Source organism: Klebsiella sp. A-Nf5 (assembly GCF_002810545.1).
GTDB classification, from domain to species: Bacteria; Pseudomonadota; Gammaproteobacteria; order Enterobacterales; family Enterobacteriaceae; genus Klebsiella; species Klebsiella variicola.
In genome coordinates this window covers 1-57,671 of the sequence record NZ_PIOG01000169.1, presented here as the reverse complement: position 1 = coordinate 57,671, position 57,671 = coordinate 1, and the positions used below count along the sequence as shown (strand labels likewise).

Below are 57,671 nucleotides of genomic sequence, written 5' to 3'. Positions count from 1 at the left end.
AGGCGTACCTTGCCGGGTATTAAGAGAAATTACCGATGCGGATAAAGACAAATACGCTCTTTTCCCCGGATGATGGGCGATAGAGACAGGGTGGCATGAGGGATCGTGTTATCTGTTTTGCATCGCCGCCGTTGAACCGGCCTCCAGCCCGGATGGGGTGGAGGCCGGGGAAGGTACTACCCGGCATCGCGGTGTTTCACGCCAGATAAAACACTTCTTTGAGCTCCGCGCTCAGCGGGCTGTTATCCGGGTTGCTGGGCATCACCTCGCGCATGTATTTCCACCAGCGCTGGCACACTTCCGTGCTGGCGACCGCCTCCCAGCGGGCTTCCGACTCAATCTCCACCGTCGCGAACAGCAGATGGCGTTCTTTATCGAGATAAATGGCGTAATGGTGCGCGCCGTGGTCCTTCAGCACTGCCTCCAGCTCCGGCCAGATGGGGTTATGGCGGCGCTGGTACTCCTCGTGCGCATCGGGGTTCACCTGCATGACGAAGGCTTTACGGATCATAAGGCCTCCAGATAGAGCTCGCGAACCTCATCGCGGCTGGCGGGGCGCGGGTTGCATGGCGCGCATGGGTCGGCCAGCGCTTTATCCAGCCAGCCTTCGATATCGGCTTTGCTGATGCCAAGCTTGCTGAAACCCTGGGGGATCCCTACGCGTTTGCTCAGCGCGCGGATGGCGTTGATGGCCTCCATGCTGGCGGCCTCATCGCTCATGCCGCGGGTATCGACGCCCATCGCCTGCGCCACGCGGGCGAAGCGCGCCACCGCGTTCGGGCGGTTAAAGTTTTCGATGATCGGCAGCAGGATGGCGTTGCACACTCCGTGTGGCAGGTTGTGGGTGGCGCCAGGCTGATGGGCTAGGGCGTGTACCAGCCCGAGGCCGGCGCTGTTGAACGCCATGCCCGCCAGATACTGGCCAAACGCCATCTGCTCGCGGGCCTGCAGATCGTGTCCATCCTCTACCGCTTTCGGCAGCCACAGGTTGATCAGGCGAATGGCCTCGAGGGCGTTGGCGTCGGTCAGCGGATGGGCGCCAACGGAGACAAAGGCCTCGATGGCGTGGGTCAGGGCGTCCATGCCGGTGGCGGCGGTAACGGCTGGCGGGATGTCGAGCATCACGCTGGCGTCGTCGACGGCGATATCCGGGATCAGGTTCGGGTCGATAATCACCTCTTTTACCTGCCGCTCGCTATCGATAATCACTGCGTTGCTGGTCATCTCCGCCGCCGTGCCGGCGGTGGTGTTGATGGCCACCAGCGGCACGCCAGCGTTTTTCACTTTGCCGACGCCGGAGTAGGCTGTGGAGGGGCCAGGGTTGGCGGTGAGGATTTTTATCGCCTTGGCGGTATCAATCGGGCTGCCGCCGCCGAAGGCGATCAGGTAATCGCAGTGTGCCGCCTGGTACGCCGCGTAGCCTTGCTGCACCAGCGCTTCGGTGGGGTTGGGAAACACGTCGTCAAACAGCTGGTAAGCCATCTGCTGTTCATCCAGCGCGGAAAACAGGCTGTCCAGCAGGCCCAGCTTCACCAGCTGGCCGTCGGTAACGATCAGCGCCTTGCCCCACTGTTTACCGGCCACCAGCTTGACCATATCGCCGATAGCGCCTGCGCCGTGGAGGCTGATTTTTGGTAATGCCAACATAAAACTCATGATAATTCTCCTTAATGTTGATTTGGGTAATCCGTTTCCCTTCACCCGCCCCCGGGTCGTGGCTGGCGCCTTACCCGGGCTACACGTACCGGTCAGATTAGGGGGAAGGGGAAATTAAATTCGTCTTCGCTGCATCATCCGCCGGGTAATAATCGGCAGGGAGATCACCACGATCAGCATGGCGCCGATAATTACCGACATCACGATACCGGGGACGTTCAGCAGGCTCAGGCCGAAGGTCACCAGCCCCATCAGAAAGGCGGCAATGATCACCCCGGGCATGCTGCCGGAGCCGCCGAGAATATTGACGCCGCCGAGCACCGCCATGGTGACAACCGCCAGCTCCCAGCCCATCGCCAGGGTAGGGCGGGTACTACCGAGCCGTGAGGTCAGCAGGACCGCCGCCAGCCCGGCCATCAGCCCGACCAGCGCGAACAGCACCAGGTTATGACGCTTAACATTGATCCCGGAGAACCAGGCGCCAGTCGGGTTATTGCCGATGGCGTAGGTCCGGCGGCCAAAGTTGGTTTTATGCAGCAGGAAGGTGAAGGCGGCGGCGAGGAGGATAAACAGCGCAAACTCAAAAGAGAGCGCCCCCCACACGTAGCCCTGGCCGAACCAGGCGAAGCTCTCCGGATAGTGATTGAGCGCCTGATCGCCCAGCAGGATATAGGTGATGCCGCGATACAGGCTCATGGTGCCGATGGTGATCACAATGGACGACAGGTTAAAGCGAGTCACCAGCAAGCCGTTGAACAGGCCGCACAGCAGACCTACGCCCAGGCCGATGATCACTAGCAGCGGCGTGTCCACCCCCGCTGCCGCGCAGAAGCCCATCACCGTTGAGCTGAGCGCCATCGTCGAGGCCACCGACAGATCGATTTCCCGGGCGATAATCAGCATCGCCATCGGCAGGACGACGATCGCCTTCTCGGTAAAGGTAAAGGTCGCGTCCGACAGGTTCCAGATATTGAGGAAGTACGGGGAAGCCATCGCATTGCCGATAAATACCGCCAGGGTGACCGCCAGTAAAAACCCTTCCCAGCACAGCAGGCGGCGCAGCGGCGACGGCGCGACCGGAGTGTTTTTCATCTCTTCAGATACCATCATCTTGCTCATGATTTCACCGCCTGTTTCTGCCGGGCTAACGCCGCGTTGCGCAGGATTAACCGCCCGTGACTGCGATTGCCGCGCTCGTTGAGCAGCACCGCCATGACGATCACCGCCCCGGAAATCGCCATTTGCCAGAAGGGCGAGATGCCGATCACCGGCAGGGCGTTATTGATGACCCCGAGGAACAGCGCGCCGCACAGGCAGCCCAGCACCCGTCCGCTTCCGCCCATGGTGCTGATACCGCCGATCACGCAGGCCGCTACCACCTGCAGCTCAAAGCCGTTCGCCACGTCGACATAGGCGACAGCGAAGCGCGAGATCCACAGATAGCCGCAGAAGCCGGCCAGCGCGCCGGAGAGGCAGAAGCTGACGAACTGCATTTTTCCGGCGTTAATGCCGGTGTAGTACGCCGCCGTCGCGTTGCCGCCTGCGGTGTATAAGGCCCGGCCGGTGCGGCTGTAGCGCAGGAAATAACCCACCAGCAGCAGCGCGGCGATGGCGCACCAGCTCAGCAGCGGCAGCCCCAGGAGCGTGCTGCGCGGCAGACTGAGAAAATCAGCGCTCATCTGATGTGAGTTAACCCAGCCGCCGTCAGTCAGCAGGAAGATAATGCCGCGATAAATGCTCATGGTGCCCAGGGTCACCACGATGGCTGGAATGCCGAGGCGCCAGACCAGCAGGCCGTTAATCATCCCCATCAGCAGGCCCAGCAGAGTTGCCAGCGCCAGCAGCGCGACCACCGGAATACCCGGATAGTGGGCGTTAAGCAGGGCGACGATCATCCCGGTCAGCGCCAGGTTGGCGGCCATCGACAGATCGATGCCTTTGGTGAGCAACACCATCATCTGGCCGAGGGCGAGGATGATAAGGATGGCGGTATCGTTAAACATCTCCACCAGATTGCCCGGTGAAATGAACGAGGGCGCCCGGCTGCCGATGGCGCCGATCATCAAAATGATGACCACCGCCAGCAGCGCTTCGCGATGTTTAAGCCATGCGTGTCCCATCATGCCGCCTCCTGGCCGATGCCGCTGGCGGCGCTAACGATGGTTTCCGCTGTCGCTTCACCGGCCTGGTATTCGGCGACCATCAGCCCTTCGTGCATCACGATAATCCGGTCGGCCATGCCCATCACTTCCGGCAGCTCTGACGACACCATAATCACCGCCAGTCCCTGGCTGACCAGCTCGGACATAAACTGATGCACGGCGGCTTTTGAGCCGATATCGATGCCTTTGGTCGGCTCATCGAGGATGATCACCTCGGGCTGGGTCGCCAGCCATTTGCCGATCACCACTTTCTGCTGGTTGCCGCCGGAGAGGGTCTCCACCGGCTGCCGCCAGCTGAAGGCTTTAACCTGCAGGCGCGAGGCATACTCGTCCGCCAGCCGCCATTCCCGGGCGTCGTTCAGGACGCCGTTAGGATTGAGCTTGCTGAGCTGCGGCAGACTGATGTTCTGGGCGATGGGCAGGGCGATGAGCGCCCCCTGTTTCTGCCGCTCTTCCGGCACGCAGACGATGCCTGCGCGGATGGCGTCGGCGGGCTGGCGAAAGCGTATGGGGCTGCCGTTCAGGCGGATCTCGCCGGAGGAGGGACGCGAGACACCGGAGAGCGCCTGCATCAGCTCGGTGCGTCCGGCGCCCACCAGGCCGTAAAAGCCGAGAATCTCTCCCTTGCGCAGGCGGAAGCTGATATGAGCAAACTCGGTAGGATGACAGAGATCAGTCACCTCCAGCACCGTTTTCCCGGGTGTGCAGTCGACTTTCGGGTAGGTTTGGGTGATCGCCCGGCCCACCATCATCGACACCATCCGCTCTTCGGTGATGTCGCTTATCGCCCCGGAGCTGACGTACACCCCATCGCGCAGGATGGTGTAATAATCGGCCAGCTCGAAAATTTCATCGAACTTATGCGAGATAAACAGGATCGCTTTGCCGTCCTGCTTCAGACGCTCGACGATGTGATAAAACTCCAGGATTTCATGCTGGGAGAGGGCGGCGGTCGGCTCATCGAGGATCACCACCTGGGCGTCGAAAGCCAGCGCCCGGGCAATCGCCACCATGTGACGCTGGGCGATGCTGAGCGTTTTCAGCGTGGCCCGCGGGTCGATCTGGACTTCCAGCCGGGCGAGGATCTCGCTGGCTCTGCGGTGCATCGCCGGCCAGTCGAGCGTTTTTAACAGTCCCTTATACAGATACTGGCCGACGAAAATATTTTCACTGACTGAGAGTTCGTCAAACAGCACGGTTTCCTGGTGAATGGCGGTGATCCCTACCTTATGCGCCGACTCCGGCGTTGGCAGATGAATGGGGATCGCTTTATAGAGGATCTCGCCCTCTTCGGGCTGATAAATACCGGTCATCACTTTGACCAGCGTGGATTTCCCCGCGCCGTTTTCGCCGATTAAGGCGGTCACTTTGCCGGGCCAGAGATCAAGCTGCACGTTCTCAAGGGCGCGCACACCGGGAAAAATCTTGGTGATCCCCTTCAGCGACAGCAGTGGCGTTGATGCTGACATGATAGTTCTCCGTAAAATTCCCCTCACCCTAACCCTCTCCCCAGAGGGGCGAGGGAACGGTCCGGTGTCCGCTGGCGGCCTCGTGCAGAGGACCAGCCTTTCCCCCTCTCCCTCCGGGAGAGGGCCGGGGTGAGGGAATAAGGGTTAGAAAATTTTCGAGAACTTATCGATGTTGCTCGCATCGTAGACAAACGGCTCTGCCATCGCGCCATTCCCCTCAGCATCCAGCTTCACTTTGCCCAGCTTGCCCATACTGGCTTCGGTTTTGGTCGCCGTGCCTTTGACTAAATCGTCGGCCAGATAGGTGGCGGCGTAGCCCAGGTCAATCGGGTTCCAGATGGCGAAGCTTTTGCTGGCGCCGGACTTGATGGCGCCGGCCATTTCCGACGGCAGCCCCAGCCCGGTGACATAGACTTTGCCGATTTTGCCCTGATCCTTCACCGCCTGCGCGGCGGCAACAATGCCCACCGATGACGGCGAAACAATGACTTTCAGGTCCGGATATGATTTCAGCAGGCCCACCGCTTCGCGGTAGCTTTTATCCGACAGATCGTCACCGTAGGCGACAGTGACCAGCTGCACGGACGGATACTGCGGCAGCACCTTTTTCATCTCCTCAATCCAGATGTTCTGGTTAGTGGAGGTTGGGGTGGCGCTTAACACGGCCACTTCGCCTTTCTCAACGTTCAGCGCCTTCAGCGCATCGGCGGCGAGCTTGACGTTGGTTTCGCCAATTAAGGCGTTATTCGAGGGGTTAAGATGGATCTGGCGGCCTGCCGGCGCCACGCCGGAGTCCCACGAGACCACCTTGATGCCGCGCTGCATCGCTTTTTTCAGCACCGGTACCACGGCGTCCGGATCGTTGGCGGAAATGGCGATCGCATCCACCCCCTGGGCGATCAACCCGTTCAGCACGTCGATCTGCGCTTCGGCGGTGGTAGTGGTCGGGCCGGTGTAGATCACTTTGACATCACCTAACTCTTTGGCTGCCTGTTGGGCGCCAACGTTGGCGGCTTCGAAGAAGCCATTTCCCAGCGATTTCGCCACAAGGGCGATTTTAACTTCTGCTAAGGCGGAACCGGACAACGCCAGGGCGGCAACGGTGAGGATCAAGCTTGTCTTTGTTTTCATTGCTTTTACTCCACATGAGTTAGTTTTGTAGGGTTTGCAGGTGATGTTTCGCCCCGTCTCGGTGAGCGGGGCGCGATGTTGTTATGGATAAAGATCTAAAGCGGACTGCAGCGGCTGCACATTGAAGCGTTTGCCAAGGGCGATAAGCTCTTCGCGGGTGATGGTCTGCTTCATCCCGCCCATCGACAAGACTTTCACCAGCACTTCGGCGGACTTCTCGGCGGTGTCGATCAGGCCGAAGGTCTCATCCAGCGTGGGGCCGCTGCCGAAGACGCCGTGGAACGGCCACAGCACCAGCGAGTGCTTTTGCATGGTTTCGGCGGTCGCCTGGCCGATTTCATCGGTGCCCGGCACCATCCACGGCAGAATGCCGACGCCGTCCGGGAAGACCACCAGACATTCGGTGCTACCTTCCCACAGCTTGCGGGTGAACAGATCGCTGTGGTTCTCCAGAACATAGGTCAGGGCGATCAGGTTGGTGGCATGGCAGTGCATGATCACCCGGTCTTTGCCGCCGGTCAGTTTGATGCGCTCGCTGTGCGACAGGAAGTGTGCCGGCAGCTCGGAGGTCGGTACGGCATCCTCGGTGAGGCCCCACAGGATATGGTATCCCGCGCCATCGCTGTCGACCTTTACCACGCCGAGGTTAGCTGCCGGGTCGAGCTGGACGTTACGGAAGAATTTGCCGGAGCCGGTGACGATAAATGGCTGGTTGGCCAGGATTGGCATCGGCTGGCTGAGGGCGATGTAACGCGGTTTGGCGTGGAAATCCGCCGCATAAGGTTCGATATCCGCTTCATCCAGACGCAGCGTCAGGTTGCCGCCGTTGCGTTCGTCCCAGCCTTTCAGCCAGGCGTCGGAGGTGGCTTTGATCATGCCCTGGACGAACCAGGCGTCGATAATGGTCTGCATAGTCTTGTCTTTCCTGTTGATTCGGTGCGGGGTTGACCCCTCACCCTAAATATGTGCGTGCCCCCGGATTGCGCCGTAAGCGGCTTATCCGGGCTACCGGTTCGTAGCCCGGGTAAGGCGTCAGCCGCGACCCGGGGAAGCCCGTGCATTACCCGCGCTGGCTCAGAACCGCATTCTCATAAGCCCGCACGTTGTCCAGCCACTGACTGCCCGCCGGCGTGTCATGACGCTGACAGTACATCTCCCAGATGGCCTGCCATGGCAGCGATTTTTGCTCTTCGAGCAGCGCCAGGCGGGCGGTGTAATCGCCGTCGTTCTCCAGCTGACGAAGCTGAGCGGTCGGTTCCAGCAGGGCGCGCAGCAGCGCTTTTTTCATATTGCGGGTACCAATCACCCAGGCCGCGATGCGGTTGATGGAGGCATCGAAGAAGTCGAGCCCGATGTGCACGCGGTCAAACAGGTTATGGCGAATGATTTCGCTGGCGATGGCCTGGGTCTCATCATCCAGCAGCACCACGTGGTCGCTGTCCCAGCGCACCGGGCGGCTGACGTGCAGCAGCAGGCGCGGGATGTAGAGCATGGCGGCAGAGATTTTGTCGGAGATCACTTCCGTCGGGTGGAAGTGGCCGGCATCCAGGCACAGCGCGGTCTGGCGACTGGTGGCGTAGCCCATATAGAACTCGTTGGAGCCGACGGTGTAGCTTTCGGCGCCGATGCCGAACAGCTTGCTCTCCACGGCGTCGATGTGATGCGCCGGATCGAATTTCTCGCTGATCACCTCATCAAGGGCATTCAGCAACCGCTGGCGCGGTGCGAAGCGGTCAACGGTAATATCTTTCATGCCGTCCGGCACCCAGATATTCATTACCGAGGGGGTACCCAGCTGTTCGCCAAAATAAGCGGATACGCGACGGCTGGCTTTGCAGTGGTCGATCCAGAACTGGCGGATCTCATCGTTGGCATGCGACAGGGTAAAGCCGTCGGCGCTCAGCGGATGCGAGAAGCAGGAGGGGTTGAAATCCAGACCCAGTTTGTTGGCTTTCGCCCACGTAACCCAGTTTTTAAAGTGCTCCGGCTTAATCTCATTGCGCGCTACCGGCGCGTCGGATTCCAGGTAAATAGCATGCAGGTTGAGACGCTTTGGTCCCGGGATCAGGCTCAGCGCCTGCTCAAGGTCGGCGCGTAGCTCTTCCGCATTGCGCGCTTTGCCCGGGTAGTTGCCGGTCGCCTGGATGCCGCCGGTCAGGCTTCCCGCCGGGTTTTCGAAACCGGCGACGTCGTCACCCTGCCAGCAGTGCATGGAGACGGGCAGACGGTCCAGCTGGCGCAGGGCCTCCTCGACATCCACGCCGACGGCGGCGTAGCGCTGCTTAGCAATTTCCCAGGCTTGTTCAAGTTGAGTGGTCATGCGCAAAGCTCCTTGATCTGTTGTGGCTGAAACTGCGCCACGAAACGGGCAATTTCACTATCAGGATTGGGGGTAAAAGCGGTGAGCGCCGCGTTGTCGCGCACCACTTGACGAAACTCATCGACATTGGCCAGCTCGTCGAGGGTCATTAACTGGATGCCGATATTGCCGAGGGTGGAGGCCTCCACCGGGCCGGCCACGACGGCGATCCCGCAGGCGTCAGCGCATAGCTGGTTGAGCAGCGCGTTCTGGCAGCCGCCGCCGACGATATGCAGCTGGCTGAAGGGCTGGCCGCGCAGCGCCGCCAGCTCGTTAAGAACCCGGGCGTAGAGCAGCGCCAGGCTGTCGAAAATACAGCGCGCCAGCTCGGCATCGCTTTCAGGAACCGGCTGCCCGGCGTCGCGACAGGCGGCCTGGATCTCGGCGCTCATACTGGCCGGATTGATAAAGCGATCATCGTTGCAGTCAATCATGAAGCGGCACGCCGGTAGCGCGGCGGTGCGGGCGATCAGCCCCTGCAGGTCGCTGACGTGTTGTTCTTTCAGCACCCGCTGCAGCAGCCACAGGCCCATGATATTTTTCAGCACCCGGTAGCGGCCTTCGGCTCCGCCTTCGTTGGTGATATTGGCCTGCAGCGCCGCGTCGCAGGTGTATGGGGTCAGGCTTTCAAACCCCATCAGCGACCAGGTGCCGGAGGAGAGATAGGCGGCATGGCGGTCAGCCAGCGGGGAGGCGATCACCGCGCTGGCGGTGTCGTGGCTGGCGACCGCGACCACCGGAATACGGTTGCCCTGCGGGCAGATCCAGTGACCAATCACATTGCCGGGGTGGGTCGGCTTTCCGAACCACGCCAACGGCGCGCCGGTCCAGTTCAGCAGCGTCTCATCCCAACTATCGCTATTGATGTTAACCAGCTGGGTGGTCGTGGCGTTGGTATATTCCCAGTTCAGATTGCCGGTCAGGCGGAAGCTGAAATAGTCGGGGATCAGCAGGGCATGCGCGGCCTGACTGACCAGCTCCGGCTGCTGCTCCACCAGGGCGCGCAGCTGGTAAAGGGTGTTAAACGGCAGAAATTGAATGCCGCTGCGGCGATAGATCTCCGCCCGGCCCAGCTGTTCTTCAGCGTGACGTAGCAGGCCCTGGGTGCGGTCGTCACGATAGGAGATCGGCAGTCCGACGCGCTGGCCCTGCTTATCCAGCAGGACATAATCCACCCCCCAGGTATCGATGCCGATACTGTCGATCAGGATGTCCTGCTCACACACTTTCTCCAGCCCGCGACGGATCTCGCCCTCCAGGCTATCCACATCCCAGCAGTCGAAGCCATCCACCTTCTGCAGGCTGTTGGTGAAGCGATGAATTTCCCGCAGCGTCAGGGCGCGTGGCCCGGACTGATAGCTGGCGAGCATCACCCGCCCGCTGGAGGCGCCTAAATCGACGGCGACACAATGACGAATACTCATGGAAAGACCCTTCTTAAAATCATTGTCCGCAGTCTAAAAAAGGCCGCTTACTGACACCTTCTCACTACGGACAGCCAAAACTGGCCGCTGGCAAGAAAGCAAAGGTGACCGTGAGGGAAATCACAATTTGCGGTTTTAGGGGGTGGCGAGGGGGATGTGATGGCGTCCGCAGTTCCGTATCTTTCCGGCTGATTCTTGAAAAAGCAGCAGGATTTACGAATTTCGCGGTCAAAAATTGAAGGCCGGATAGCCAACCCTTCATTACTATCAGCCGGTGACTGATAATTTTTCTCATTACGAGGGTGGCATCATGACCATATTGCACAGTACGGATTTCTTTAAGGCCGGGATCTCGACGGTGGCTATTGAACCCCGCCTCCCTCAGTCGGCCTTTCCGGAACATCACCATGATTTCCATGAAATTGTCATCGTGGAGCAGGGCACGGGTATTCACGTCTTCAATGGCCAGCCCTATACCATCGGTGGCGGCTCAGTCTGCTTTATCCGCGATCATGACCGGCATCTTTACGAGCATACGGACAATCTGTATCTGACCAATGTGCTCTATCGCGCGCCGGATGCGTTTCGTTTTCTCGCCGGGGTCAACCAGCTGCTGCCCCAGGAGCAGGAGGGGAACTACCCGTCGCACTGGCGGGTGAACCAGACGGTCCTGCAGCAGGTTCGGCATATCGTGGCGCAGATGGAGGCCATGGGGAGCGAAACGGATACCCATGCCGTCGCCAGCCGTGAGATCCTGTTTATGCAGCTGCTGGTGCTGTTGCGTAAAAGCAGTCTTGCGGAAGAGGCCACTAACAATGATGCGCGGCTGAATCAGCTGCTGGCCTGGCTGGAAGACCATTTTGCCCAGGAGATCTGTTGGGAGGAGGTGGCGGCGCAGTTTTCGCTGTCGCTGCGTACCCTGCACCGCCAGCTGAAGCAGCAGACCGGCCTGACGCCGCAGCGCTATCTTAATCGGGTGCGCCTGATGAAGGCCCGGCACCTGCTGCGCCACAGCGATGAAAGCGTGACTGATATCGCTTTTCGCTGCGGCTTCGGCGACAGTAACCACTTTTCGACGCTTTTTCGCCGCGAATTTGACTGGTCGCCGCGCGATATCCGCCAGGGCCGCGACGCCATTCTTCAGTAACGCGAGAAGAGTCAACGTATTGCGGGTTAAAAACGCGAATAATGCGCCGTTATCCGCGTTTGGAGTGTGAGCCGTGGCCGGTCTGATTCTACGTAAAGAGGAGTTTTTCCCTTCCGCCACACAGGCAGTGGCAGTGGCCGACCGCTACCCGCAAAACGTTTTTGCCGAACATACCCATGAGTTCTGCGAGCTGGTGCTGGTGTGGCGGGGCAACGGGCTGCACGTCCTTAACGATCGTCCCTGGCGCATTACCCGCGGCGATTTGTTCTATATTCGCGCCGAAGATAAACACTCCTATGCTTCGGTCAATGATTTAGTCCTGCAGAACATCATCTATTGCCCGGAGCGGCTGCAACTTAATTTTGACTGGGCGGGAGCGATCCCTGGCCTCTTTGGCACGCCGTGGAAGCCCCACTGGCGCATGGGTAGCACAGGTATGGCGCAGGCGCGCCAGGTGATTAGCCAGCTTGAGCATGAGTGCGCCCGGCGCGACGCGCAGGGAAATGCGATGGCCGAACTGCTGTTTGCCCAGCTGGCGCTGACGTTGCAGCGCCATCGCTACGCGACGGATGATCCCGCGGCGACGCAGCGCGAAGCGCTGCTGGACAAACTGCTGGCCGCGCTGGCGGCCAGCCTCAGCCGCCCCTTTGTTCTGGAGCGTTTCTGCGAGCAGGAGGGCGGCAGCGAGCGGGCGCTACGCCAGCAGTTTCGCCAGCAAACCGGGATGACCATCAATCACTATTTACGCCAGCTGCGGATCTGCCATGCGCAGTACCTGCTGCAGCATACCGAGCGCTTAATCGGCGATATCGCCATGCAGTGCGGCTTTGAGGACAGTAACTACTTTTCGGTGGTTTTTAGCCGGGAAATCGGTATGTCGCCGGGGCAATGGCGGCAGCGCAGTCGCGCCGCCGCCTGAAAACCGTCGTTGTCTGGCTGATGAGCCGGTGGTTAACTGGCCATCCCCAGACCGACGATATTGGCGGCGATGATAATCACCACGCAGCCGAGGCTCAGGACGCTCACCGGACGACGGCCGGCGTTGTTCCACTCCTTCAGCACCAGACCCACCAGACCGCCACACAGCACGTAGAAACTCATGTGCAGCATCCAGCTCATATAGTCATACTGCGCCGGAATGCTGGCATGGCCCCAGGCATAGAAGAAGAACTGGAGATACCACATCAGGCCGCCGAGGGCGGAGAGCAACAGGTTGCTGATGATGAGCGGTTTGGCCAGCGAAAAATCGGCTTTGACTGACAGACTCTTCACTTTCGCCAGACGAATAAAGCAGAAGCCGAGATTGACCAGCGCCCCGCCGCCCATAATGACTACGTAGCTTGGCAGCGCTGCGTACAGCGGGTCGACGCCGAGCGCCGCGGCAGCGTCATGCATCGGTTTGGCGGCGTTCATCGCGAACGACATCCCTGCGGAGAAGATGCCGCACATCACCGCCAGCAGAAGCCCTTTCTTCAGATTGAACTCTTCGGCTTTGATGCCCATTTTGCGCTCTTTCAGCTGGCCCGCGCGGGTGACGATGCCGACGCCAACCACCGCCACCAGCACGCCAAGCAGCGTCATTTGACCGCCCTGGGTGTGCATCAGCACCGAAAACTGACCATTAATAATCGGCGTCATCAGCGTGCCGACAATCAGCGTGATGCCAATGGCGATGCCTATTCCCATCGACATGCCGAGATAGCGCATGGTCAGGCCATAATTGATATTACCGATACCCCACATGGCGCCGAACAGGAAGACCGGCAGCAGCGTGGAGGCGCTAAAAGAGCGGTAGTAGGCCCAGAAATCGGGTAACAGCGTGGCGCTGATGGCCCAGGGCAGGATCAGCCAGGAGACGATCCCCCCAACCGACCACATGGTTTCCCACGACCAGTGTTTTACTTTTTTGAACGGGGCATAGAAACAGGCGGCACTGGCGGCCCCTATCAAATGCCAAAAAATACCCATCGTAATCGCGTGGTTCATTGATTTTATCCTCATCTTTTTTATCGGAGACGGCGGCTTCCGATGTGATGAGTGTAAAAATTAGCCGCTTTGGCCGCCTTCAAGCCGTTGCCACAGGATGGCGAACCCTGGCAACCATGGGCTTAATTAGTTGTTCTACATCACAAAATGGCGGGTATTTCTTCTGGTTATATCCATATGAAAAATACGGCATTGATAAGCATTTTCAATACCATTTAATTAACTATAATGGACAAACTGCTTACGCGGCGTTAACACTTGAGCCGCTCGACAATAATGGAGATGATTATGAGCTATACCCTGCCATCCCTGCCGTACGCTTACGATGCTCTGGAACCGCACTTCGACAAGCAGACGATGGAGATCCATCACACTAAACACCATCAGACCTACGTGAACAATGCGAACGCCGCGCTGGAAAGCCTGCCGGAGTTCGCTAACCTGTCCGCTGAAGAGCTGATCACCAAGCTGGATCAACTGCCGGCTGACAAAAAAACCGTACTGCGTAACAACGCGGGCGGCCACGCTAACCACAGCCTGTTCTGGAAAGGCCTGAAAACCGGCACCACCCTGCAGGGCGACCTGAAAGCGGCTATCGAGCGCGATTTCGGCTCTGTAGACAATTTCAAAGCGGAATTCGAAAAAGCCGCTGCGACCCGTTTCGGCTCCGGCTGGGCGTGGCTGGTACTGAAAGGTGACAAACTGGCCGTTGTCTCCACCGCCAACCAGGATTCCCCGCTGATGGGCGAAGCCATTTCCGGCGCTTCCGGCTTCCCGATCCTGGGTCTGGACGTGTGGGAACACGCTTACTACCTGAAATTCCAGAACCGTCGCCCGGACTACATCAAAGCCTTCTGGGACGTAGTGAACTGGGACGAAGCTGCAGCGCGTTTTGCCGCTAAAAAATAAGGTTGCATTGCGCTAAGAGAGAAGCGAGTCTGATGACTCGCTTTTTTTATATCTGTAGCAAGGAGAGCAGCCATGCATTATCCGGTGAATGTCTTTGTCGGCAAAATCAGGGACTACGCGGGCAGTCGCCCAAGCGCGATTGGCAAAATCCAGGTTGATGGCGAATTGCAGCTCGGCGATCTCGGCCTCGATGGGGACGAGCAGGCGGAGAAGAAAATTCACGGCGGGCCGGACCGCGCGCTGTGCCACTATCCGCGCGAACACTATGCCGACTGGATCCGTGAATTTCCTCAGCAGGCCGAGCGCTTCTGCGCGCCGGCGTTCGGCGAAAACCTCTCCACCACCGGGCTCACCGAGCAAAATGTTTATATCGGCGATATCTTTCGCTGGGGCGAGGCTCTGATCCAGGTCACCCAGCCGCGATCGCCGTGCTTCAAGCTCAATTTTCATTTTGCGATCGGCGATATGGCGCAGCTGGTGCAAAACAGCGGGAAGACCGGCTGGTTGTACCGGGTGATTGCCGGGGGGCAAGTCTCCAGCGATGCGCCGCTCGAGCTGGTTTCCCGGCTGAGTGATGTCAGTGTTCATGAGGCCGGGGCGATTGCCTGGCATATGCCGTTTGATGATGATCAGTACCACCGCTTATTGTCGGCTGCGGGCCTGTCGGTGAGCTGGAGCCGAACCATGCAGAAGCGGCGTTTAAGCGGCAAGATCGAGGATAGTTCGCGGAGATTGTGGGGGAACTAATCCCCCCTATTGAGTATTTCCGGGGATGCTCCCGGCTTAGCGCAGCGCAAGCCGGGATAGCATCAGGTGCGCTTATACAGCGGTAGCCAAAGGGTTAAGCGCAAACCACCCAGCGGGCTGTCGTCGGCCTTCACCCAGCCGCGGTGCTGCTGAATAGCGGTTTCGACAATCGCCAGACCCAGGCCGGTGCCGCCGGACTCGCGGTCGCGCGCCTCGTCGGTCCGGTAGAATGGCCGGAAAATCTGTTCGCGATCTTCCGGGCTGACTCCCGGGCCGTCGTCGTCGACGTTAACCGTAATCCCGTCTTTATCCACCGAGAAGCTGACGGAAATCTTCGTGTGCGAGTAGCGCAGAGCGTTGCGGACGATATTCTCCAGCGCGCTTTCCAGCGCATTGGGGTTACCGTACAGCGGCCACGGGCCCGGCGGATACTCAACGGTGAAAGATTTACCCATCTGCTCGGCTTCAAACGCCGCGTTGTCCAGCACTTCGCCCCACAGCTGATTGGCTTTCACCGTCTCGCTGACCAGGGCATTTTTTGCCTGATTGCGCGACATCACCAGCAGGTCGTTGATCATGCTGTCCAGCCGGTGCGCCTCGGTTTCGATACGCTCCAGCTCCTTGCTCTCACCGCTGCGACGACGCAGCAGGGCGGTACCCAGCTGCAGGCGCGTGAGCGGCGTGCGCAGCTCGTGCGAGATATCAGACAGCAACCGCTGTTGGCTGGTCATCATCCGCTCCAGCGCGGTGACCATCTGGTTAAAGCTGGCGCCAGCGGCTAAGAACTCCTGCGGCCCGGCTTCCAGTTCCGGATGCTGGCGCAGGTTGCCCTGGGCGACTTCGTCGGCGGCGTTTTTCAGCTTACGCGCCGGTTTCGCCAGGCTCCACGCCAGCCACAGCAGCAGCGGAGCGCTGACCAGCATCGTGACGATCAGTAGCAGCAGGGGGCGGTCAAACAGCAGGTTGATAAAGTCAGATTGTGAGGTGCTGGCGGGACGAATGAGATAGAGCTGATAGTTATCCTCCCCGTCCCTGACGGAAAACGGCCCCACCATTTCCAGGCGGCCATAGCGTTTTTTCTGCGGATGATCGGCATTATCGGCCTGGCCGATAAAGTTACGAATGATCTGCATCTCGTTGCGTTCTGCGCCGATCACGCGGCCTTCGCTGGTCACCAGCAGCAGGCGTTGTCCCGGAGGCGCCCATTTATCGATGGCGCGAAACAGACGACGCCACCACATCAGGTCGTTTGGCGGGTCGGTCGCCAGCTCGGCCTCGACGTGCTGTTCGATCATAATGCCCTGACGCTGCTCGCTTTCCAGCAGCTCGGTCATCTGCCGGGAGTCCAGTTTGGGCAACATCAGCACCAGCATCAACACCAGCGCCAGCGTGAGCCAGAAGATGGCGAAGATGCGTGCAGTCAAACTTCCTATCATGAAGCGGAAACCATCAGATACCCGCGACCACGCAGCGTTTTAAACCATGGATGACCATCTTTTCGCTCCGGCAGCTTACGCCGCAGGTTGGAAATATGCATATCGATGGCGCGGTCGAACGGCGTCAGGCGCTTGCCTAACACTTCCTGGCTTAAATGTTCACGCGACACTACCTGGCCGAGATGCTGCGCTAACAGATAGAGCAGGGTGAACTCGGTACCGGTGAGCTCCAGTGTCTGACCATCGAAATTGGCTTCCTGGCGGCCCGGATTCAGGCTTAAGGCATCCACTTCCAGCGTTGGCGATCCGGCTTCGGTCGTCTGCTGCTGCTCGCTCCAGTGGGAACGGCGCAGAATCGCGCGTATACGGGCCACCAGTTCACGATCGTTGAACGGCTTAGGCAAATAGTCATCCGCGCCCAGCTCAAGGCCGAGAACGCGATCCAGCTCGCTCCCGCGCGCTGTTAGCATGATAACCGGGGTCTGGTGTGTCTGACGCAGCTCTTTCAGCGTATCGATACCGTTTTTCTTCGGCATCATCACGTCGAGCAGCAATAAATCAACGCTGTCGTCCAGAAGGGCCAGCGCCTGTTCCCCATCATGGGCCACCAGCACGTTAAAACCTTCCATATCGAGCAGCTCTTTTAACAGGGAGGTGAGCTCCCGGTCATCATCAACTAACAGGATTTTATTCATCTTTTAAATACCTCCGAGGCAGAAATTACGTCATCAAGGCCCGCTAATCCATGACTTTACGTTGTTTTACACCCCCTGACGCATGTTTGCAGCCTGAATCGTAGACTGTCTCTCGTTGAATCGCGACACAAACGTTTTGGGAGTATGTGATGCGCAATGTTATCGCTGCCGTCATGGCCTCAACGCTGGCGCTAAGTGCATATAGCCAGGCCGCTGAAGTCGTTACCAGCGTTAACTGGCTCCCCGGAGACGAAGGGGGACAGCGCGGTAGCCAGAGCCATATGTTTGACGGCATAAGTTTAACCGAGCAGCAACGTCAGCAGTTACGGGATCTTATGCAACGGGCACGCCATGATAGGCTCCCCGTTAATGTTAGCGAAATGGAGACAATGCATCGCCTTGTCACCGCAGAAAATTTTGATGAAAACGCTGTGCGCGCTCAGGCAGAAAAGATGGCGCAGGAACAGGTTGCTCGCCAGGTCGAAATGGCTAAGGTCCGCAACCAGATGTACCACCTGCTTACGCCAGAGCAGCAAGCGGTTTTAAATGCTAAGCACCAGCAACGTATGGATCAGTTGCGTGAGGTTGCAAGGATGCAGAAAGGCTCAGCCATGATGCTTTCGAGTAGTAGCAACACCCTGCAACCCCAGTAACAAACCCTGTTTTCCTTGCCATAGACACCATCCCTGTCTTCCCCCACATGATGTGGGGGTTTTTTTTGCCCTTTTTTCGGCAAATCAACTTCTTCGCGTATCCCGTGAGCGTCACAAGTTCAGGTTATACTAAGCGCATTGCAGGAGAAGGAGCCTATATGAATCAATCTTATGGCCGGTTGGTCAGCCGCGCCGCTATCGCCGCGACGGCCATGGCCTCCGCGTTACTTTTGATCAAAATTTTTGCGTGGTGGTATACCGGTTCAGTCAGTATTCTGGCTGCGCTGGTGGATTCACTGGTGGATATTGCCGCCTCGCTGACCAACCTGCTGGTGGTTCGCTATTCGCTGCAACCTGCTGATGAAGAGCATACCTTTGGCCACGGCAAAGCGGAATCGCTGGCGGCGCTGGCGCAAAGCATGTTTATCTCCGGCTCGGCGCTGTTTCTGTTTCTCACCGGCATTCAGCACCTGGTGCGTCCGGAGCCGCTGCAGGCCGCTGGCGTTGGGGTCGTCGTCACGTTGATCGCCTTGTTCAGCACGCTGGCGCTGGTGACCTTCCAGCGCTGGGTGGTGCGAAAAACCCAGAGCCAGGCGGTGCGGGCAGATATGCTTCATTATCAGTCTGATGTTATGATGAACGGCGCCATTCTGGTGGCGCTGGGCCTTTCCTGGTATGGCTGGCATCGCGCCGATGCGTTGTTTGCATTAGGAATTGGCATCTATATTTTATATAGCGCGCTGCGGATGGGCTATGAGGCGGTTCAGTCACTACTCGACCGCGCCTTGCCTGACGAGGAGCGTCAGGACATTATCACCATCGTGACCGCATGGCCCGGCATCCGCGGGGCGCACGATCTACGAACGCGGCAGTCAGGGCCGACCCGCTTTATTCAGATTCATTTGGAAATGGAAGATAACCTCCCGCTGGTGCAAGCCCACGTGATTGCAGACCAGGTGGAGCAGGCGATTCTGCGCCGTTTCCCGGGTTCCGATGTCATTATCCATCAGGATCCCAGTTCTGTAGTGCCAGCGGCGCAGCAGGGCTTTTTTGAGCGTTAGGTTATAGTCTGTAAACTCGATGTAAAAATGTGGGGCAGATCGGCATTTTTTGTATAAATTACCGCCGTTTGGTCTGACCTGAATCAATTCAGCTTGAGGCGTTTGATATACTATTGTCATTAGCGTCGTGCACTCCTGGTGAGGGAGCGCTTCAGGCAACAGAATTATTTTTTGCTTCCTAAGTTCAGAGGTAGTCATGATTAAGAAAATCGGTGTGTTGACAAGTGGCGGTGATGCGCCGGGCATGAACGCAGCAATTCGTGGCGTTGTGCGCGCGGCATTAACGGAAGGTCTGGAAGTTTTTGGAATCTATGACGGTTACCTCGGATTGTATGAAGACCGTATGGTTCAGCTCGACCGTTACAGCGTTTCCGACATGATCAACCGCGGCGGCACCTTCCTGGGCTCCGCTCGCTTCCCGGAATTCCGCGAAGAACACATTCGCGCTGTGGCTATCGAAAACATGAAGAAGCGCGGCCTGGACGCGCTGGTGGTTATCGGTGGTGACGGGTCCTATATGGGCGCAATGCGCCTGACCGAGATGGGCTTCCCGTGCATCGGCCTGCCTGGCACCATCGACAACGATATCAAAGGCACTGACTACACCATCGGCTTTTTCACCGCCCTGAGCACCGTGGTGGAAGCGATTGACCGTCTGCGCGACACCTCTTCTTCACACCAGCGTATCTCCGTGGTGGAAGTGATGGGCCGTTACTGCGGCGACCTGACCCTGGCGGCGGCGATTGCTGGCGGCTGTGAGTTCATCATGGTGCCGGAAGTGGAATACACCCGTGACGATCTGGTCGCTGAAATCAAAGCCGGTATCGCGAAAGGGAAAAAACACGCTATCGTGGCGATTACCGAGCACATGTGCGACGTTGACGAGCTGGCAAGCTACATCGAGAAAGAAACCGGCCGTGAAACTCGCGCTACCGTTCTTGGCCACATTCAGCGTGGCGGTTCCCCGGTTCCTTACGACCGTATCCTGGCTTCCCGTATGGGCGCTTATGCGATTGAACTGCTGCTGCAGGGACAAGGTGGTCGTTGCGTCGGCATTCAGAATGAGAAGCTGGTGCACCACGACATTATCGATGCCATCGAGAACATGAAGCGTCCGTTCAAGAACGACTGGCTGGATTGCGCGAAGAAACTGTACTAAGTTGCGCGTCGGATAAACAAAAGGCCTTCTCATGGAGAAGGCCTTTTTTATGGCAGAGGGTTTATTCGATATCCAGCGGGTCTTCCGACAGGATCATCCCGGTGTTATCGGCATACAGATGGTCGCCGGAGAAGAAGGTCACCCCGCCGAAATTGACGCGCACGTCGCTTTCGCCGATGCCTTCGCCAGCTGCGCCGACCGGAATTGCCGCCAGCGCCTGGATGCCGATGTCCAGTTCCTCAAGGTCGTCCACCTGGCGCACCGCGCCATAGACCACTAACCCTTCCCATTCATTCTGTACGGCGAGACGCGCCAGGTCGGCGTCAATTAACGCGCGTCGTACTGAGCCGCCGCCGTCGATCAGGAGAATATGACCACGGCCATTCTGCTCGAGCAGATCATAGAGCAACCCGTTATCCTCGAAACATTTTACCGTAATGATTTGTCCACCAAACGACGACCGTCCTCCAAAGTTAGAGAACAGCGGTTCCACGACGTTGACATCTTCCTGGTAGATGTCACAAAGCTCGGAAGTATCGTATTTCATAGGCTTAACGTTCAGTTGCTGCGAGAGTTTTTAGTATATCCCGCGAATCCCATTGTTGGCAAAATCATCAATTGTTAATTGATATTTGTCAGTTAAGCCATCAGCTTACTGGCAATAATTCCGATGACAAACAGCAGGTTGGTCAGTAAGGCCCCTTTAACCGTCTTTTCGAGCATCGGCCGCATCGCTACCGGATCAGGTTCGCGCAGGACGTAGCGCGCCTGTTTGACCAGCAGCGGCGTGGCGAGAATAAACAGCCAGCCCCACACAGAATGCAGCGCCAGCAGATTAAACAGCGCCAGGCACAGCAGGGAGCCGAACAGCAGGCAAGCATGATAGCGACGGGCATTGACCGGCCCCAGGCGCACGGCGAGGGTGTTCTTCCCGTTCTGCCGGTCGCTGTCGATATCGCGCAGATTATTGATGTTCAGCACGGCGGTCGCCAGCAGACCGCAGGCCGTCGCCGGCAGAAAAATGGCGGCTTCCACATTGTGCGCTTGCAGATACCAGCTGCCGAGGACGCTCAACCAGCCGAAGAAAATGAGTACCGAGATATCACCCAGGCCAATATAACCATACGGGCGGGTGCCCACCGTGTAGGTGATGGCGGCCACGATGGACAGGCCACCCAGCACAAGGAAGCCGATAAAATCGCCGACGCTCTGCCATGCAGCGCACAACAGCGCCAGACCAAACAGACAGATCAGCGCGACGGTGACGATGAGGGCGCGCTTCATCTGCTGGGGGGTAATCACCCCTTTCTGCATGCCGCGCAGCGGCCCGATGCGATCCGGTTTATCACTCCCCTTGACCGCGTCGCCGTAGTCATTGGCCAGATTAGAAAGAATTTGCAGCAAGCCGGCGGTGATCAGCGCCAGCAGAGCAACCCAGGGATCAAAATGGCCCTGCTGCCAGGCAAGGGTGGTGCCAACAATAATCGCGGCAAACGCCAGTGGTAACGTTTTAGGACGCAGGCTTTCCAGCCACGCCTGAGAACGGCTGATATCAGTCATAGTTATTTTAGCCAATAAAAATGGGGGCTATAGCCCCCATCAACAGTGATGAAAATGCATTGCACCGGATTATAGGATAAAACGGCTCAGATCTTCATCTGCCACCAGAACATCCAGGTGTTTACTCACATATTCGGCATCGATAATGACGGTCTGGCCGTTCATCTCGCTGGCATCATAGGAAATATCTTCCACCAGACGCTCCAGCACGGTGTGCAGGCGACGCGCACCGATATTCTCGGTGGTTTCGTTTACCTGCCATGCGGCCTGGGCGATACGCTTGATACCGTCTTCAGTGAAATCGATGCTCACCCCTTCGGTCGCCATCAGCGCTTTGTACTGCACGGTGATGGAGGCGTTCGGCTCGGTCAGGATGCGCTCGAAGTCATGGGTGGTCAGCGCCTTCAGCTCAACGCGGATCGGCAGACGCCCCTGCAGCTCAGGGATCAGATCGGACGGACTGGCCACCTGGAACGCGCCGGAGGCGATAAACAGGATGTGGTCGGTCTTAACCATCCCGTGCTTGGTGGAGACGGTGCAGCCTTCAACCAGCGGCAGCAGGTCGCGCTGTACGCCTTCACGAGACACGTCCGGGCCGGAGGAGTTGCCGCCGCGCTTACAGATTTTGTCGATTTCGTCGATAAAGACGATACCGTGCTGTTCTACAGCGTCGATGGCTTCCTGCTTCAGCTCTTCCGGGTTGACCAGCTTGGCCGCTTCTTCTTCAATCAGCAGCTTCATCGCGTCTTTGATTTTCAGCTTACGCGGTTTCTGCTTCTGGCCACCGAGGTTCTGGAACATGGACTGCAGTTGGCTGGTCATCTCTTCCATGCCCGGAGGGGACATGATTTCAACGCCCATCGGCGCCGCAGCGAGATCGATTTCAATCTCTTTATCGTCCAGCTGGCCTTCACGCAGTTTCTTGCGGAACGCCTGGCGCGCAGCAGAGGGTTCCTGCGGCTGTTCAGCCTGGCCCCAGTTGTTTTTCGCCGGTGGGATCAGCACGTCAAGTACGCGCTCTTCCGCCAGCTCTTCCGCGCGGTAACGGTTCTTATCGATGGACTGCATGCGAACCATTTTGATCGCCGCATCGGTCAGATCGCGGATGATCGAGTCCACTTCTTTACCAACATAGCCCACTTCGGTGAACTTGGTCGCTTCAACTTTAATAAACGGCGCGTTGGCCAGTTTCGCCAGACGACGGGCAATCTCGGTTTTACCGACGCCGGTTGGGCCGATCATCAGAATGTTTTTCGGCGTGACTTCATGACGCAGCTCTTCATTAAGCTGCATCCGGCGCCAGCGGTTACGCAGGGCAATAGCAACAGAACGCTTGGCGGCGTCCTGGCCGATAATGTGTTTGTCCAGTTCGCTGACAATTTCGCGTGGGGTCATTTCAGACATGGGAGATCCTTACGCTTTAGAAGGTAATTCTTCGATGGTGTGGAAATGGTTGGTATAGATGCAGATATCACCTGCAATATCCAACGCTTTCTCGGCGATGTCGCGCGCGCCCATATCGGTGTTTTCCAGCAGCGCGCGGGCCGCGGCCTGGGCGTAAGGACCGCCGGAGCCGATAGCAATCAAATCGTTTTCTGGCTGTACCACGTCGCCGTTACCGGTGATGATAAGCGACGCGTTTTCGTCCGCGACGGCCAGCAGCGCTTCCAGCTTGCGCAACATCCGATCGGTTCGCCAGTCTTTGGCCAGCTCAACGGCGGCCTTCACCAGATGGCCCTGGTGCATTTCCAGTTTACGTTCAAACAGTTCGAACAGCGTGAAGGCGTCAGCAGTGCCGCCAGCGAAACCGGCAATCACTTTGTCGTTGTACAGACGACGCACTTTCTTCACGTTGCCCTTCATCACGGTGTTGCCCAGCGTGGCCTGGCCATCACCGGCAATAACAACATGGCCGTTACGGCGAACACTTACAATTGTAGTCACGAGCAGACCCCTTGGTTGCAAAAGCGGAACAGGGGCCCCGCGCTGTCCGCGGGGCCGAATGCAATTATAGATGGGGGGGATTTTGAGGGTTTCAACCCCTGGCGGCGAGACGAATGCAGTTCGCGTGTCCGGCCATCTTCAGGCGGGTGATCATCTCGTTGGCGCTTTCTTTGCCTTTCAGCGGACCAATGACTACGCGGTTCCAGCCGTTATTAGTGGTGATGTGCGAAGCGAATCCTTCGAAAGCCAGCTGAGCGCGGACGGTTTCGGCCTGCTCGGCGCCTTTAAAGGAGCCGCACTGGATCATCCAGCTACGATCGTCTTTCTTCTCGGCGGCAGCGGCTTTCGGCGCTTCCTCCACGCGGGTCACCGGCGCGGCGGCCTGCGTACGTGGCTGCGTGGTATTGGTATGCGCCGGCGTCTGCAATAGATCCTGGTACGGCTGCTGGTTCGACGCGGTCTGCTTTGGCTGTTGCTGCTGCACTGGCTTCGGCTGCTGGACGCGCGGCTGCTGCTGCACGGTCTGCGGCTGAGTTTGCGCCCACTGCTGCTGCTGTGCCTGCTGCTGTTGCTGTGCTAAACGCTGACGCTGCAGCGTCTGCTGGCGCTGCGCCGGGGTTTGTTCGTTCCACGGCACTTCGGTCAGCTGGGTTGGCTGCTGGCGCATATCGGCCTGCATCTGGGCGAGCAGCTGGCGCTGCTCGTCGGTCAGCTGTTCCGGTTTCATCACCTCGCCACCGGCAGTCGGTTCGGTCGGCGCGCGAACGCCAGGCTGGCGACTTTCCAGCTCTTTGATATAGCGCCAGCGCTCTTCCGGTTTTGGCGGCAAGCCGTTACCGGCGGCCTGGCGATTTTGCATCGCTTCCGCTTCTTCTTTCTTATGGTGCGTAATGAAATAAAGTCCACCGATAAAGGCCACCAGCACAGCCGCCGCGATCGCCACCATAGCCGGTGAAATCGCCGGAAGGCTGCTTTGCTTATTCCTTGAGCTTCGGGTCGTGCTCTTTTTGCGCCGCGAAGAAGCCGGTTGGCTGCGGCGTACATAATCTCGTTGTGCCACTATCGTTTCGCTGTCTTATATTCGTTCGTCAGCCCGCCATGTTACTTAAGCGGCGGGCCTTTGACCAGAAGTGCAGGCCCGAAAGCCTGATGGTTATCGTCTGATTTTTTGCGTACTGCCGCGAACAATCAGTTCGCAGTCGAGCAGACGCGAGCCGCTGTTCACGTTATGACCCTGCATTTGCTCAAGTAATAGCAGCATTCCTTCACGGCCGATATCAAAACGCGGCTGTGAAACGGTGGTCAACGGCGGATCGCAAAATTCAGACAACGCGATGTTATCGAAGCCGACAATCGACAGGTCGTCCGGCACCTTCAGGCCGCGGCGTTTCGCCAGAGACAAGGCGCCCAGCGCCATCACATCACTATGGCAGAAGACCGCGGTGGGCGGTATCGGCTGTGACAGCAACTGCTCCAGCGCATTGGCGCCGGCTTCGAAGGTAAAGTTGCCGCGAGCGATATAGTGCGGATCGACGGTGATACCGCTGCGGCGCAGCGCCTGCACATAACCCTGCAGGCGATAATGGCACAGCGGCATATCTTCCGGGCCGGCGATACAGCCGATACGCTGGTGTCCCAGCTCATGAAGATAGTTCACCGCGTTAAAGGCCGCCGTCAGGTTATCGATATGGACGGTAGGCAGTTCCAGCTCCGGCGCAAATTCGTTCGACATAACCATCGGCGGCAAATTGCGCTGCTCTTCCACGCTGGCGTCGAACGGCAGGCGCGAGCTGAGCAGCACCATGCCGTCGATCTGCTTGGTGATGATAAGGTCGATAAAGGTTTTTTCTTTCTGGTTCTGGTGAGCGCAATCGCCGATTAACACCAGATAACCGTGCTCGGCGGCAGTGACTTCAATTCCGCGGATGACTTCACTAAAAAAGGGATCGCAGATATCCGGCACGATCACGAGGATCGTCCGCGATTCGTTGCGCTTCATATTTCGCCCGAGCGACTGCGGTAAATAGCCGACTTCCAGCGCCGCCTGTTCGACCCGGCTGCGGGTGGCTTGCGACACCTTATCAGGGTTCATCAACGCTCGGGACACGGTTGCCGTGGAAACGTTTGCTTTGAGAGCGACGTCTTTCATGGTGGCGGCAACCACTTGTTTTTTGGGCTTCACCTGGTTTCTCCTCGCTGAATGGCGCTGACATTTCCCTTGCGCGCTAACTGCTGCATCATTTTTATCAGATAGTCGCGGCAGTGAGTTACAGAATTTTCATGAAAAACGTGATGCTTGTTGAATTTTTCGATCCGGCTCGCAAGAGAAGCCTTACCCTTCAATAGGATCGACATCCAGCACCCATTTCACTTTTCTCGCCTCCGGTAGCGTATTGATTAACGCCAGCGTACCGCTGACGATGTGCTGCAGGCGCACCCGCGAAGGATGCTGCAGTAATATTTGCCAGCGCCAGCGGCCGCCGCGCTTCGGCGCCAGCGCCGGAACCGGACCGAGCACCCACAGTTTATCGTCGGCCAGCGGGCTGGCCTGCAGTAGATTGCGCAATTGCTGTAAAAACAGCGGCGCCTGCTGGTTGTTATGGTCTTCAGCACGAATCAACACGTGGCTGGTCCACGGCGGTAGCTGCATCGTCTGCCGCTCTGCCAGCGCCTGCTCGGCAAAAGCGTCGTAGCCTTTATACAGCAGGGTCTGCAGCAGAGGGTGCTCCGGATGGTGGGTTTGCAGGATCACTTCGCCCTGTTTTCCTGCCCTGCCCGCTCGTCCGGAGACCTGGGTATAGAGCTGAGCGAAACGCTCTGCGGAACGGAAATCAGCGGAAAACAGTGCCCCGTCGACGTCCAGCAGGGAGACGAGGGTCACGTCCGGGAAGTGATGGCCTTTGGCCAGCATTTGGGTGCCGATCAAAATACGCGCGCCGCCGCGATGGACCGCGGCGAGATGTTCCTCAAGCGCCCCTTTACGGCTGGTGGTATCGCGGTCGATACGCGAGATAGGCACGCCAGGGAACAGCGGCGTCAGGGACTGCTCCAGTTGCTCGGTGCCGATACCCACCGGCACCAGATGTGTGGAACCGCAGGAAGGGCACTGGCGCGGGATAGGGCGCTGACTGTCGCAATGGTGGCAGCGCAGATGGTGCTGCGCCTGGTGCAACGTATAGTAGCTGTCGCAGCGCGGGCACTCCGCGATCCAGCCGCAGTCGTGGCACAGCAGCGCTGGCGCAAAGCCGCGGCGGTTAAGAAACAGGATCACCTGGTTATCCGCCTGCAGATGCTGGCGCATGCGGTTGATCAGCGCGGGTGACAGACCCGCCAGCAGCACCTGTCCTTTCAGGTCGAGCACGTGCTGCTGGGCTGGACGCGCGTTGCCCGCGCGTTTGCTTAAGGTTAACTGCCGATATTTGCCCTGGCGGACGTTGTGCAGGGTCTCCAGCGCCGGCGTCGCCGAGCCGAGAATAATCGGGATCTGTTCGCTGTGAGCGCGCCATACCGCCAGGTCGCGGGCGTGGTAGCGCCAGCCCTCCTGCTGTTTGTAGGAGCTGTCATGCTCTTCGTCGATGACGATGACGCCGAGATCTTTAAACGGGGTAAACAGCGAGGAGCGAGTGCCTATCACAATGGCCGCTTCGCCGTTTTTCGCCTTCAGCCAGGCCGAGAGACGTTCGCTGTCATTGAGTCCGGAGTGCAGCACTTCCACCGGCGCATTAAAGCGCTGGCGAAAACGGGCGATAGTTTGCGGCGTCAGGCCGATCTCCGGCACCATCACCAGCGCCTGGCGCCCCTGCGCCAGTACATTCTCCAGCACGCTCAAGTAGACTTCCGTTTTCCCTGAGCCCGTGATGCCTGCCAGTAGCCAGGCGGAGAAGCGATCGGCAGCGCTGTGGATCGCCCCGACGGCGGTGGCCTGTTCGGTATTCAGACGCAGGCGCTCGCCGGCAACCGAATACGTGCTGCGCCAGTCGGTGAGGACGGGCGCTTCACAGGCCAGCTCCGCCAGCCCTTTGCCACGCAGCGCCTGCAGCGCCGCTTCATTAAATTCCAGTTCGCTAACCTGATGACGCCAGATCTTTCCCTGGCGCAGCGCCGCCAGCGCCTGCTGCTGCTTTGGGGAGCGTTTCAGAGCGTTGAGGTCGACAGCCTGCCCCTGCTCGGTGGCGAACCAGTACCACAGCGGCGTAGCGCTGGCGGGTTTGCCCTGGCGCAGCAGAATGGGCAGCGCATGGAACAGCACATCGCCAATCGGATGATGGTAATACTCAGCCGCCCACATCAGCAGTCGCCAGACGGTGCCGGAGAAGACCGGCTCGTCGTCCAGCGCTTCGGCGACCGGTTTGAGTTCATCCAGCGGCAGCTCGCTGCGCTCGCTCACCGCCGCGACAATGCCGATCCGCTCCTGTTTGCCGAACGGCACCCGCACCCGACAGCCCGCTTTGACCGCCATGCCATCAGGCAGCAGATAGTCAAAGGTGCGCGGTAGCGGAACGGGTAGGGCAACGTGGGCGACGGGCATGTCATCTTCCTGACTTGAAATCTGGCGGGATAGTATACACATTACGATAAGGCGGCGCGGATCAGTTTGCATATGCTGGTCAAATTCTGTATGATTCGCCGCCTTCAATGCACTTTATACCGCATTGGAGATTGACCATTACCGTACGCTTCGCGCTGTCAGCAGCGTGGAAGACGACGGGAAATTATTAATATCGCGTGGTGTCTGGCGTTAGGGCTGGAAGAGCGACGCGGCCTTAACTGAGGTTCTCCCATGAAAAAAGGTATTCACCCAAAATACGAAGAAATTACTGCTACCTGTTCTTGCGGTAATGTCATGAAAATCCGTTCCACCGTTGGTCACGACCTGAACCTCGACGTGTGCGGTAAATGCCACCCGTTCTTCACCGGCAAACAGCGTGATGTTGCTACCGGTGGCCGTGTTGACCGCTTCAACAAGCGCTTCAGCATCCCGGGCAGCAAGTAAGTTGCCAGAAGAAGCCGCCTCAGGGCGGCTTTTTTGTGCCTCTCGCCAGCCTGAGCGGGACACAAAAAAGGGCGGAAGATTGCTTCCGCCCTTTTTATCAACTCAGTATTCCCACGTATCCGGGTCGATCCCCAGTTCACGCATAATCTCTTTCGCCGCTTCCGGGATCTCATCGCTGCGCTCTTTACGCAGGTCTTCATCGTTAGGCAACGGTTGTCCGGTAAAGGCATGCAGGAACGCTTCGCACAGCAGCTCGCTGTTGGTCGCGTGACGCAGGTTGTTCACCTGACGACGCGTGCGTTCATCGGTGAGGATTTTTAACACCTTCAGAGGAATGGAAACCGTAATTTTCTTTACTTGCTCACTCTTCTTACCGTGCTCAGCGTATGGGCTGATATATTCGCCGCTCCATTCAGCCATGAGATACCTTAATCCTCTGTTTATTAGTGAAGGGCCAGAATATTCCGCCCGGGCTATAATTGCGCGTAGTTTACCGTATGAGCGCGCTTTCTAACATGAGATAAGCCGCTACCGACGTGCGCTAATGCATATAATTTTAACGGCTATTTGCACTTTGCTCAATCTATACGCAAAGAAGTTTAGATGTCCAGATGTATTGACGTCTATTGTGACAATGTTTACTCTGGAGCCTGACTTTTCACCGATTCAGCCCAGGAACTTCCCAACATGACGCGTAAACAGGCCACCATCGCAGTGCGTAGCGGTTTAAATGACGACGAGCAGTACGGTTGCGTTGTCCCGCCGATTCACCTTTCCAGTACTTATAACTTCACCGGCTTTAATGAACCTCGCGCCCACGACTACTCCCGCCGCGGCAACCCGACGCGTGATGTGGTGCAGCGCGCCTTAGCGGAGCTGGAAGGTGGCGCCGGCGCGGTGCTGACCAATACCGGTATGTCGGCGATCCTGCTGGTGACGACGGTGTTCCTTAAGCCGGGCGATCTGCTGGTGGCGCCGCACGACTGCTACGGCGGCAGCTACCGTCTGTTCGACAGCCTGGCGAAGCGCGGCTGTTATCGCGTCCAGTTCGTCGATCAAAATGATGAGCAGGCGCTGCGGGCGGCGTTGGCGGAAAAACCGAAGCTGGTGCTGGTCGAAAGCCCAAGTAATCCATTGCTGCGGGTGGTGGATATTGCGAAAATCTGTGGTCTGGCGCGTGAGGCAGGCGCGGTGAGCGTGGTGGACAACACCTTCCTGAGCCCGGCGCTGCAAAACCCGCTGGCGCTGGGTGCCGATCTGGTGTTGCATTCCTGTACTAAATACCTGAATGGCCACTCCGATGTGGTTGCCGGGGTGGTGATTGCCAAAGATCCGGCGACTGTCACCGAACTGGCATGGTGGGCGAATAATATTGGCGTCACCGGCGGTGCCTTCGACAGCTATTTGTTGCTGCGCGGTCTGCGGACGCTGTCTCCGCGTATGGAAGTGGCGCAGCGCAATGCCCAGGCGATCGTTGAGTATCTGAAAACCCAGCCACTGGTGAAAAAGCTGTATCATCCGTCGCTGCCGGAAAACCAGGGGCATGAAATTGCGGCGCGTCAGCAAAAAGGTTTTGGCGCAATGTTAAGCTTCGAGCTGGACGGTGACGAGCAGACGCTGCGCCGTTTCCTGAGCGGGCTGTCGCTGTTTACACTGGCGGAATCGCTGGGGGGCGTTGAAAGCCTGATTTCCCATGCGGCAACCATGACGCATGCCGGCATGGCGCCTGAAGCGCGTGCCGCCGCCGGAATTTCAGAAACGCTTCTGCGTATTTCAACCGGTATTGAAGATGGTGAAGATTTAATTGCCGACCTGGAAAATGGCTTCCGGGCAGCAAACGAGGAATAAAAATGAGTGTGATTGCGCAGGCAGGGGCGAAGGGTCGTCAGCTGCACAAATTTGGTGGGAGTAGTTTAGCGGATGCGAAATGTTACCTGCGCGTCGCGGGGATCATGAAGGAATATTCGCAGGCGGGCGACATGATGGTCGTCTCCGCCGCTGGCAGCACCACCAACCAGCTGATCAGCTGGCTTAAACTTAGCCAGAGCGATCGCCTTGCTGCGCATCAGGTTCAGCAGTCGCTTCGCCGTTATCAGACCGAGCTGATTGGAGGTCTGGTGGAGCCTGCGGCGGCGGATACGTTAATTGCCGCCTTCATCCATGACCTTGAGCGTCTGGCAGGATTGCTTGATGGCGGGGTTACCGAAGCGGTTTATGCGGAAGTGGTCGGCCATGGTGAAGTCTGGTCCGCGCGCCTGATGGCGGCGGTCCTTAACCAGCTGGGTATGGAAGCGGCCTGGCTGGACGCGCGCGCTTTCCTGCGTGCGGAACGCGCCGCGCAGCCGCAGGTGGATGAAGGTTTATCTTATCCACTGCTGCAACAGCTGATGGCGCAACATCCGAATAAACGTCTGGTGGTGACCGGCTTTATCTCCCGCAACCAGGCCGGGGAAACTGTTCTGCTGGGCCGTAACGGGTCTGACTATTCCGCCACGCAGATCGGCGCGCTGGCGGGCGCCTCCCGCGTCACTATCTGGAGTGATGTCGCCGGGGTGTACAGCGCGGATCCGCGTAAGGTCAAAGATGCCTGTCTGCTGCCGCTGCTGCGTCTGGATGAAGCCAGCGAGCTGGCGCGTCTGGCCGCTCCAGTGCTCCATGCCCGCACGCTGCAGCCGGTGTCCGCCAGCGATATCGATCTGCAGTTACGCTGTAGCTATACGCCGGAACAGGGCTCTACGCGCATTGAGCGCGTGCTGGCCTCCGGTACCGGCGCGCGGATTGTCACCAGTCATGACGACGTCTGCCTGGTGGAGTTCCTGGTGCCGGCCAGCCACGATTTCAAACTGGCGCATAAAGAGCTGGACGCCTTGCTCAAACGCGCCCAGCTGCGTCCATTAGCCGTTGGCATCCATGCCGACCGCAAGCTGCTGCAGTTCTGTTATACCTCCGAGGTAGCCGACAGCGCGCTGAAGCTGCTCGATGAAGCGGGTCTGCCGGGCGAGCTGCGTCTGCGTCAGAAGCTGGCGCTGGTGGCGATGGTGGGCGCGGGAGTCACCCGTAACCCACTGCACTGCCATCGTTTCTGGCAGCAACTGAAAGGGCAACCGGTGGAGTTCACCTGGCAGTCCGAAGAGGGGATCAGCCTGGTGGCCGTGTTGCGCGCCGGGCCAACGGAAAGCCTGATCCAGGGTCTGCATCAGACCTTGTTTCGTGCAGAGAAGCGTATTGGCCTGATGCTGTTCGGCAAAGGGAACATTGGCTCCCGCTGGCTGGAGCTGTTTGCCCGCGAACAAACCACCTTGTCGGCGCGTACTGGCTTCGAGTTTGTTCTCGCCGGCGTAGTCGACAGTAAACGCAGCCTGCTGAACTACGACGGGCTGGATGCCAGCCGGGCGCTGGCCTTCTTCAACGATGAAGCGGTGGAGCAGGATGAAGAGTCGCTGTTCCTGTGGATGCGCGCGCATCCGTACGATGATTTAGTGGTGCTGGACGTCACCGCCAGCGAACAGTTGGCCGACCAGTACCTTGATTTCGCCAGCCATGGCTTCCACGTGATCAGCGCCAACAAGCTGGCGGGCGCCAGCAGCAGTGATAAATATCGCCAGATCCACGACGCGTTTGAGAAGACGGGTCGCCACTGGCTGTATAACGCTACCGTTGGCGCGGGTTTGCCGGTGAACCATACGGTGCGCGATCTGATCGACAGCGGCGATACCATCCTCGGTCTGAGCGGTATCTTCTCGGGAACGCTCTCCTGGCTGTTCCTGCAGTTTGATGGCACCGTGCCGTTCACCGACCTGGTGGATCAGGCCTGGCAGCAGGGGCTGACCGAGCCGGATCCGCGCGTCGATCTGTCCGGTAAGGATGTGATGCGTAAGCTGGTGATCCTCGCGCGGGAAGCGGGTTATGACATCGAACCGGATCAGGTCCGTGTGGAATCACTGGTCCCTGCACACTGCGAAGAGGGGTCGGTCGATCACTTCTTTGAAAATGGCGAAGAGCTGAACGAGCAAATGCTGCAGCGTCTGGAAGCGGCCCGCGAGATGGGGCTGGTGCTCCGCTACGTGGCGCGCTTTGATGCTAACGGCAAAGCACGCGTCGGCGTGGAAGCGGTACGCGAAGAGCACCCGCTGGCGGCGCTGCTGCCGTGCGATAACGTGTTCGCCATCGAAAGCCGCTGGTATCGCGATAACCCGCTGGTGATCCGCGGACCCGGCGCCGGGCGCGATGTGACCGCCGGAGCGATCCAGTCGGATATTAACCGTCTGGCGCAGCTGCTGTAGTTCCGAGAAAAAGACCAGGCGCTGCCTGGTCTTTTTTGTTAGTGCGCCGCAAAAACCGCTTTGGCGGCAAACAGGCCGTTGAGCGCCGCCGGGAATCCGGCGTAGACCGCCATCTGCATGATCACTTCCGTTATCTCCTCTTGTGTCAGGCCGACATTTAATCCTGCGGCAATGTGTACTTTCAGCTGTGGCGCGGCGTTACCCAGCGCGGTGAGCGCGGCAATAGTAGCGATTTCCCGGCTGCGTAAATCGAGCCCCGGCCTGGCGTAAATATCGCCGAAGGGGAACTCAATCAGATAGCGGGCGAAATCGGGGGCGATATCCTGCAGGCTGTCGACGACGGCTTCCCCGCCGCTGCCATCCACCCGCTGCAGCATTTCCTGACCGGTGATATAACGTTCGCTGGACATCGTTTTTTCCTCTCTGTGATGATGCGTTAAGAGGAAGGGTAGGGAAGTTTGCCGGACTTGAGTAATACCCTTTTCGTGATACCTTTTCAGTATGACAACTTCGCGATTACATTCCCTGGATATTCGCCTGCTGCGCGCCTTTGCCGTGGTGGCGGAAGAAAATAACATCAGCCGGGCGGCGCAGCGGTTATTTATCTCGCAGCCGCCGCTGAGCCGTCATATGCGTCAACTGGAAGCTCAACTGGGGGTGACGCTGTTTCAGCGCCACAGCAAAGGCCTGATCCTTACCGACGCGGGAAGAGAAGTGCTGGAGATTATTCGGCCGATGCTGGCGCTCCAGGCGCGCACGCTGGCGGCATTGAGTGAGCTCTCCGCTCAGTCGCCGCAGCCCTTGCGTCTGGGATTGACCACCGCCTTTGAACAGGGCATTTTCGCCGCCGTTGAATCTGCGCTGAGTAAACATACCCGCACGTTGCATATCACTCGCCACGCCTCGCCGGCGCTGGCTCAGCAGGTGCGCAAAGGAAAACTCGATGCGGCGCTGGTCGCGCTGCCGCTGAATACCGAAGGGCTGCACCTGCATCCTTTGCCGTATCATGAGCCGCTCATCGCGGCATTGCCTGCCTCCTGGCCGGAAGCCGCCAGCCCAGCGTTAGCGCTACGCGCGCTCAATCACCGACCGCTGTTCTGGTTTAAACGCGAGCGTAATCCCGATTTCTTTGACTACACGCGACGTATTTTCGACCGGGCTGGCTATTCCCCCGCTTACGTGGAGGAGCCTGCCGAACATGATGTACTGCTGGCGCGAATTGCGCGTGGCGAAGGCATGATCCTGCTGCCGGCGTCCTTTTCCGCGATCCAGCGTCAGGGGGTGGTGTTCTGTCCTGTCGCTGAAGGCGACAGCATGCCGTTAAGCCTTGGCGTGGTTTATGCGCCTCACCAGGCAGAATCCGTGCAGCAATGGCTTCCTCTGCTGGATGACCATCTGGCGACTCGCTAGCCTCAGGCTGACTCTCGAGCCACCAGCTGTCCGGAAAGGGTAATGCGCTGGGTCGGCAGGGCAGGCTCTTTGATTTTGCGGATAATGAGCGAGGCAACCTGACGTCCTGTCTCTTCGCTGGCGGAAGAGACGTAAGTGAAGGATGGCGAGGTTAAATTCACGTGCATCATGTCTTCGAACCCCACCAGCGCCACCTGCTGAGTGAGAAAGACATCTTTTCCCACCGTGCGTCCAACCTGATGAATACCGCTGAGGCAGCCAATCATTGCATCAGGCGAGTGGCACAGCAGGGCGGTAATGGCATTATTTTTTTCCAGCAACTGGCGGGTGGCGATACTGGCGGCCTGGGTGTTGTCGCTGCAGGCGGGGGCAAATTCTTCCCTCACCGTCATGCCGTTCTTCTCTAGTGTGTTGAATAAGCCAAGCAGCCGCTGCTGACGGATCAGGTCGTTATCCTGTCCGCCGATGTAGGCGATGTAGCGATGGCCGCGCTCAATCAGATAACGGGTGGCGATGCTGGCGGCCTGGCGGTTATCGCGGACCACCTGATCATGGTGGCCGGTGAGCAGCGTTTGCGAGACCGCGACCAGCGGCAGCGGACATGCCTGTAAGGCCTCGGGCAACGCATTGCTGGTGGTGTCGGCATCAAGATATATCACGCCGGCGACGCCCTGCTGTTTAAACGACAGCAGGCAGCGGGCCAGATAGTCATGATCGTCGCGCGGCTGGCCGAGAATGACCATATAGCCCTGCTTTTCGAGCTCCTGGACGATATTCGCCATCACCTTGATGGAAAAACTGTCGTTGAAGTCGCGCAGGATCAGGCCGATCAGGTTGGTGGTGTTGGCGCGGAGATTAGCGGCGGCAACGTTATGCACATAGCCAAGTTCCTGGATGGCCGCGTTGACTTTTTCGATGGTCGCGTCGGAGATCTTCCCTTTCTGACGTAATACCAGCGAGACCGTCGAAACGGAGACGCCGGCCAGTTTCGCCACATCTATAATGCTGACTTTCTTCAAAATCGCTCCATGACAACGCGTGTATAACCGTCAGATCGCAGACATAGGCTTACCCACGGCAAGCCTATTTCCACACCATAACACCTTCTTGTTATTTGCCAATCATCCCCGACATGGTTTGTGCGATAAATTGCGCTCTGGCGCCAAAAATAATCTGGATGCCGTTATCGCCGACGAAGACCACCCCGCGCGCGCCGATGCCGTTGAGGCCATCTTTATCAACCGCATCGCGCTCAGCCACTTCCAGGCGCAGGCGGGTGATGCAGGCCCCGACGGAATCGATATTTTGTGAACCGCCGAGAAGATTGACGATCTCGGTCGCCAGCTCCGCATCGGTTTTATCATCGGCAGTGACCGTGATATCGGTGCGGCCCGGCGTTTTCACATCGAAACGGCGGATAACGAAGCGGAAGGTGAAATAATAAATCAGCCCCATCGGCACGCCAACAATCACCGCATTGAGGAAGTGGGTTTGATAGCCGTTGAGCGACGGCAGAATACCGAAGGAGATATAGTCGATAAGCCCTGCGGAGAAAGATTTAGCGATATGCGCATGCAGGAGATACATCGTCATGTACGAGAGCCCCGCCATGATGGCGTTGAAGACGTACAGGATCGGCGCCACGAAGATAAAGGTAAATTCTACGGGCTCGGTAATGCCGGTCAGGAAACAGGTCAGCGCGGCGGAGAACAGAATACCGGCCGCGATTTTTTTATTCTTAGTATGCGCTTCGTGATACATCGCCAGACAGGCGGCCGGCAGCGCGAACAGCATCAGCGGGAATTCCCCCTGCATAAATTTACCGGCGTTTTGGTAGCTGTCGGAGCTAAAGGATTTCACCCCTTCTTCCAGCATCTTAAACCAGATGGTCTGGTCGCCGTGGATCACCTGGCCTGCCTGGGTGGTGTAATCGCCGAAAGAGTACCAGAAGGATGGATACCAGATGTGGTGCAGCCCCAGCGGGATCAGCGCCCGTTCAACGAGGCCGAAAATAAAGGTCGATGCGGCTTGGTTGTCGCCATTCACCACCATCGACAGTGAGTCGATACCGGCCTGGATATGTTGCCAGACATAAGGCAACAGCAGGCCGAGAATAAACGAGAGAAACGCCGTGGCGATGGCCACGAAGCGCTTACCGGAGAAGAAACCGAGGAATTCAGGCAACTGCATCGCATGGAAGCGGTTATAGCACCACGACGCGAGAATACCGCAGATAAGCCCGCCGAATACCCCCATCTGCAGCGTCGGGATGCCGACGACCATGGCGTATTTTCCGCCCTGAGAGGCCATCTCCGGGGTAATGCCGAGCACAGTGCTGATGGTGATGTTGGTGATAAAGACGGAAACGGCTGCCGACAGCGCAGCGATGCCCGATTCTGATGCCAGCCCCACGGCTGAACCAATCGCGAACAGCATTGGCAGGTTATCAAAAATGATGCCGCCGGCGTTCATCATCAGCGGCATATGGAATTTATCCCCGAAGGCCAACAGTAAGCCGGCGGCCGGGAGAAGCGAAATCGGCAGCATCAAGGCGCGGCCGATCATCGACAGTTTTGATAATGATTTTATGAACCCTGACCACAGACTCATGGTGATATCCCCGAATAGATTTTATAAGAATTATTGCGTAAGTAGAACGTTCTAGTAGAACGTTCTACTTAATGTGAACCAAGCTATAAACGGCTGCAATCACAATCGCTCTGGCAATCATGGGGAGATGTTGGTTTTTTGAACTGCTTCAAATTTCATCGGGTCGAATTCTTCCTGCACGGCATCAGTTCTGGTCGGAAGATGAATTTTTTTCATTTTAGAGGCCTATTCCTCACTCTTTACGCAGATTTTTCTATTGACGCCCGCGCGCTTTTCCGTCATTTTTACATCTGGACGTCTAAACGTATAGAAGTTCGCAATATAACAGCCATTACATGCGATTGATGAGGTAAGGTATGAGCTTTTTTCACGCCAATCAGCGGGAAGCCCTGAATCAGAGCCTGGCGGAAGTCCAGGGCCAGATTAATGTGTCTTTTGAATTCTTTCCGCCGCGCACCAGTGAAATGGAGCAAACCCTGTGGAAATCCATCGATCGCCTGAGCAGTCTGAAACCGAAGTTTGTTTCGGTAACCTATGGCGCGAACTCTGGCGAGCGCGATCGCACGCACAGCATCATCAAAGGCATTAAAGAGCGAACCGGTCTGGAAGCAGCGCCGCACCTGACCTGTATCGATGCCTCTCGTGATGAGCTGCGTACTATCGCTCAGGATTACTGGAACAACGGTATTCGCCATATCGTCGCCCTGCGCGGCGATCTGCCGCCGGGCAGCGGTAAACCGGATATGTACGCCGCCGATCTGGTGACGCTGCTGAAAGAGGTGGGCGATTTCGATATCTCTGTCGCCGCGTATCCAGAAGTGCATCCGGAAGCGAAAAGCGCACAGGCGGATTTGCTGAACCTGAAGCGTAAAGTCGAGGCGGGCGCCAACCGCGCGATCACCCAGTTCTTCTTCGATGTGGAAAGCTACCTGCGTTTTCGCGATCGCTGCGTTTCGGCGGGCATCGACGTGGAAATCATTCCAGGTATCCTGCCGGTCTCCAACTTTAAACAGGCGAAAAAGTTTGCGGATATGACCAACGTCCGTATCCCGGTGTGGATGTCGAAAATGTTCGAAGGGCTGGATAACGACGCCGAAACCCGTCAGCTGGTGGGGGCGAATATCGCCATGGACATGGTGAAGATTTTAAGCCGGGAAGGGGTAAAAGATTTCCATTTCTACACCCTGAACCGCGCCGAGATGAGCTACGCCATCTGCCATACGCTGGGCGTGCGCCCGGCCTGAGTGCTTGCCGTTTCGCGCAGCCTGTGGGCGACGCGTCCGGCAGATAAACATAAAAAAACACCCGGCTGATGCCGGGTGTTTTGCTCTGGTTTATTCCCATTCCTGCAGGAAGCGCTGACCGTATTGGTCGGCCACCAGCAGCGCGGCGTAGACCTGGTCGGAATCGACGCCGCCCGGCATATTGTGAATGGTTTCGCCTTCAGCGCAGGCGGCTTCCGCCACCAGACGCATTTTGGTCGGGATGTCACCTTTGATATCCAGCTGCGCCAGGGTGATCGGCAGCCCAACGCTGTGGCACAGCGCGGCGACGGTCTCTATTTCGTCCACCGGCGCATTTTCCAGCACCAGCTGCGTCAGGGTACCGAACGCCACTTTTTCCCCGTGATAATAGTGGTGGGCGTCAGGGATGGCCGTCATGCCGTTATGAATCGCGTGCGCTGCCGCCAGACCGCCGCTTTCGAAACCAACGCCGCTCAGGTAGGTATTGGCTTCCACCACTCGCTCCAGCGCCGGGGTGACCACGTGCTGTTCGGCGGCCAGCATCGCTTTTTCACCCTCTTCGAGTAAGGTGTTGTAGCATAGCTCGGCCAGCGCCAGCGCCGCCTGAGTGCATTTCCCGCCCGCCATGGTGGTGGCGCCGCTACGGGAGCAGGCGCGGGCTTCGAACCAGGTGGCCAGCGCATCGCCAATCCCGGCGGCCAGCAGGCGGGCCGGTGCGCCGGCAACAATCTGCGTATCGACAATGACCATGTTGGGGTTGTGCGGCAGCATCAGGTAGCTGTCGAACTCCCCTTCGTCGGTGTAAATCACCGAGAGCGCGCTGCACGGCGCATCGGTGGAGGCGATGGTGGGGGCGATCGCCACCGGCACATTCATAAAGTGAGCCAATGCTTTTGCGGTATCCAGCGTTTTACCACCGCCGATCCCCAGCACGGCGGTGCATTTCGCGCTGCCGGCGATATCGCGCAGGCGATTGATTTCATTATGCGAACACTCACCGCCAAACGGCGCGATTTCGGCCGCCAGGCCAGCATCGGCCAGGCTTTTACGCAGCATCTCTTCCGCAAACCCCAGTACGAACTTATCGCCGACTACCAGCCAGCGTTCGGCCAGCGGCTTCAGATAGTCGCCGAGGCGCTTGATAGCGCCTGCGCCCTGAATGTATTTGCCTGGTGATTGAATAATGCGATCCATTTCGATTCCTCCTCGATGACCGTGCTGCCGCCCGCAGGCGGCTCGCGGGTCCGGTTACAGGTTTAGCGTGCCAAAGGCGTTATTCCAGTCCTGTTCAAACTTCTCTATGGCTGACTCTACCGCAGGGGTGCCGAGCATTTGTTGCGCTACATCTAATGGAAGAGTGATGGCTTCGCAGCCGGCCAGCAGGCAATCCAGCGCCTGACGGGGCGTTTTGAAGCTCGCCGCCAGCACTTTGCTCTCGGGCGCATGCATTTCCAGCAGAGATTGCAGCTCCTGTACCATGCGGATGCCGTCCCCGCCCTGGGCGTCAACGCGGTTAACGTAAGGCGCGACGTACTTTGCGCCGGCCAGTGCGGCCAGCAGGCCTTGCGAAGCGCTGTAGACGGCGGTGCCAAGGGTCGGGATGCCTTCCTTCTTCAGCATTTTGATAGCGGCGAGGCCTTCGGGGGTCACCGGGATTTTAACCACGATGCCCGGCACGGCGTTGCTCAGGCGTTTAGCTTCTTCCACCATGCCCTGCGCATCGCGGCTCATAGTCTGCGCGAAGAGGGTGCCCTCCGGACCGATGGCTTTCTGCAGGCGTGGGAGCACGTCCCATACCGGGGTTTTACCGGCGGCGATAATGCTCGGGTTGGTGGTTACCCCGGCCAGCGGGTAGATGCGGGCCAGGCGTTCCACTTCGGCGACGTTGGCGGTATCCAGATAGAGTTCCATCGTGTTTTCCTCAATGCTTAATTCGATATTGTCGTTGAGGTAAGCATACGGCTTTCGTTCGAAGGACCGCCAGATGACAAATTTGCCAAAAACTGGATAAATGTACGCATCACGATTAAGGATGATTTAGATCACATTTATCGGCAATGGTGGGGTTATGCAGCAATAAAAGCGCGCACAAAAGTCAGGTTTAACACACAAAAATCTAGTTTTTGGCCGGAGAAGATATTTCCGTTAACTGGCTATGATACTGACGGCGGTATTCAGACGGCGAGCGCTCGGTGGTTTTGCGAAACAGGCGGCAGAAATAATTGCTGTCGGCGAAGCCGCAGGCGTGGGCGATATCTTTCACTTTCATATCGTGGCCCTTCAGCAGCATACGGGCCTGTTCAAGACGAATATGGTTCAGATATTCATTGAAGCCCATTGGCCCGCATTTCTGGAACAGGTGAGAAAGATAGTTGGGGGAGAGATAGAACGCCTGGGCCACCGATTCCCGGCTCAGCGGCTCTGCATAATGGGCGTCCATGTACTGGCGGATCGCCTCAAACAGCGCCTGGCTGCGCGAGGAGGTTTGCGCCTGGCTGCCGAGAAGGTCATGGCAGTGGCTGAGCAGGCTGACGACAATGCTGCGGGCGGTTCGCTGCTCCTGCGGCTGCATCCGGAGCTCATTGAGCGCCTGCAGCAGAAATGAACCGACGCGCGGCCCGCGGCGCAGCGCCTGCCGCTTTTCGACAACGGTTATCGCCTTGCCATTCCAGTGCTGCAGCGAGCACTCCAGTCGCTGCTTATCGAACAGGATACTTAACAGCAGGCAGGGCGCCTGCCACTGCGGGCAGTTCCAGCTATCGCCAGGGATATAGAGCACGTCGTTCGCCTCAAGAGGGCTGGCGTTTTCGCCGAGTGCCCGGTCGGGCAACTGCCCATCGATGATGATGTTCAGACGGGGAAAATCAACCTGCACTACCGGCTCTGCAGGCGAGCGCATCTCGCCGGCAAAATAGACCCGGCCGATACCATTCTGCTTTTTTAGTAATGAATCAATAAGTTGATTGATATCGTTGTCCATCATTCTTCCGTTCAGCGCATCACCTCTTTCATCATACCGGACATTTTTCCAGCGGTAAAAGCGCTTGCCAGTCACGCTTGCTTCCCAGATAAGATATGTTATATCGTAACAATTTGTCGCCATTGATATCAAACTCAGGAGAGAGTAATGACCAGAAAGATCCCCCTGCTGGCCTTTGGATTCGGCATGGTGCTAGCCAGCGCCCAGGTGTTTGCCCACGGCAATCATAACCATGGCCCGGCGTTAACCGACGTCGAGCGTCAGGCCAGCGAAGGCATTTTTGCCGATAAAGATGTGCAGGATCGCGCGCTGAGCGATTGGGAAGGCGTCTGGCAGTCGGTAAACCCGTATCTGCTCAACGGCGACCTTGACCCGGTGCTGGAGCAGAAGGCGAAAAAGCCCGGCGGCAAGAGCGTCGAGGAGTATCGCGCCTATTATAAGAAGGGCTACGCCACCGATGTGGAGCAGATTGGCATTGAAAATGATGTGATTGAGTTCCACGTTGGCGAGACCGTTAACAGCTGCAAATACCGCTATTCAGGCTACAAAATTCTGCATTACGCCTCCGGCAAGAAGGGCGTACGTTACCTGTTTGAGTGCCAGCAGGGCGATGCCAACGCGCCGAAATTTGTGCAGTTCAGCGACCATATCATTGGCCCGCGTAAATCGCAGCATTTCCATATTTTCATGGGTAATGAATCACAGGAGGCGTTGCTGAAAGAGATGGATAACTGGCCGACCTATTATCCATATGCGCTGCATAAAGAGCAGATCGTTGATGAGATGCTGCACCACTAGATCAGGTGAAAATCCCCCGACCGGGCGGCCGGGGGAGAGAGACTTCGATTAGCCGGTGTTACGCATACCGGCGGCAACGCCGGCGATGGTGACCATCAGCGCTTGTTCAACGCGCGGATCCGGGTCCTTGCCTGCTTCTTCGGCCTGGCGTGAACGGTGCAGCAGTTCCGCCTGCAGGACGTTCAGCGGGTCGGTATAGATATTACGCAGCTGGATAGACTCGGCGATCCACGGCAGGTCGGCCATCAGATGGGAGTCGTTGGCGATGGCCAACACGACGTTGATGTCGGCAGCCAGCAGCTTACGCAGCTCGGTACCCAGCGCCCACAGCTCCGGCTTCACCAGGCGCTGATCGTAGTACTCTGCCAGCCACAGGTCAGCCTTCGAGTAAACCATCTCCAGCATGCCGAGGCGGGTAGAGAAGAACGGCCAGTCGCGACACATTGCTTCCAGTTCACTCTGTTTTCCACCTTCGACCACCTTCTGCAGCGCGGCGCCAGCACCCAGCCAGGCTGGTAGCATCAGACGGTTCTGCGTCCAGGCGAAGATCCACGGAATAGCGCGCAGTGACTCGACGCCGCCGGTTGGGCGACGTTTTGCCGGGCGCGAACCCAGCGGCAGTTTGCCCAGCTCCTGCTCCGGGGTCGCGGAGCGGAAATAAGGGACGAAATCTTTGTTTTCACGCACGTAGCCGCGGTACATCTTGCAGGAGACGTCGGAAAGCTCAGCCATGATCTCGCGCCATTCGGCTTTCGGTTCCGGCGGCGGCAGCAGGTTGGCTTCCAGAATGGCGCTGGTATACAGCGACAGACTGCTGATGGTCACTTCCGGCAGGCCGTACTTAAAGCGGATCATCTCGCCCTGCTCGGTCACGCGCAGACCGCCTTTCAGGCTTCCCGGCGGCTGTGAGAGGAGCGCAGCGTGGGCTGGCGCACCGCCGCGGCCGATGGAACCGCCGCGTCCGTGGAACAGCGTCAGTTCGATACCGGCTTTCTCACAGGTTTTGATCAGCGCGTCCTGCGCCTGGTACTGCGCCCAGGAGGCGGCCATCACGCCAGCATCTTTGGCGGAGTCAGAATAGCCAATCATGACCATCTGCTTGCCCTGGATAAAGCCGCGGTACCAGTCGATATTCAGCAGCTGAGTCATGACATCGTTGGCGTTGTTCAGGTCGTCCAGCGTTTCGAACAGCGGGGCCACCGGCAGAGCAAAACCAATCCCGGCCTCTTTCAGCAGCAGATGAACCGCCAGCACGTCGGACGGCGTTTTCGCCATCGAGATCACGTAGGCGGCGATCGATCCGCGCGGCGCCTCGGCGATCACTTTGCAGGTGTCGAGGACTTCACGGGTCTCTTCGCTTGGCTCCCACTGGCGTGGCAGCAGCGGACGTTTGGAATTCAGTTCGCGGATCAGGAAAGCCTGTTTGTCAGCTTCTGACCAGCTTTCGTAATCGCCGATCCCGAGGTAACGGGTCATTTCCCCCAGCGCTTCGGTATGGCGAGTGCTTTCCTGACGGATATCAATACGCACCAGCGGTACGCCGAAAGACTTCACGCGGCGCAGGGTATCGAGCAGCTCGCCGTTGGCGATAATGCCCATGCCGCAGGCCTGCAGCGACTTATAGCAGGCGTACAGCGGCTCCCACAGCTGCTCGTTCTGAGTGATCAGTCCCGCCGGTTTCGGCAGCTTCTGACCTTTCAGGCGCGCTTCCAGCCAGGTCTGGGTCTCCATCAGCTGAGTGCGCAGTTTCTTCATCAGATAACGGTACGGTTCCTGAGCGCCCTCGGCGCCAGCCAGGGCGCGCAGCTCGTCGGTACACTCCACCATCGACAGCTCGGAGATCAGCACCTGCACGTCTTTGAGGAACAGGTCGGTCGCTTTCCAGCGGCTGAGCAGCAGCACGTGGCGGGTGATGTCGGCGGTCACGTTTGGGTTGCCGTCGCGGTCGCCGCCCATCCACGAGGTGAAGCGCACCGGGACGAAGTCCACCGGCAACTGATAGCCAAGGTTGGCTTCCAGCTGTTCGTTCAGCTCGCGCAGATAGTTAGGCACCCCTTCCCACAGGCTGTTTTCCACCACCGCGAAGCCCCATTTGGCTTCGTCGACCGGAGACGGGCGGTATTTACGGATCTCGTCAGTATGCCAGGACTGGGCGATCAGCTGGCGCAGACGGCGCATCAGCTGATGGTGTTCGTAGTCGGCGATGTCTTTATTGTCCAGTTGCTTGAGGCAGCTGTTCACTTCCACCATTTTATGGATCAGCGTCCGGCGGGTGATCTCGGTCGGGTGGGCGGTTAATACCAGCTCCAGAGACAGAGATTCCACCGCTTTTTTGATGGTGTCTTCGTTGAGATTGGGTTGGTCTTTGAGCTTTCTCAGGGTACGCGCAATGACTTCCGGATTGCTGGCCGCTTCGCCATTCGGCGAAATGCTGTGGTACTGCTCAGCGGTGTTCGCCAAATTCAGAAACTGGCTGAAGGCACGGGCAACCGGCAGCAGTTCGTCGTTAGACAAATTCTGCAGCGTGGTCAGCAGCTCCTGGCGGTTAGCTTCGTTGCCGGCGCGTGAAGATTTGGACAACTTACGGATAGTTTCGACACGATCAAGAATATTTTCTCCCAATGCATCCTTGATGGTATCGCCCAGCACCTTGCCGAGCATACTGACATTACTACGCAATGCGGAATATTGTTCGTTCATGTTACCCCAGACACCCCATCTCATTTTATTTTGTTATATCCGCTGCGCTGGAACGTGAGCAACGGATAAGCAACCCGTCTTTTATAAAGCCACGTAAATACCCCCACGTCAATTACTGCGAAATCGCTTCAGCAAACGAGTAAATCGCCGTAATTTGCGAAATTTAATTCAGGGGTCGCTGGATAAGCATCGCTTATGGAAATGTGACGATCGTCACCGTTCCGCCCCGGGAGAACGGGGCGGAAAAAGAGGGCGATTTTAGTGCCAGCAGAAGTGATGAACCACCTGGCTAATCAGCTCCCGGGTCGGCTTGATAAAGCGCGTCTCCAGATACTCGTCAGGCTGATGGGCCTGGTTGATGGAGCCTGGGCCAAGAACCAGCGTCGGGCACAGCGTCTGGATAAACGGCGCTTCGGTGCAATAGTTCACCACGTCAGTCTGCGCGCCGAGCAGTTTCTCAACCACCTGCACCAGCTTATGGTCCGGCGGGCATTCGTAGCCGGGGATCGGCGGGTGCAGCTCTGAGACCGTCAGGCGGCCCGGCCAGCGCTCACTGACGGGCGCCAGCGCCTCGCCCAACAGACCATTAAGATCGTTGAGGGTCATCCCCGGCAGCGGGCGGATATCCATATGCAGTTCGCAGCAGGCGCAGATACGGTTTGAGGCATCGCCGCCATGGATAGCGCCCAGGTTGAGGGTTGGGTAAGGGACCGTGAACGCCTCGAAGTGGTAGCGCTCTTTTAGCAGATCACGCAGCTGCATAATGCGGCCGATGGCGTCGTGCATCAGCTCAATCGCGTTGACTCCGCGCGCCGGATCGCTGGAGTGGCCGGACTGGCCCTGAATTCGGATCGCGTTGGACATATGTCCTTTGTGGGCGCGGATCGGCTGCAGGGAGGTGGGCTCGCCGATAATGGCGCAGTCCGGGCGCAGCTGGGTGGTTTCGGCAAAATAGCGCGCGCCGGCCATGCTGGTCTCTTCGTCGGCGGTGGCCAGAATATACAGCGGTTTTTTCAGCGTGGTGACGTCGACATCGCGCAGTGCGTCGAGAATAAAGGCGAAGAAGCCTTTCATGTCAGCTGTGCCGAGGCCGTAGAGCTTGTTATCGTGTTCGGTGAGGGTGAACGGATCCCGCGTCCAGCGGCCATCATCGAATGGCACGGTATCGGTATGCCCGGCGAGCAGCAGGCCGCCGGCGCCGTGTCCGGTGCTGGCCAGCAGGTTGAATTTATGGCGCGTATCCGGCACCGGCTGTACCTCAACATTGAAGCCGAGATCGCGGAACCAGCCTGCCAGCAAATTGATTAAAGACTCATTGCTTTGATCGAGAGCCTCTTCGGTCGCGCTGATGGACGGTGTGGCGATCAACGCGCGGTAAATCTCGATAAAGGGCGGTAAATTGTTTTTCATTGTTGACACACCTTGGGTCGTGATAGTATCAATATTCATGCATTTATTGTGAATAAAAATACAATATCGTTGAGCGTAAGAAAACCCATCGAATGTAAGGAGATGCGCTTCCAATGTTAAATACGCTGATTGTGGGTGCCAGTGGTTATGCCGGCGCAGAGCTGGTGACCTATATCAATCGTCATCCGCATATGAACATAACCGCTTTGACGGTCTCCGCGCAAAGCAATGATGCGGGAAAATTAATTTCCGACCTGCATCCGCAGCTCAAAGGCATTGTCGATATGCCGCTGCAGCCGATGTCCGATATCAGCGAATTCAGCGCTGGCGTGGACGTGGTGTTTCTCGCCACCGCGCACGAAGTGAGTCACGACCTGGCGCCGCAGTTCCTTGCCGCTGGCTGCGTGGTGTTCGATCTTTCCGGTGCCTTCCGCGTTAACGATGGGGCGTTCTACGAAAAATATTACGGTTTCACTCATCAACATCCCGACCTGCTCAAACAGGCGGTGTATGGTCTGGCGGAGTGGAGCGCGGATGCGCTTAAAGAAGCGCAGTTAATCGCGGTGCCTGGCTGCTATCCGACGGCGGCGCAGCTGTCGCTGAAGCCGCTGATTGAGGCCAATCTGCTGGATCTGAACCAGTGGCCGGTGATCAACGCCACCAGCGGGGTGAGCGGCGCGGGTCGTAAAGCCGCGATCGGCAATAGCTTCTGTGAAGTGAGCCTGCAGCCATACGGCATCTTTAACCATCGCCATCAGCCGGAGATTGCCAGCCACCTCGGGGCAAAGGTGATTTTTACCCCGCACCTGGGTAATTTTAAGCGCGGCATCCTTGAAACCATTACCTGCCGCCTGAAGCCGGGCGTCGGCCACGCGCAGATCGCAGCGGTTTACCAGCAGGCTTACGCCGATAAACCGCTGGTACGTTTATATGATAAAGGCGTACCCGCATTGAAAAGCGTCGAGGGTCTGCCATTCTGTGATATCGGTTTTGCCGTGCAGGACGACCATCTCATCGTCGTCGCAGCAGAAGATAACCTGCTGAAAGGCGCCGCAGCGCAGGCAGTGCAGTGCGCGAATATTCGTTTCGGCTTCGCTGAGACGCAGTCTCTTATTTAAGGTGTGATGATGAACCCATTAATTATCAAACTCGGCGGCGTATTACTCGATAGCGAAGAAGCGCTGGAGCGCCTGTTTACCGCGCTGGTTAATTACCGTGAAGCGCACCAGCGTCCGCTGATTATTGTCCACGGCGGCGGCTGCGTGGTGGATGAGCTGATGAAACAGCTCAATCTGCCGGTGCAGAAGAAAAATGGCCTGCGGGTTACGCCAGCCGATCAGATTGACATTATTACCGGCGCGCTGGCGGGAACGGCCAACAAGACGCTGCTGGCATGGGCGAAAAAGCACGGTCTGGCCTCTGTCGGCCTGTTCCTCGGCGATGGCGATAGCGTGAAGGTCACGCAGCTGGATGCCGAGCTGGGCCATGTCGGGCTGGCGCAGCCGGGCTCCCCGGCGCTGATCAACACCCTGTTGGCGGGCGGTTACCTGCCGGTGGTGAGCTCTATCGGGGTGACCGATGAAGGCCAGCTGATGAACGTCAATGCTGACCAGGCGGCGACAGCGCTGGCGGCCACCCTGGGGGCGGATCTGATCCTGCTGTCTGATGTCAGCGGTATCCTCGACGGTAAAGGACAGCGTATTGCCGAGATGACCGCCGAGAAAGCGGAGCAGCTGATCGAGCAGGGCATTATCACTGACGGCATGATTGTTAAAGTGAATGCGGCCCTTGACGCCGCACGTGCCCTGGGCCGTCCGGTGGATATCGCCTCCTGGCGTCACGCCGAGCAGCTGCCAGCGTTATTTAACGGCACGCCGATCGGCACACGTATTCTGGCTTAAGATTTCATGCCCGGCGGCGCGTCGTCTGCCGGGCTTACAGACTGTAGGCCGGGCGGCACAATGCCCCCGGCAGAACTAACGAATAAAGGAAGCATGTTATGGCACTTTGGGGCGGGCGTTTTACACAGGCAGCAGATCAACGGTTCAAACAGTTCAACGACTCGTTGCGCTTCGACTATCGTCTGGCGGAGCAGGATATCGTTGGCTCTGTCGCCTGGTCGAAAGCGCTGGTAACGGTCGGCGTTCTGAGTGCCGCGGAACAGCAGCAGCTGGAAGAAGCGCTGAACGTGCTACTGGAAGAGGTGCGCGCCAATCCGCAGCAAATCCTCGCCAGCGATGCCGAAGATATTCACAGCTGGGTGGAAGGCAAGCTGATCGATAAAGTGGGCCAGCTGGGCAAGAAACTGCACACCGGGCGCAGCCGTAACGACCAGGTCGCCACCGATCTTAAACTGTGGTGCAAAGATACCGTTGTCGAACTGCTGTCGGCGAATCGCCAGCTGCAGAGCGCGCTGGTGGAGACCGCCCAGCATAACCAGGACGCGGTGATGCCGGGGTACACTCACCTGCAGCGCGCGCAGCCAGTGACGTTCGCACACTGGTGTCTGGCCTACGTTGAAATGCTGGCGCGTGACGAAAGCCGCCTGCAGGACGCGCTGAAGCGCCTTGACGTCAGCCCGTTGGGCTGCGGCGCGCTGGCGGGGACGGCGTATGAAATCGACCGCGAGCAGCTGGCCGGCTGGCTGGGCTTTGCCTCTGCCACCCGCAACAGCCTCGACAGCGTTTCCGATCGCGACCATGTTCTGGAGCTGCTTTCTGATGCGTCTATTGGCATGGTGCATCTGTCGCGCTTTGCTGAAGATCTGATTTTCTTTAACTCCGGCGAGGCGAACTTCGTCGAGCTTTCTGATCGCGTGACCTCCGGCTCCTCCCTGATGCCGCAGAAGAAAAACCCGGACGCGCTGGAATTGATTCGTGGTAAATGCGGCCGCGTGCAGGGTGCGTTGACCGGCATGATGATGACGCTGAAAGGGCTGCCACTGGCCTACAACAAAGACATGCAGGAAGATAAAGAGGGGCTTTTCGACGCCCTGGATACCTGGCTCGACTGCCTGCATATGGCGACCCTGGTGCTGGATGGCATCCAGGTGAAACGTCCGCGCTGTGCAGAAGCGGCGCAGCAGGGCTATGCCAACGCTACAGAGCTGGCAGATTATCTGGTGGCGAAAGGCGTTCCGTTCCGTGAAGCGCACCATATTGTTGGTGAGGCGGTAGTCGAAGCCATTGCGCAAGGGAAACCGCTGGAAGCGCTGCCCCTGGCCGATCTGCAGAAATTCAGTCCGGTCATCGCAGACGATGTTTATCCGATTCTGTCTCTGCAGTCCTGCCTCGATAAACGCGCAGCGAAAGGCGGCGTCTCGCCGCAGCAGGTGGCGCAGGCTATCAGCGACGCGAAAGCGCGCCTGAGCTAATTCTCTGGCATCCGCCTTTCTGAACCCGGCCGAGCCTGACGACGCCGGGTTTTTTATGCAAAAAAAAAGCGGACACAAGGTCCGCAAAAGTTCACGTTGGCTTTAGTTGTTCGGGTAGAGAAACAGTGTGACGGGCCAATGATTTTCACAGGTTTACCGTCTCTGTGGGCGTATTATTGAACAGAAAGCTTGATAGGGATAATCGTTCGTTGCTATGCTATCTATCGCCATGGACTATCGTGGCGATGGAGGATGAATAATGAATATTCGCGATCTTGAATACCTGGTAGCGCTCGCCGAACACCGCCACTTCCGGCGGGCGGCTGACTCATGCCACGTGAGCCAACCGACGCTCAGCGGACAGATCCGCAAGCTCGAGGATGAACTTGGCGTCATGCTGCTGGAGCGCACCAGCCGTAAGGTTCTGTTTACCCAGGCGGGGCTGTTGCTGGTGGATCAGGCGCGTACCGTGTTACGCGAAGTAAAAGTGCTCAAGGAGATGGCAAGCCAACAAGGGGAAACCATGTCCGGGCCGTTGCACATCGGCTTGATCCCGACAATTGGCCCGTACCTGCTGCCGCAAATCATTCCGATGCTGCACCAAACCTTTCCGAAACTGGAAATGTACCTGCACGAAGCGCAGACCCATCAGCTACTGGCTCAGCTCGACAGCGGTAAGCTCGACTGCGCCATTCTGGCGCTGGTCAAAGAGAGCGAGGCCTTTATCGAGGTGCCGCTGTTTGATGAGCCGATGATGCTGGCTATCTATGAGGATCACCCGTGGGCGAACCGCGACCGCGTGCCGATGTCGGATCTGGCTGGTGAAAAGCTGCTGATGCTGGAGGATGGCCACTGCTTGCGCGATCAGGCGATGGGCTTTTGCTTTGAAGCGGGAGCGGATGAAGATACCCACTTCCGGGCGACCAGTCTGGAAACGCTACGCAATATGGTGGCGGCAGGCAGCGGCATTACCTTGCTGCCTGCGCTGGCGGTACCGCAGGAAAGAAAACGCGATGGCGTGGTCTATCTGCCGTGCATTAAGCCAGAGCCAAGACGAACCATCGGCCTGGTTTACCGTCCCGGCTCCCCGCTGCGCAGCCGCTATGAACATCTGGCGGAGGCCATCCGCGGTACGATGGATGGCCATTTCGACAAGGCGTTAAAACAGGCGGTTTAAGCCGTTCAGCGCGGCGACCCGATACGCTTCCGCCATGGTCGGGTAGTTAAAGGTGGTGTTGACGAAGTACTCAATGGTGTTACCACCACCTTTCTGCTCCATGATCGCCTGGCCGATATGAATGATTTCGGCTGCGCGTTCGCCAAAGCAGTGAATGCCGAGGATCTCCTTGGTCTCTCGATGGAACAGGATCTTCAGGGTTCCCACGCTCATGCCAACGATTTGCGCCCGCGCCAGGTGTTTAAACTGGGCGCGACCCACCTCATACGGCACTTTCATTGCCGTCAGCTGCTGCTCGGTTTTCCCGACGGAGCTGATTTCCGGAATGGTGTAGATCCCGGTTGGGATATCTTCAATCAGATGCGCTGAGGCTTCGCCTTTCACCAGCGCCTGGGCGGCAATGCGCCCTTGATCGTAGGCGGCAGAAGCCAGGCTTGGATAGCCGATGACATCGCCAACCGCATAGACGTGCGGGAGGGCGGTCTGGTACATGCTGTTGACCTTCAGCTGGCCGCGGCTGTCAGTCTGCAGACCGATGTTTTCCAGCGCCAGGGTGTCGGTATTGCCGGTGCGCCCGTTGGCGTACAGCAGGCAATCGGCCTTCAGCTTTTTGCCGGACTTCAGGTGCATGATCACACCGTCATCCACCCCCTCAATTTTCTCATACTCCTCGTTGTGGCGAATGACCACGCCGCTGTTCCAGAAGTGATAAGAGAGCGAGTCTGACATCTCCTGATCGAGGAAGGCCAGCAGACGATCGCGGGTGTTGATCAGATCGACCTTCACCTCCATGCCGCGGAAGATCGAGGCATATTCGCAACCGATCACCCCGGCGCCGTAAATGATCACGTGGCGCGGCTCATGCTGCAGGCTGAGAATCGAATCGCTGTCATAGATGCGCGGGTGGTGGAAATCGACATCGGCCGGATGATAGGGACGTGACCCGCAGGCGATAACGAATTTCTCCGCGGTCACCGTCTCGACCGTGCCGTCATGGCATTCCAGCGCCAGAGTATGTTCATCAACGAAGTGCGCGTTGCCCTGCAGAATTTCACAGTGGTTGCGCTCATAGAATCCCTGGCGCATATGAGTCTGCTGGTTGATGACGCTGTCGGCATGGTTGAGGATGTCGGCGAAAGAAGAGCGAAGAAGGCGGGAGTGGTCGCTGTAGAGGGGGTTTTGGTTAAACTCGATAATACGGCTGACGGCATGGCGGAGGGCTTTCGACGGGATGGTGCCCCAGTGGGTGCAACCGCCGCCGACATTATGGTAGCGCTCAATGACGGCAACGCGTACTCCCTGTTTCACCAGCCCCATGGCGGCGCCTTCGCCGCCAGGACCGGAACCAATCACTATTGCATCATAATCCCAAGAGTGTGACATGGCATTACTCACCTGTTTTATACATAAAATAAACACGATGATAACATTCGCTGCGCTTTAACCCAATTATCGTTGTGCTTTTTTGCGGCATAAAAGCAGAAACGGCTCGTAAACAATCATTCACAATCCAGTGCAAACCGATTAGTTTTAATCTCTGGTATAGTGCCAGCAGGGCTATTGGAAGGATTCATACATCGTGATGGGCGTAAGAGCACAACAAAAAGAAAAAACCCGCCGTTCGCTGGTGGAAGCAGCATTCAGCCAACTTAGCGCTGAGCGGAGTTTCGCCAGCCTGAGCTTGCGCGAAGTGGCGCGGGAAGCTGGGATCGCGCCGACGTCCTTTTATCGTCATTTTCGCGATGTCGATGAGTTAGGCCTGACGATGGTAGATGAGAGCGGACTAATGCTGCGCCAGCTGATGCGCCAGGCGCGCCAGAGAATTGCTAAAGGCGGCAGCGTGATCCGTACCTCGGTCTCCACCTTTATGGAGTTTATCGGTAACAACCCGAACGCCTTCCGCTTGCTGTTGCGAGAGCGCTCGGGAACCTCTGCGGCGTTTCGCGCCGCCGTCGCGCGCGAGATCCAGCACTTTATCGCGGAACTCGCCGACTATTTAGAACTCGAAAACCATATGCCGCGCGCCTTCACCGAAGCGCAGGCTGAAGCTATGGTCACCATCGTCTTTAGTGCTGGCGCGGAAGCGCTGGATGTCGGCCCTGAACAGCGCCGACAGCTGGAAGAACGGTTGGTGCTGCAGCTCAGAATGATCTCGAAAGGCGCGTATTACTGGTATCGCCGTGAACAAGAAAAAATGTCACATCATTCCGAATAACGTGAAGGACGAGCAATGAAACACTCAGTTCAAGATAAAGGTACGCTGCTGCTGGCGCTGATTGCCGGGTTATCCATTAATGGCGCCTTTGCGGCGCTGTTCAGTTCGATAGTTCCGTTTTCCGTCTTCCCGATTTTATCTCTGCTGCTGACGGTCTACTGTCTGCATCAGCGCTATCAGAATCGCAGTATGCCCGTTGGGCTTCCGGGCCTGGCCGCCGCCTTTTTTATTCTCGGGGTGCTGTTGTACAGCACCGTCGTGCGTGCGGAGTACCCGGATATCGGCTCTAACTTCTTCCCGGCCGTTCTGTCCGTCGCGATGGTCTTCTGGATCGGTTACAAGATGCGTAACCGCAAAGATACGGCAGCCGAGTAAGCCGCCAACGGTAAAAAACCGGCAATATGACGTTGCCGGTTTTTTTGGGCCTATTTCCGGGTCAGCAGAACGCCGCATTCCATATGATGGGTGTACGGGAACTGATCGAACAGCGCCAGTCGGGTGACGTTGTGCGTCTGGCTTAACGTCTCCAGATTGCGGCACAGCGTTTCCGGGTTGCACGAAATGTACAGAATGCGCGGATAGGCCTGCACCATTTTTTCCGTTTCGCTGTCCAGTCCGCTGCGCGGCGGATCGACGAAAATGGTCTCGCACTGATAGCTCTGCAGATCGATACCCTGCAGCCGGTTGAACTCCCGCACGCCATTCATCGCTTGAGTAAACTCTTCCGCCGCCATGCGGATAATCTGCACGTTGTCGATATGGTTAGCGGCGATGTTGTACTGCGCCGCAGCCACCGACGGTTTGGCGATTTCGGTGGCCAGCACGCGATCAAAATTACGCGCCAGCGCCAGCGAGAAGTTACCGTTGCCGCAGTACAATTCCAGCAGGTCGCCGGTCGCCCCTTTGGTGACATCCAGCGCCCACTCCAGCATCTGAATGTTCATGGCCGCGTTCGGCTGGGTAAAGCTGTTTTCCACCTGACGGTAGATCATCTCTCGCCCGCCAACCGGCAGACGTTCATCTATATAGTCCTGATCGAGTTCGATTTTGGTTTTGGTCGCCCGTCCAATCAGATGCACATTGAGTCCCTGGGCTCGCAGGGCGTCACGCAGCGCCTCCGCTTGCTCACGCCAGGCATCATCGAGTTTTTTATGATACAGCAGCGAAACGACCGCCTGGTTGCTGAGGGTGGTCAGATAGTCAATCTGGAACAGCTTATGGCGCAGCACGGGATTGTTGCGCACGCCCTCCAGCATGGCGGTCATCAACTGATTGATAAGCGCGCTGGCGGCCGGAAAGCTGTCAACGCGAATCCGCGACCGGGTCTGCTGATCGAAAATAATATGGTACAGATCGTCGCCATCGTGCCACAGACGGAACTCGGCACGCATCCGGTAGTGGCTGACCGGCGAACGAAACACTTCCGGAACCGGCGCGGCAAAAGGCGCCATCATGGTTTGCAAACGGACGACTTTTTCTGCCAGCTGCGCTTCGTATTGTTCGGTAGGAAGGTGTTCGGGGGTCATGATGCATCCTGAATAAAATAAGTACGCGGGGATTGTAGGGAAAGCGCCGGGGATGTCCAGCCTCGAATGTGGCGGGAAATATAATTAGCAGTCTGGACATCTATATGATTCTAGTTGTAGCATTCGCCTACCGGTCCTGTGAGTTAAAAGGGAACCCAGTGGAAATCTGGGGCTGACGCGCAGCGGTAAGGAAGGTGAGAAATGAGTGCACTCGGTGCAGACACTGCGGTTAGCCGTGGGAAGTCATTATTTCTTGAAACAGCCTCCAAGCCCGAAGACCTGCCGGAATACGTCGCACTGGGTTTTATCGTCGCGAGCAACTGATAAAACCTGCGGCATCCTTTTTCTGTTTCGGATGCTTTTACAATGATTAAAAAAGCTTCGCTGATGACGGCCTTATCCGTCACGGCATTTTCCGGCTGGGCGCAGGATAGCAATTCAGATACGTTGGTGGTGACAGCAAACCGTTTTCAACAGCCGGTCAATACCGTGCTGGCGCCGACTGATATAGTGACGCGCGATGACATCGACCGCTGGCAATCCAAAGATTTAAACGATGTCATGCGTCGTCTTCCCGGGGTCGATATTGCCCGCAACGGCGGCATGGGGCAGAGCGCTTCGCTGTATGTTCGGGGGACGGAGGCTCGCCACGTGCTGGTGCTGATCGACGGTGTGCCGATGGCGCGTCCGGGGATCTCCAATGGCGTGGATATCAGTCAGATCCCTATCTCACTGGTCCAGCGGGTGGAATACATCCGTGGGCCGCGCTCCGCAGTCTACGGCTCCGGAGCGATCGGTGGGGTGGTGAACATTATCACCATGACCGACGCTGAGCGTTCGCAAATTAACGCCGGCGCAGGGACGAACGGCTATCAGTCCTACGATGGCGCCTTTAACAAGCGGTTTGGCGATACGCTGGTTACCGCTGCCGGCGCCTATCAGACCACCAAAGGGTTTAACGTTCAGCCAAACTCCTCTTATAGTGGCGACAGCGATCGCGACGGCTACCGCAATAAAATGCTGTGGGGCGGGGTACAACATCAGTTCGATGACAACTTCTCAGGTTTTTTCCGCGGCTATGGTTATTCCGCCAACGCTGATTATGACCAGGGCAACTGGGGCTATGCAGGCGGAAACGATGAAGACCAGTCTTATACCCAGTCCTGGGATACCGGTCTGCACTACCACTCCGGGATTTACTCCTCTCAGCTGATTGCTAACTATCAGCGTATCAAAGATTACAACTACAGCAGCGACGCTGGCCGCTATGCCGCGGGCACTACCCTGGATGATATGGAACAGCGCTATATCCAGTGGGGAAATAATGTTGTGGTGGGTCATGGTGCGGTGAGCGGCGGCGTTGACTGGAAACAAGAGAAGCTGAAATCCAGCGGAACGACCAGTACCGACGTATATAAGCGTGATACCACCGGTCTCTATCTGACGGGCCAGCAGCAGATTGATAGCGTGACGCTGGAAGCTTCCGGCCGTGAGGATCATGACGAGCAGTTTGGCTGGCACGGAACCTGGCAGACGGCGGCAGGCTGGGAGTTTATCGACGGTTATCGGACAACGCTTTCGTACGGCACAGGATTCCTCGCCCCCTCCCTCGGGCAGCAGTACGGTGCAGAACGCTTTGGCATCGCCTCTAACCCGAACCTGAAACCCGAGGAGTCGAAGCAATGGGAAGCGGGCCTCGAAGGGTTAACGGGGCCGCTCGACTGGCGCCTCTCCGCGTATCGCTATGAGATTCAGAACCTCATCGATTACGACAACAACGCCTATTACAACGTCAAGTCTGCGACGATCAAGGGGCTGGAGTGGACGGGGAATGTCACCACCGGGCCGGTGGAGCATCATCTGACGCTGCAGTATGTTGACCCTCGCGATGACGAAACCAACAAGATCCTCTATCGCCGGGCGAAGCAGCAGGTGAAATACGAGCTGAACGGTCAGGTCTACGATCTGGGGTGGGATGTGACGTATCACTACATCGGCAAGCGTTACGATTATGACTACGACAACTCGCGTACCGTCAATATGGGTGGGTTGAGTCTCTGGGATGTCGGTTTATCGTATCCCGTCACCTCACACCTGACAGTTCGTGGTAAAATAGCCAACCTGTTCGATAAAGATTACGAGACAGTTTATGGCTACCAATCTGCAGGACGGGAATACACCTTGTCTGGCAGCTACACCTTCTGATCCACGTCCCACCGTGCTGGTGTTTGATTCCGGCGTCGGTGGGTTGTCGGTTTATAATGAGATTCGGCAGCTGCTGCCGAATCTGCATTACATCTATGCTTTTGATAACGTCGCTTTCCCGTACGGTGAGAAGAGCGAGGAGTTTATCGTTGAGCGCGTTGTGGAAATCGTGACTGCCGTTCAGCAACGCTATCCACTGGCGCTGGCGGTGATCGCCTGCAACACCGCCAGTACCGTCTCGCTACCCGCCCTGCGTGAAAAGTTCGCCTTCCCCGTCGTTGGCGTGGTGCCGGCGATTAAGCCCGCCGCCCGCTTAACGGCGAACGGCATTGTTGGCCTGCTGGCGACCCGCGGTACCGTTAAGCGTCCTTACACCCGTGAGCTGATCGACCGCTTTGCCAATGAATGTCGGATTGAAATGCTGGGGTCGGCGGAGCTGGTGGAACTGGCGGAAGCGAAACTGCACGGCGAGCCTGTGCCGTTAGAAGAGCTGCGCCGTATCCTGCGCCCGTGGCTGCGGATGCAGGAGCCGCCGGATACGGTGGTGCTGGGCTGTACCCACTTTCCTCTTTTACAGGAGGAGCTGCAGCGCGTTCTGCCGGAGGGCACGCGACTGATCGATTCTGGCGCGGCGATTGCCCGCCGCACCGCCTGGCTGTTGGAGCATGAAGCACCGGATGCGAAGTCCAGTGACGAGAATAAGGCATTCTGCATGGCGCTGACGGCAGAAACAGAACAACTTTTACCCGTTCTGCATCGCTATGGCTTCTCGACGCTGGAAAAATTACCGCTTTAAGGGTGTTTTGCACAAAAAAGAGACGGTTGAATAATTTTTTGAAAACAGGGCTTGTCAACGTCTCAGAACTCCCTATAATGCGCCTCCACTGACACGGAACAACGGCAAGCAAGCCGCCGGGTCAGCAGGGTTTCGGCGATGAAGTTCAATGCTGAAAACCGACAGAGAAAAGCAAAATAAGCGCTTGACTCTGCATGAGGAAAACGTATTATACGGGACCTCGCAACGGTGAGCTGAAAGCCTCGTTGCAACTGCTCTTTAACAATTTATCAGACAATCTGTGTGGGCACTCAAAGTGACATGGATTCTTAACGTCCTCGGACGAAAAATGAATACCAAGTCTCTGAGTGAACATACGTAATTCATTACGAAGTTTAATTCACGAGCATCAAACTTAAATTGAAGAGTTTGATCATGGCTCAGATTGAACGCTGGCGGCAGGCCTAACACATG

The 57,671-nt window shown here is 57.7% G+C and carries 52 protein-coding genes and 1 riboswitch (1 of these 53 running past the window's edge); of the genes, 22 read left to right on the top strand and 30 right to left on the bottom strand.

Annotated features, from left to right (window positions below; all coding sequences use genetic code 11):
- Positions 1–73 carry the 3' portion of a maltose acetyltransferase domain-containing protein gene (locus tag CWM53_RS18955; RefSeq protein WP_074387450.1) on the top strand. The gene continues 521 nt to the left of window position 1, outside the view, so 73 of the gene's 594 nt are visible here — the last part of the coding sequence; the start codon falls outside the window, past its left edge; it ends in the stop codon at positions 71–73.
- Between the two features lie 123 nt (positions 74–196).
- On the opposite strand, the gene rhaM is transcribed toward CWM53_RS18955, so the two are convergent.
- The 9 genes from rhaM to rhaB all read right to left on the bottom strand — a co-directional run bounded on the left by rhaM (position 197) and on the right by rhaB (position 10,201).
- The gene (gene rhaM, locus CWM53_RS18950) at positions 197–511 is read right to left on the bottom strand and encodes an L-rhamnose mutarotase (RefSeq protein WP_002882870.1); all 315 of its coding nucleotides are present in this window, start codon (positions 509–511) and stop codon (positions 197–199) included.
- Positions 508–1,656 (bottom strand): lactaldehyde reductase, encoded by a 1,149-nt coding sequence (gene fucO, locus CWM53_RS18945; protein WP_100632123.1) that lies wholly within the window; start codon positions 1,654–1,656, stop codon positions 508–510. The genes rhaM and fucO overlap by 4 nt, the downstream gene beginning before the upstream one ends.
- A 114-nt stretch (positions 1,657–1,770) precedes the next feature.
- Positions 1,771–2,775, bottom strand: coding sequence for an ABC transporter permease (locus CWM53_RS18940; protein WP_100730480.1), 1,005 nt, complete (start codon positions 2,773–2,775; stop codon positions 1,771–1,773).
- A complete protein-coding gene (locus CWM53_RS18935; protein ID WP_165784255.1) occupies positions 2,772–3,779 on the bottom strand; it encodes an ABC transporter permease in 1,008 nt (335 codons plus the stop codon). Before CWM53_RS18935 ends, CWM53_RS18940 begins: the two co-directional genes overlap by 4 nt.
- Positions 3,776–5,287, bottom strand: a complete 1,512-nt coding sequence (locus CWM53_RS18930) for a sugar ABC transporter ATP-binding protein (protein WP_100730479.1) — start codon at positions 5,285–5,287, stop codon at positions 3,776–3,778. Before CWM53_RS18930 ends, CWM53_RS18935 begins: the two co-directional genes overlap by 4 nt.
- A gap of 144 nt (positions 5,288–5,431) precedes the next feature.
- A complete protein-coding gene (gene rhaS / locus CWM53_RS18925) occupies positions 5,432–6,418 on the bottom strand; it encodes a rhamnose ABC transporter substrate-binding protein (protein ID WP_008807884.1) in 987 nt (328 codons plus the stop codon).
- A gap of 81 nt (positions 6,419–6,499) precedes the next feature.
- On the bottom strand, positions 6,500–7,330 hold the full coding sequence (rhaD, locus tag CWM53_RS18920) for a rhamnulose-1-phosphate aldolase (protein WP_008807883.1): 831 nt from the start codon (positions 7,328–7,330) through the stop codon (positions 6,500–6,502).
- A gap of 148 nt (positions 7,331–7,478) precedes the next feature.
- Positions 7,479–8,738, bottom strand: coding sequence for an L-rhamnose isomerase (gene rhaA / locus CWM53_RS18915; protein ID WP_032741520.1), 1,260 nt, complete (start codon positions 8,736–8,738; stop codon positions 7,479–7,481).
- A complete protein-coding gene (rhaB, locus tag CWM53_RS18910; protein WP_100730478.1) occupies positions 8,735–10,201 on the bottom strand; it encodes a rhamnulokinase in 1,467 nt (488 codons plus the stop codon). The genes rhaA and rhaB overlap by 4 nt, the downstream gene beginning before the upstream one ends.
- 310 nt (positions 10,202–10,511) lie before the next feature.
- On the opposite strand from rhaB, the gene rhaS (CWM53_RS18900) reads away from it, so the two are divergent.
- Together rhaS (CWM53_RS18900) and rhaR are read left to right on the top strand one after the other, a co-directional pair.
- Positions 10,512–11,348 (top strand): HTH-type transcriptional activator RhaS, encoded by an 837-nt coding sequence (rhaS, locus tag CWM53_RS18900; RefSeq protein ID WP_100730477.1) that lies wholly within the window; start codon positions 10,512–10,514, stop codon positions 11,346–11,348.
- A 73-nt stretch (positions 11,349–11,421) separates the two neighbouring features.
- Positions 11,422–12,267, top strand: a complete 846-nt coding sequence (gene rhaR, locus CWM53_RS18895) for an HTH-type transcriptional activator RhaR (protein ID WP_002882891.1) — start codon at positions 11,422–11,424, stop codon at positions 12,265–12,267.
- A gap of 32 nt (positions 12,268–12,299) precedes the next feature.
- Here rhaR and rhaT read toward each other — a convergent pair whose 3' ends face one another.
- Positions 12,300–13,334, bottom strand: a complete 1,035-nt coding sequence (gene rhaT / locus CWM53_RS18890) for an L-rhamnose/proton symporter RhaT (RefSeq protein ID WP_061156240.1) — start codon at positions 13,332–13,334, stop codon at positions 12,300–12,302.
- Positions 13,335–13,622: 288 nt separating this feature from the next.
- Here rhaT and sodA point away from each other — a divergent pair, with 288 nt between their 5' ends.
- The gene (sodA, locus tag CWM53_RS18885; protein WP_004203668.1) at positions 13,623–14,243 is read left to right on the top strand and encodes a superoxide dismutase [Mn]; all 621 of its coding nucleotides are present in this window, start codon (positions 13,623–13,625) and stop codon (positions 14,241–14,243) included.
- Positions 14,244–14,315: 72 nt separating this feature from the next.
- Complete coding sequence (yiiM, locus tag CWM53_RS18880) at positions 14,316–14,990, top strand: 6-hydroxyaminopurine reductase (protein WP_100730476.1); 675 nt, start codon at positions 14,316–14,318, stop codon at positions 14,988–14,990.
- A 62-nt stretch (positions 14,991–15,052) separates the two neighbouring features.
- On the opposite strand, the gene cpxA is transcribed toward yiiM, so the two are convergent.
- Both cpxA and cpxR read right to left on the bottom strand, forming a co-directional pair.
- Positions 15,053–16,426: an envelope stress sensor histidine kinase CpxA gene (gene cpxA, locus CWM53_RS18875; protein ID WP_061156238.1), complete on the bottom strand. Its 1,374-nt coding sequence runs from the start codon at positions 16,424–16,426 to the stop codon at positions 15,053–15,055.
- Positions 16,423–17,121: an envelope stress response regulator transcription factor CpxR gene (gene cpxR, locus CWM53_RS18870; protein ID WP_002882901.1), complete on the bottom strand. Its 699-nt coding sequence runs from the start codon at positions 17,119–17,121 to the stop codon at positions 16,423–16,425. The genes cpxA and cpxR overlap by 4 nt, the downstream gene beginning before the upstream one ends.
- A gap of 149 nt (positions 17,122–17,270) precedes the next feature.
- Between cpxR and cpxP the strand changes: the two genes are divergently transcribed.
- From cpxP to pfkA, 3 genes are all read left to right on the top strand, one after another.
- The gene (gene cpxP / locus CWM53_RS18865) at positions 17,271–17,774 is read left to right on the top strand and encodes a cell-envelope stress modulator CpxP (protein ID WP_004178004.1); all 504 of its coding nucleotides are present in this window, start codon (positions 17,271–17,273) and stop codon (positions 17,772–17,774) included.
- 158 nt (positions 17,775–17,932) lie between these two features.
- On the top strand, positions 17,933–18,835 hold the full coding sequence (gene fieF / locus CWM53_RS18860) for a CDF family cation-efflux transporter FieF (protein WP_008807873.1): 903 nt from the start codon (positions 17,933–17,935) through the stop codon (positions 18,833–18,835).
- Between the two features lie 196 nt (positions 18,836–19,031).
- Positions 19,032–19,994, top strand: coding sequence for a 6-phosphofructokinase (gene pfkA / locus CWM53_RS18855; protein WP_061156237.1), 963 nt, complete (start codon positions 19,032–19,034; stop codon positions 19,992–19,994).
- 61 nt (positions 19,995–20,055) lie between these two features.
- On the opposite strand, the gene rraA is transcribed toward pfkA, so the two are convergent.
- The 7 genes from rraA to priA form a co-directional block, all read right to left on the bottom strand.
- The gene (gene rraA / locus CWM53_RS18850) at positions 20,056–20,541 is read right to left on the bottom strand and encodes a ribonuclease E activity regulator RraA (protein WP_002882913.1); all 486 of its coding nucleotides are present in this window, start codon (positions 20,539–20,541) and stop codon (positions 20,056–20,058) included.
- Positions 20,542–20,633: 92 nt separating this feature from the next.
- A complete protein-coding gene (menA, locus tag CWM53_RS18845; RefSeq protein ID WP_061156236.1) occupies positions 20,634–21,554 on the bottom strand; it encodes a 1,4-dihydroxy-2-naphthoate polyprenyltransferase in 921 nt (306 codons plus the stop codon).
- 69 nt (positions 21,555–21,623) lie between these two features.
- Positions 21,624–22,958 (bottom strand): HslU--HslV peptidase ATPase subunit, encoded by a 1,335-nt coding sequence (hslU, locus tag CWM53_RS18840; RefSeq protein ID WP_061156235.1) that lies wholly within the window; start codon positions 22,956–22,958, stop codon positions 21,624–21,626.
- Positions 22,959–22,967: 9 nt separating this feature from the next.
- Positions 22,968–23,498 carry an ATP-dependent protease subunit HslV gene (gene hslV, locus CWM53_RS18835; protein ID WP_002882918.1) on the bottom strand — a complete coding sequence of 177 codons (531 nt, stop codon included), beginning with the start codon at positions 23,496–23,498 and terminating at the stop codon, positions 22,968–22,970.
- 91 nt (positions 23,499–23,589) lie between these two features.
- A complete protein-coding gene (gene ftsN / locus CWM53_RS18830) occupies positions 23,590–24,558 on the bottom strand; it encodes a cell division protein FtsN (RefSeq protein ID WP_071839142.1) in 969 nt (322 codons plus the stop codon).
- A gap of 93 nt (positions 24,559–24,651) precedes the next feature.
- The gene (gene cytR, locus CWM53_RS18825; RefSeq protein WP_061156233.1) at positions 24,652–25,680 is read right to left on the bottom strand and encodes a DNA-binding transcriptional regulator CytR; all 1,029 of its coding nucleotides are present in this window, start codon (positions 25,678–25,680) and stop codon (positions 24,652–24,654) included.
- A 150-nt stretch (positions 25,681–25,830) separates the two neighbouring features.
- On the bottom strand, positions 25,831–28,026 hold the full coding sequence (gene priA / locus CWM53_RS18820) for a primosomal protein N' (protein ID WP_100730475.1): 2,196 nt from the start codon (positions 28,024–28,026) through the stop codon (positions 25,831–25,833).
- A 252-nt stretch (positions 28,027–28,278) separates the two neighbouring features.
- Here priA and rpmE point away from each other — a divergent pair, with 252 nt between their 5' ends.
- Positions 28,279–28,491: a 50S ribosomal protein L31 gene (gene rpmE / locus CWM53_RS18815; RefSeq protein ID WP_008807868.1), complete on the top strand. Its 213-nt coding sequence runs from the start codon at positions 28,279–28,281 to the stop codon at positions 28,489–28,491.
- A 102-nt stretch (positions 28,492–28,593) separates the two neighbouring features.
- Here the strand turns inward: rpmE and metJ are convergent, their stop codons facing one another.
- Entirely contained in the window at positions 28,594–28,911 is a 318-nt protein-coding gene (gene metJ / locus CWM53_RS18810) for a met regulon transcriptional regulator MetJ (protein ID WP_004107547.1), read from the bottom strand.
- A gap of 267 nt (positions 28,912–29,178) precedes the next feature.
- On the opposite strand from metJ, the gene metB reads away from it, so the two are divergent.
- Entirely contained in the window at positions 29,179–30,339 is a 1,161-nt protein-coding gene (gene metB, locus CWM53_RS18805; protein WP_061156231.1) for a cystathionine gamma-synthase, read from the top strand.
- Positions 30,340–30,341: 2 nt separating this feature from the next.
- Positions 30,342–32,774, top strand: a complete 2,433-nt coding sequence (locus tag CWM53_RS18800; protein WP_100730474.1) for a bifunctional aspartate kinase/homoserine dehydrogenase II — start codon at positions 30,342–30,344, stop codon at positions 32,772–32,774.
- A gap of 38 nt (positions 32,775–32,812) precedes the next feature.
- On the opposite strand, the gene CWM53_RS18795 is transcribed toward CWM53_RS18800, so the two are convergent.
- Positions 32,813–33,184, bottom strand: a complete 372-nt coding sequence (locus CWM53_RS18795; RefSeq protein WP_016162053.1) for a carboxymuconolactone decarboxylase family protein — start codon at positions 33,182–33,184, stop codon at positions 32,813–32,815.
- A 91-nt stretch (positions 33,185–33,275) separates the two neighbouring features.
- Here CWM53_RS18795 and CWM53_RS18790 point away from each other — a divergent pair, with 91 nt between their 5' ends.
- Complete coding sequence (locus CWM53_RS18790) at positions 33,276–34,184, top strand: LysR family transcriptional regulator (protein ID WP_074387443.1); 909 nt, start codon at positions 33,276–33,278, stop codon at positions 34,182–34,184.
- Between the two features lie 2 nt (positions 34,185–34,186).
- Here CWM53_RS18790 and CWM53_RS18785 read toward each other — a convergent pair whose 3' ends face one another.
- Positions 34,187–35,203: a substrate-binding domain-containing protein gene (locus CWM53_RS18785; protein ID WP_100676506.1), complete on the bottom strand. Its 1,017-nt coding sequence runs from the start codon at positions 35,201–35,203 to the stop codon at positions 34,187–34,189.
- Between the two features lie 91 nt (positions 35,204–35,294).
- Positions 35,295–36,794 carry a PTS transporter subunit EIIC gene (locus tag CWM53_RS18780; protein WP_032736927.1) on the bottom strand — a complete coding sequence of 500 codons (1,500 nt, stop codon included), beginning with the start codon at positions 36,792–36,794 and terminating at the stop codon, positions 35,295–35,297.
- 356 nt (positions 36,795–37,150) lie between these two features.
- On the opposite strand from CWM53_RS18780, the gene metF reads away from it, so the two are divergent.
- Entirely contained in the window at positions 37,151–38,038 is an 888-nt protein-coding gene (gene metF, locus CWM53_RS18775; protein WP_002882952.1) for a methylenetetrahydrofolate reductase, read from the top strand.
- Positions 38,039–38,128: 90 nt separating this feature from the next.
- Here the strand turns inward: metF and gldA are convergent, their stop codons facing one another.
- From gldA to CWM53_RS18760, 3 genes are all read right to left on the bottom strand, one after another.
- A complete protein-coding gene (gldA, locus tag CWM53_RS18770; RefSeq protein ID WP_016162055.1) occupies positions 38,129–39,232 on the bottom strand; it encodes a bifunctional L-1,2-propanediol dehydrogenase/glycerol dehydrogenase in 1,104 nt (367 codons plus the stop codon).
- Positions 39,233–39,286: 54 nt separating this feature from the next.
- Complete coding sequence (fsa, locus tag CWM53_RS18765; protein WP_074387442.1) at positions 39,287–39,949, bottom strand: fructose-6-phosphate aldolase; 663 nt, start codon at positions 39,947–39,949, stop codon at positions 39,287–39,289.
- Positions 39,950–40,154: 205 nt separating this feature from the next.
- A complete protein-coding gene (locus CWM53_RS18760; RefSeq protein WP_165785097.1) occupies positions 40,155–41,141 on the bottom strand; it encodes an AraC family transcriptional regulator in 987 nt (328 codons plus the stop codon).
- A 24-nt stretch (positions 41,142–41,165) separates the two neighbouring features.
- Between CWM53_RS18760 and zinT the strand changes: the two genes are divergently transcribed.
- Complete coding sequence (zinT, locus tag CWM53_RS18755) at positions 41,166–41,816, top strand: metal-binding protein ZinT (protein WP_064166965.1); 651 nt, start codon at positions 41,166–41,168, stop codon at positions 41,814–41,816.
- 48 nt (positions 41,817–41,864) lie between these two features.
- Here zinT and ppc read toward each other — a convergent pair whose 3' ends face one another.
- Both ppc and argE read right to left on the bottom strand, forming a co-directional pair.
- Positions 41,865–44,516, bottom strand: a complete 2,652-nt coding sequence (ppc, locus tag CWM53_RS18750) for a phosphoenolpyruvate carboxylase (RefSeq protein WP_074387440.1) — start codon at positions 44,514–44,516, stop codon at positions 41,865–41,867.
- 258 nt (positions 44,517–44,774) lie between these two features.
- The gene (gene argE, locus CWM53_RS18745; protein WP_012543260.1) at positions 44,775–45,926 is read right to left on the bottom strand and encodes an acetylornithine deacetylase; all 1,152 of its coding nucleotides are present in this window, start codon (positions 45,924–45,926) and stop codon (positions 44,775–44,777) included.
- A 113-nt stretch (positions 45,927–46,039) separates the two neighbouring features.
- On the opposite strand from argE, the gene argC reads away from it, so the two are divergent.
- The 4 genes from argC to oxyR all read left to right on the top strand — a co-directional run bounded on the left by argC (position 46,040) and on the right by oxyR (position 50,476).
- A complete protein-coding gene (gene argC, locus CWM53_RS18740) occupies positions 46,040–47,044 on the top strand; it encodes an N-acetyl-gamma-glutamyl-phosphate reductase (RefSeq protein WP_022064625.1) in 1,005 nt (334 codons plus the stop codon).
- Positions 47,045–47,050: 6 nt separating this feature from the next.
- Positions 47,051–47,827: an acetylglutamate kinase gene (gene argB / locus CWM53_RS18735; RefSeq protein WP_087805116.1), complete on the top strand. Its 777-nt coding sequence runs from the start codon at positions 47,051–47,053 to the stop codon at positions 47,825–47,827.
- Positions 47,828–47,925: 98 nt separating this feature from the next.
- Positions 47,926–49,299, top strand: coding sequence for an argininosuccinate lyase (gene argH, locus CWM53_RS18725; protein ID WP_023340882.1), 1,374 nt, complete (start codon positions 47,926–47,928; stop codon positions 49,297–49,299).
- Between the two features lie 259 nt (positions 49,300–49,558).
- Positions 49,559–50,476, top strand: coding sequence for a DNA-binding transcriptional regulator OxyR (gene oxyR, locus CWM53_RS18715; RefSeq protein ID WP_008807853.1), 918 nt, complete (start codon positions 49,559–49,561; stop codon positions 50,474–50,476).
- On the opposite strand, the gene sthA is transcribed toward oxyR, so the two are convergent.
- A complete protein-coding gene (gene sthA / locus CWM53_RS18710) occupies positions 50,459–51,859 on the bottom strand; it encodes a Si-specific NAD(P)(+) transhydrogenase (protein WP_032731557.1) in 1,401 nt (466 codons plus the stop codon). The two genes, oxyR and sthA, sit on opposite strands and share 18 nt — an antisense overlap.
- 196 nt (positions 51,860–52,055) lie before the next feature.
- Between sthA and fabR the strand changes: the two genes are divergently transcribed.
- Both fabR and CWM53_RS18700 read left to right on the top strand, forming a co-directional pair.
- Complete coding sequence (gene fabR / locus CWM53_RS18705) at positions 52,056–52,691, top strand: HTH-type transcriptional repressor FabR (RefSeq protein ID WP_004151856.1); 636 nt, start codon at positions 52,056–52,058, stop codon at positions 52,689–52,691.
- 15 nt (positions 52,692–52,706) lie between these two features.
- The gene (locus tag CWM53_RS18700) at positions 52,707–53,066 is read left to right on the top strand and encodes a YijD family membrane protein (protein WP_002883021.1); all 360 of its coding nucleotides are present in this window, start codon (positions 52,707–52,709) and stop codon (positions 53,064–53,066) included.
- A gap of 50 nt (positions 53,067–53,116) precedes the next feature.
- Here CWM53_RS18700 and trmA read toward each other — a convergent pair whose 3' ends face one another.
- Positions 53,117–54,217, bottom strand: a complete 1,101-nt coding sequence (gene trmA / locus CWM53_RS18695) for a tRNA (uridine(54)-C5)-methyltransferase TrmA (protein WP_004203692.1) — start codon at positions 54,215–54,217, stop codon at positions 53,117–53,119.
- Between the two features lie 114 nt (positions 54,218–54,331).
- Positions 54,332–54,519, top strand: a riboswitch (cobalamin riboswitch).
- 64 nt (positions 54,520–54,583) lie between these two features.
- Between trmA and btuB the strand changes: the two genes are divergently transcribed.
- Positions 54,584–56,422: a TonB-dependent vitamin B12 receptor BtuB gene (gene btuB / locus CWM53_RS18690; protein WP_012969208.1), complete on the top strand. Its 1,839-nt coding sequence runs from the start codon at positions 54,584–54,586 to the stop codon at positions 56,420–56,422.
- A complete protein-coding gene (murI, locus tag CWM53_RS18685) occupies positions 56,367–57,218 on the top strand; it encodes a glutamate racemase (RefSeq protein WP_023291541.1) in 852 nt (283 codons plus the stop codon). The genes btuB and murI overlap by 56 nt, the downstream gene beginning before the upstream one ends.
- Positions 57,219–57,671 lie beyond the last annotated feature (453 nt).

Bases quoted from the DNA above. Each gene is read 5' to 3' on its own strand.
- oxyR (WP_008807853.1), top strand. From the start codon at position 49,559: ATGAATATTCGCGATCTTGAATACCTGGTAGCGCTCGCCGAACACCGC.
- menA (WP_061156236.1), bottom strand. From the start codon at position 21,554: ATGACTGATATCAGCCGTTCTCAGGCGTGGCTGGAAAGCCTGCGTCCT.
- argH (WP_023340882.1), top strand. From the start codon at position 47,926: ATGGCACTTTGGGGCGGGCGTTTTACACAGGCAGCAGATCAACGGTTC.
- CWM53_RS18790 (WP_074387443.1), top strand. From the start codon at position 33,276: ATGACAACTTCGCGATTACATTCCCTGGATATTCGCCTGCTGCGCGCC.
- CWM53_RS18795 (WP_016162053.1), bottom strand. From the start codon at position 33,184: ATGTCCAGCGAACGTTATATCACCGGTCAGGAAATGCTGCAGCGGGTG.
- ppc (WP_074387440.1), bottom strand. From the start codon at position 44,516: ATGAACGAACAATATTCCGCATTGCGTAGTAATGTCAGTATGCTCGGC.
- fucO (WP_100632123.1), bottom strand. From the start codon at position 1,656: ATGAGTTTTATGTTGGCATTACCAAAAATCAGCCTCCACGGCGCAGGC.
- rpmE (WP_008807868.1), top strand. From the start codon at position 28,279: ATGAAAAAAGGTATTCACCCAAAATACGAAGAAATTACTGCTACCTGT.
- fieF (WP_008807873.1), top strand. From the start codon at position 17,933: ATGAATCAATCTTATGGCCGGTTGGTCAGCCGCGCCGCTATCGCCGCG.
- sodA (WP_004203668.1), top strand. From the start codon at position 13,623: ATGAGCTATACCCTGCCATCCCTGCCGTACGCTTACGATGCTCTGGAA.
- pfkA (WP_061156237.1), top strand. From the start codon at position 19,032: ATGATTAAGAAAATCGGTGTGTTGACAAGTGGCGGTGATGCGCCGGGC.
- argC (WP_022064625.1), top strand. From the start codon at position 46,040: ATGTTAAATACGCTGATTGTGGGTGCCAGTGGTTATGCCGGCGCAGAG.
- rraA (WP_002882913.1), bottom strand. From the start codon at position 20,541: ATGAAATACGATACTTCCGAGCTTTGTGACATCTACCAGGAAGATGTC.
- argB (WP_087805116.1), top strand. From the start codon at position 47,051: ATGATGAACCCATTAATTATCAAACTCGGCGGCGTATTACTCGATAGC.
- metB (WP_061156231.1), top strand. From the start codon at position 29,179: ATGACGCGTAAACAGGCCACCATCGCAGTGCGTAGCGGTTTAAATGAC.
- CWM53_RS18940 (WP_100730480.1), bottom strand. From the start codon at position 2,775: ATGAGCAAGATGATGGTATCTGAAGAGATGAAAAACACTCCGGTCGCG.
- rhaA (WP_032741520.1), bottom strand. From the start codon at position 8,738: ATGACCACTCAACTTGAACAAGCCTGGGAAATTGCTAAGCAGCGCTAC.
- btuB (WP_012969208.1), top strand. From the start codon at position 54,584: ATGATTAAAAAAGCTTCGCTGATGACGGCCTTATCCGTCACGGCATTT.
- metJ (WP_004107547.1), bottom strand. From the start codon at position 28,911: ATGGCTGAATGGAGCGGCGAATATATCAGCCCATACGCTGAGCACGGT.
- murI (WP_023291541.1), top strand. From the start codon at position 56,367: ATGGCTACCAATCTGCAGGACGGGAATACACCTTGTCTGGCAGCTACA.
- CWM53_RS18760 (WP_165785097.1), bottom strand. From the start codon at position 41,141: ATGGCGACAAATTGTTACGATATAACATATCTTATCTGGGAAGCAAGC.
- trmA (WP_004203692.1), bottom strand. From the start codon at position 54,217: ATGACCCCCGAACACCTTCCTACCGAACAATACGAAGCGCAGCTGGCA.
- rhaM (WP_002882870.1), bottom strand. From the start codon at position 511: ATGATCCGTAAAGCCTTCGTCATGCAGGTGAACCCCGATGCGCACGAG.
- CWM53_RS18930 (WP_100730479.1), bottom strand. From the start codon at position 5,287: ATGTCAGCATCAACGCCACTGCTGTCGCTGAAGGGGATCACCAAGATT.
- rhaS (WP_008807884.1), bottom strand. From the start codon at position 6,418: ATGAAAACAAAGACAAGCTTGATCCTCACCGTTGCCGCCCTGGCGTTG.
- yiiM (WP_100730476.1), top strand. From the start codon at position 14,316: ATGCATTATCCGGTGAATGTCTTTGTCGGCAAAATCAGGGACTACGCG.
- cpxP (WP_004178004.1), top strand. From the start codon at position 17,271: ATGCGCAATGTTATCGCTGCCGTCATGGCCTCAACGCTGGCGCTAAGT.
- argE (WP_012543260.1), bottom strand. From the start codon at position 45,926: ATGAAAAACAATTTACCGCCCTTTATCGAGATTTACCGCGCGTTGATC.
- cpxA (WP_061156238.1), bottom strand. From the start codon at position 16,426: ATGATAGGAAGTTTGACTGCACGCATCTTCGCCATCTTCTGGCTCACG.
- CWM53_RS18935 (WP_165784255.1), bottom strand. From the start codon at position 3,779: ATGATGGGACACGCATGGCTTAAACATCGCGAAGCGCTGCTGGCGGTG.
- cpxR (WP_002882901.1), bottom strand. From the start codon at position 17,121: ATGAATAAAATCCTGTTAGTTGATGATGACCGGGAGCTCACCTCCCTG.
- metF (WP_002882952.1), top strand. From the start codon at position 37,151: ATGAGCTTTTTTCACGCCAATCAGCGGGAAGCCCTGAATCAGAGCCTG.
- fsa (WP_074387442.1), bottom strand. From the start codon at position 39,949: ATGGAACTCTATCTGGATACCGCCAACGTCGCCGAAGTGGAACGCCTG.
- CWM53_RS18800 (WP_100730474.1), top strand. From the start codon at position 30,342: ATGAGTGTGATTGCGCAGGCAGGGGCGAAGGGTCGTCAGCTGCACAAA.
- rhaB (WP_100730478.1), bottom strand. From the start codon at position 10,201: ATGAGTATTCGTCATTGTGTCGCCGTCGATTTAGGCGCCTCCAGCGGG.
- priA (WP_100730475.1), bottom strand. From the start codon at position 28,026: ATGCCCGTCGCCCACGTTGCCCTACCCGTTCCGCTACCGCGCACCTTT.
- rhaD (WP_008807883.1), bottom strand. From the start codon at position 7,330: ATGCAGACCATTATCGACGCCTGGTTCGTCCAGGGCATGATCAAAGCC.
- rhaT (WP_061156240.1), bottom strand. From the start codon at position 13,334: ATGAACCACGCGATTACGATGGGTATTTTTTGGCATTTGATAGGGGCC.
- hslU (WP_061156235.1), bottom strand. From the start codon at position 22,958: ATGTCTGAAATGACCCCACGCGAAATTGTCAGCGAACTGGACAAACAC.
- gldA (WP_016162055.1), bottom strand. From the start codon at position 39,232: ATGGATCGCATTATTCAATCACCAGGCAAATACATTCAGGGCGCAGGC.
- CWM53_RS18780 (WP_032736927.1), bottom strand. From the start codon at position 36,794: ATGAGTCTGTGGTCAGGGTTCATAAAATCATTATCAAAACTGTCGATG.
- CWM53_RS18700 (WP_002883021.1), top strand. From the start codon at position 52,707: ATGAAACACTCAGTTCAAGATAAAGGTACGCTGCTGCTGGCGCTGATT.
- zinT (WP_064166965.1), top strand. From the start codon at position 41,166: ATGACCAGAAAGATCCCCCTGCTGGCCTTTGGATTCGGCATGGTGCTA.
- rhaS (WP_100730477.1), top strand. From the start codon at position 10,512: ATGACCATATTGCACAGTACGGATTTCTTTAAGGCCGGGATCTCGACG.
- sthA (WP_032731557.1), bottom strand. From the start codon at position 51,859: ATGTCACACTCTTGGGATTATGATGCAATAGTGATTGGTTCCGGTCCT.